The organism is Acinetobacter sp. V115_6 (assembly GCF_031799025.1).
Taxonomy (GTDB): domain Bacteria; phylum Pseudomonadota; class Gammaproteobacteria; order Pseudomonadales; family Moraxellaceae; genus Acinetobacter; species Acinetobacter pittii.
Genome location: NZ_JAVQNO010000018.1, coordinates 115,343 through 172,261 on the forward strand (window position 1 = coordinate 115,343; position 56,919 = coordinate 172,261).

The window sequence follows — 56,919 nt, forward strand, 5'->3', positions numbered from 1 at the left end:
GGAACATTATTGTTCCATCTCTTCTTGGCTATTCTGCATAATTTTATAAGTATGATTATGTCCATCTAATACATCCTTATTTAGATTTTCATAACCTTTCAACAGCGCTTTCTTATCAAAATTACACGTTTGATTTTCATTAATAAATTTTTGGTGAATGGCACTATAACAACTCGATACATCATCAACAAATTGATAGTAATCAGACAAAGGCAACCCTGCCAACTTTAATAGTTTTGGAGCAACGAAACTTGCAGCAATATAAGGCTGCTTCAAAGGCTTCTTATCTAATTTATAATTGCTCCATACCACAAACGGTGTCTGGTAATTTTTTAAATTAGTTCGCTCAGGATCATCTTTAAAAAATCCATAATTCTCATAAACTTCTTGTAGATTCGGTAAATGATCGCCAAAGGCCACTAAAATTGTTGGTCGATCTACTGTCTTTAAATATTCAGCGAGCTCTTTCAGTTTTTGGTTAGCACGCGCAGTTCCAGCAGTATAAGTACTTAATTTCTGCTTTTCGGTTTCAGATAATTCTTTGTTAAATTTATAATTCTGCTTACCGAATCGATCATCATTATACGTAGGATGATTTTCAACAGTAATCGCATAAATAAACTTTGGCTGTTGCTCATTCTCATCTAAAGTCGATTTAATCGAATCAAAAATAAAATCATCCGAAGCCCAGCCTCCCAAATTAAAGACTTTTTTCTGATCTCTTTGAGTGACCATATTTTCAAGTGATATAAATTTCTGAAAACCTAACTGTGGATATACTTTATTACGATTATAATAATAACTGTAGTTATTATGCATAACTACAGTTTGATAGCCGATTGAATTTAAGAAATAAGGCAAAGAATAAATTGGCTTTTTCAATTTAGAAACATATAACAGCTCGTTTGGGAAAAAAGTTGTATTGAGGCTCGTCAGTACTTCAAATTCGACATTCGCAGTACCTCCACCAAAAGAGGGCGACAATAAATTAGAGACTTGATTTTGATGAACAAAAGATAGTAAGTCTTTTGGTAAACCACTTTCTAAATGATGAGCATCCCAAAAAGATTCCTCCATCACTATAACAATATTTGGATATTCCTTCCCACTCTCTTCTAAAGGTTGAGTAGAATGATGTTGCTGCAAAATCTGGTGTATGTCTTGCTCAGATACTTTACGGTTCGGTAATAAAACACTTGTTACATTATCCAATACCTTAGATACGTAAAAAGTTACAAATCCATAATCTTGAATATTCCGATAATCGCCATTCCAGTCATTTCTAGTATTTGGAAACTCCTGTAAGCTTGCACAAATTTTCGGTTTATTTTCAGAAAAACAAGCTCCTGTAGGATTTTTAATAAAGTTTAAATAAATTAAACCACTACTGATTAATCCGAAGATAACAATATTGGGAACATATGTATGAAAAGTGGCTTTACTTTCTTTACGTAAAGCGATGAGTAGTATGATAAGAAAGAAAATAATCAAAGTAAAAAAGATAAGTTGCAAGTGCCAAGGAGTAGCCTTCATTGCCTCTGGTAGTAAAAAAATATCTTCAGGGCTTAAATTACTAAATAAATACTGTTGCTTCTTTTTATTAATAAAATTCAAAAATATAACGAATAATTGGCTTAAAAAAATAGCAGCATATTTACGACCAACCACAATAAAAAATAGTTGAATTACCGCATAGTTAAAAAGAATTGAAAAAATAGCCTTTTCTGAAATCAGATGGATATAAAACTTATGCCAAGTCAGGTTCATATCCCACGCAACATATACACCTATACAGGTGGATAAAAAAGCAATAAAGATAAATAACAATTGTTGACGTAGGAAGACCATGACTTTAAGTAAAGTGACAAAGAGCAATGGCGAATACTACCATAAAAGTAATCGCCAAATTAGTAGATCTATCAATTTGCTAGATCTGCCTCCCCGCTCTTTCTTTTCAAAAACCACTTAGCCACGCCTCTTCGCATAAAGAAGCTAATCATTGGCTTCTCAATGAAGCTATAAGATATCCATCCCCATATTAATGCTCCTATTGATAATAAAATAATCATTAATTGTACTGTATTATTATTTATTAAATTTATTTTATTTAAAACAATTACACCTACACCTAGAACAAATGAGTGTGAAAGATAGAGTGAATATGAAGAATCACCTATTCTCAAGAATAAATTAGATAATTTTGTTTCTTTTTTATCAAAAAAACCTTTATTATCTAAAGTTAGCAATAGGCCCATTAATATAAAAGAAGGGAGCCCATAAATAAACAGCCTTTCTGGTATACTATTATTTATTGATAAAGTTATTAGAGCTATACTAGCAAACCCTATTAGGAACCACATATCTCTAGCTTCTCTTCTATAAATTAGAAAATACAATATCATTCCAAATAAAAATTCTAAAATAATAGGATTTGAAAGATAACCCAAATAAAAGGTTTTATATTGGATTAAGCTAGATATTGAAAATGCAGACAAAACAAAACCAGTAAATATATATCTATACTTATTAATTAATAATAATGATATTGCAAACAATAAATAGAAATGGACTTCGTATACTAAAGTCCATGCTACTTGAACAAGATTAACAAATTCTGTATATGGAATTAACAAATATGAGGGTAAAATTTTTGTTGGTGCTGATGCACTTCTATTAATTGACTCTGGACTAATAAGAAATATTAATAAAGCTATAGTCGCATATACATAAAAAATTGGATAAATTCTTACCACTCGTTTATATAAGAAGTCCCCAACTTCTACTTTTTTCCCAAAAGTAATATACATCATGATAAAACCAGAGATAATAAAAAATAAATCTACTCCTCCCGCCCCCCAAGAATAATAATCTTTTTGTTCTACTGCATAATGAACCAATATAGCTCCACTAGCATGATGTAAAACAACAGCAAGAGCTGCCAATCCTCTCAAATATTGAATTGATTTAATCATTTTTTTCCAATTTTTTGAAAAAATAATAATATTAATGGGACCCATTATTTTTAATAAGCCCCATTAATATATTACGAATACTATCTCTGAAAATATCCTATTAATATTAATTAATTTTTAGTTCTATATCCCTCTGGATTATGCTTCTGCCAATTCCAACTATCTTTTAACATATCTTCCAAACCATATTGCGGTTGCCAGCTCAACTCAGCAACAGCACGGGTATTATCTGCAAAAGAAGTCGCCACATCACCTGCTCGGCGTGGTGCGAATTCGAAAGCAACAGATACGCCATTGACCTGTTCAAAGGTATTTTTAACCTGTAATACTGATGAGCCATTACCCGTTCCAATATTCCATGCACGGCACCCTGTTGCTTGTAATCGGTTAGTTAGAGCACATAAATGTGCATTGGCTAAGTCAACGACATGAATATAATCACGTACACCAGTACCATCTACTGTGTCATAGTCATTACCATAAATAGATAATTTTTCACGGCGGCCAACAGCAACTTGTGTAACGTAAGGCATTAAATTATTTGGAATACCTTGTGGATCTTCGCCAATACGCCCACTTTTATGTGCACCTACCGGGTTAAAATAACGAAGTAAAGCAATCGACCATTTAGAATTAGAAACAGACAATTTTTGTAATAATTGCTCAACAATCAATTTAGTATAACCATAATTATTACTTGGCATACCTGTTGGCATTTCTTCATTTAAAGGAGACGTATTCGCTTCATCATATACTGTTGCAGATGAGCTAAACACAAGTGTATAAACACCTGCTTTCTCCATTGACTTAACCAGTTGGATACTACCTGCAATATTATTATCAAAATAAATAAGGGGTTTTTCCTGGCTTTCACCAACCGCTTTTAGACCTGCAAAATGAATAACTGCATCGATTGTATGATTTTGAAATACCTGATCAAGCTCATCTGCATTACGGATATCGCCTTCTACAAAAGTTAAACTTTTTTGGGTGAGTTCTTGAACTCTATTTAAAGACTCTTCTGAACTATTTGAAAGGTTGTCATAAACAATAACTTCATGGCCAGCATTCAAAAGCTCTACACAGGTATGTGAACCAATATAGCCAGCACCGCCAGTCACCAGAATTTTAGCCATCTATTTTTCCTAATAAAATTTTAATTAATCCACGCGTTGAAGCATCGAGTGTTGAAAGATCGTTTTGAACACCATTTAAAATCGGGAGTAACTGATCAGCAATCTGCTTACCTTTTTCCACTCCCCACTGATCAAAGGGATTAATGTTCCAGATTACAGACTGAACAAATACTTTATGCTCATATAAAGCAATCAACATCCCTAAACTATAAGGATTAAGCTCTTTTAAAAGTAATGTTGAACTTGGCTGGTTTCCTTCATATTGCTTATAAATAGGTAAACTCTCCAGTTCTTTTGTATCTAGAGCTTCGTTACCAAAAGCCAATAAACGTGATTGTGCTAAACAGTTTGAAAGCGCAAGATGATGTTGCTCAACTAATGCCTCAGCATTTTCTACATAAGTAAAATGATCTGCATTGTAACGTTGTATAGGGGCAATAAAATCACAACTTACTGCCTGAGTTCCTTGATGGAGTAACTGATAAAAGGCATGTTGAGCATTTGGCCCAACTTCACCCCATACAATTGGGCAAGTATCTAATTCAACTTTTTGTCCACCACGTTGTACCGATTTACCATTAGACTCCATTTCGAGCTGTTGCAAATAAGCTGCAAAATATTTCAAACGGCCATCATAAGGTAATACAGCATGGGTCTGAATATTTAAAAAGTTATTATTCCAGACGCCTAATAATGCCATAAGCACAGGTATGTTCTGCTCAAAACTTGTATTTTGGAAATGCTCATCAACAGCATGGGCACCAGCTAAAAGCTGTTGGAAACCTTCAACTCCAACCGACAATGCGATAGGTAACCCAATACACGACCAAAGAGAATAACGTCCACCAACCCAATCCCAAAGTAATAATTGATTTTCAGGAGCAATCCCCCACTCTGACATTTTGTTAGCTTTTGTAGAAACACCAATAAAATGGCTTTTTACCACCCGTTCGTGTTTCCCTAACGCTTTCTCAAGCCACTGTCGAACAGTTTGTGCATTGGATAAAGTATCAATAGTGCCAAATGACTTCGAAGAAATAATAAATAACGTTGTTTCTGGACGCAGTTGATGAAGCAATTCCGACAACTGGCTACCATCCATTGTTGATACGAAATGAACATTGAGTGGTTTAGCTGTTTTTACTTTAAAATCCGATAATGCATGGGTCACCATTTGAGGCCCTAAATCAGATCCCCCTACCCCAATATTAACGACATCTTGAATGACTTCACCTGTGGCGCCACGGTATTGTCCAGCATGGATTTTTTCAACCAACGCATACATACGCTGCAATTGGCTATGGACCTTTTCAGTTAATTCCGGAAATTTAGAATATTCTAATGGTAAACGTAAAGCCCAATGCATTGCAGCACGCTGTTCGGTACAGTTGACTTTATCTTGAGAAAATAATCGTTCAATCCAGTGAGTCAATTGTTTAGTTTTTGCTAAAGCCACCAATTGCTCTAACACACTTTTAGTCACACGGTGCTTACTATAATCAAAAACCAGTTGATCGAACTTTACAGAATATTGCTGAAATCGATCGGGCTCTGATGCAAATAATTCTTTTATATGTAAATTTGAATTTTTCTCAACCAAAGAATGAAGCTGCGCGATAGGGGAAACTAGCTCTTTGGGAAACTTCTCGATAGATTTACTCATAATCGACCTACTCCTTCATAAGCAAAACCTTTAGATTTCACATATGCTGGATCATAAATATTACGCCCATCCAAAATAAGAGGATGCTGCATCAATTGTTGTAACTGTTTAAAGTCAGGACTCCAATACTGCTTCCATGCCGTGACTAAGCATAAAGCATGTGCTCCTTGTGCTGCTTCATATTGATCAGTGCATAAAATCAGGTCTTCTCGACTGCCATATAAAGCTGCAATTTCATCAAGAGCTTGCGGATCATGTAACCGTACTTTTACACCTTGGGCCCATAAAGCAGCCAATAAGATATGAATAGGTGAGTTATGTGTGCTTGGAGTGTTCTCTTTAAATGAAGCCCCCCAAATTGCAACAGTTTTTCCACTTAAGTCACAATGATAATAGTTCCATAATTTACGGAATAAAATTTCTTTTTGTTGTTCATTAATGGCCCATACTTGTTCTAGAAGACGGCTTTTCGCACCTGTTTCAGAAACCGTACTGGAGAGTGTTAAAATATCATGTGAAAAATTTTCACCGCCAAATCCAACACCTGCTGATAAATAAGCTGCGCCAATACGTGTATCTGCAGCAATGCCATGCTTTACATTGGCAATATCAATACCTAACTTTTCCGCAACTAGAGCCAGATCATTCATATAACTAATTCTAGTCGCCAACATGCCTGAAATGCTGAGCTTAGTAAATTCGGCATCTAAAATCGGCATAAATAAATATTGATAACTAAAACGGAAAAATGGACGTAATAACTCTTGCATTATGTCTTGAGCATAACTTGATTCAACACCAACAATGACATGTTTTACATTGAGTACACTATTAATCGCATTACCCTCTTGAATCACGTCAGGGAAATAGACCCACTCGTCTTTAGGTAAATGTTGCTTTAACTTTTCTGTACCATGTAAACCAAAAGTTGAGCCATTAACCATTAACCTTGGATGAACAATTGGACGTTCACTTAACTTCTCAACCGTTTTTAAGGCAAGTTCTATTTGTGTTGGGCTAAAACAAAATAAATAAACTTCAATATCTAAAGGAATTTGAGAAAAAGGACTTTCTGTTAAAAAACCTGCCTTTCTTTGTTTATTTAAATAATGATTAACTTCTTGATCTTGATATGAAAGTACAGATATATTTTCTTCACAGGTGACACTTGTACACCAATAGATCTGATTACCATATTCAGCTAGTAACGCTGCCATTACACCAGCGTGCAAGGTGGTTCCAAATACCGCGATTTTCATTGTACACCTGATTTTAATATTCTATAGAATTCTCTTCCCATTATGGGAAGAGAATATATTGAACAGCTCACATATTCATTATTTTTTACAAATACTTAAGTTGAGCTACAAAATTTATAATTTAAGTTCTTGAATCAACTGTTTAAAATCATTTCCTAATTTAGGATGTTCAACACCATAGTGTAGAACAGCTTTTAAATAACCAAGCTTACTACCACAGTCAAAGGTTTGTCCCTGCATACGATAGGCTTCAACTACATCAGTTTGTTGCAGCATCGCAATTGCATCTGTTAGTTGAATTTCATTACCCGCACCTTTCGGTGTATTTTCGAGTAGTTGCATAATTCTTGCGGGTAAAACGTAGCGACCAACAACAGATAAATTAGACGGTGCAGAACCTACAGCAGGTTTTTCAACAATACCCTGCATAGCAATGCTTTCGCCTTCATTTGGGCTCTGTGCAACATCAACAATACCATATTGATCTACCAAGTGATCAGGCACAGCTTCTACCATTATCTGTGCCGCGTTACTTTCATCATAACGAGAAATCATACGCGATAAATCATTCTGCCCCGAACTATCTTTCACCAATACATCTGGTAATAGCACAGCAAAATCATCTTGTCCTACTATACTTTTCGCACATAAAACAGCATGCCCTAAGCCTAGAGGTTGAGGTTGTCGTACACTCACAACACTCACATGAGAAGGAACAATTTGCTTAATCTCTGCAAGCAAATCCAATTTCTTCTTTTCATTTAATATTGTTTCTAATTCAAAGTTTCGATCAAAATAATTTTCAATCGAAGCTTTTGAAGAATGAGTCACTAAAATAATCTGTTCAATTCCTGCTTCCACCGCTTCACGCACTACATATTCAATAGCTGGGCGATCAACAACGGTAACCATTTCCTTTGGAATTGACTTACTTGCAGGTAAAAAACGCGTTCCTAAACCGGCTACTGGTAAAACTGCTTTTTTGATCATAAGAAATATTTCAAGATATAAAATTTACTTTACAGATGAGTCGACATTTTCTTGGACGTCATTACCTTTAAATAAAGATGGTCCTACATGTCCTGGTGCATTAATACCTTCGCGTCTTAACATCACTTTAACTGTTTTAAACATGATTTTAAAATCAACCCAAACACTATGATTGTCTACATACCAAACGTCACATTTAAACCGTTCTTCATAATCCAGTTCATTACGCCCACTGACCTGAGCTAAACCAGTCATTCCAGGACGGACTTCTAAGCGACGTGCTTGTTCTGGAGAATATAAAGAAACAAAGTCTTTTAACATTGGACGAGGACCCACCACACTCATATCACCTTTTAAGACATTAATAAGCTGTGGCATTTCATCTAAGCTAGTAGAACGCAACTTCTGCCCAAATGGAGTAATACGAGCCTCATCTGGCAGTGGATTCCCCTGCGCATCAAAAGCATCCTTCATCGAACGGAACTTAATCATTTTAAATAATTTTCCGTCCTTCCCAGGTCTTTCTTGATAAAAGAATATGGGTGAACCTAAATTTTTACGGACCTTATAAGCAACTATCAGAAATATTGGCGACAGTACGGTTAGAGCTATTAAAGAAATGACTATGTCTACTAAACGTTTCATATTTTCATTCACTCATTTTTTAATATCTTTACGAAGAAAGGTATTATAAATTTTACCTAGCATATTTGCTGGCAACAGTCTAAACGCAGACCGTATCAGAAACAGCATATTAGCATATACAGGATTTTGTAACTTTAGTTGTTTTTTTAAATCTAGTAACTGTTTTTCACTTTTAATATATTGGAAACCTTTACGTCGTGCGTGCATACCATTACCAACACGAGCATATAGAAGGACGTCAGGTAAGTTCGCAACTTTATAATTATTCCCAATTACACGTAACCATAAGTTGTAGTCTTCCATGAATAAATGATGCTGATAACCTCCGAGAGATAAAATAACATCACGCTTGTACACGACGGTCATATGGTTAAAGGGACAACGTTTTTGTGCAAATTTTTTAATCTCGTCATGTGTTAAAGGCACAGACTTGATTACATCGGCATCAGTAATATCTTGATTAAATTCCATTACTTGAGAACTAAACAAAACAACATCGGGGTTTTGTTTTATGAAAGCAAGTTGTTTTTCAAACCGATCAGATGTACAAATATCATCAGTATCCATACGAAAAACCCAATCAGCACTACACTGTTTTAGCCCTTCGTTTAATGCCTTACCAAGCCCTACGTTTTGCGGTAACGCAACTACTTTTAGTTTTTCACCGATTTTAACTTGCCACTCCTGTACAGAAGTTGTGAGTTGCTCACCAATAGGCCCATCTAAAACTAAAACTATTTCACTTGGCTTCAAGCTCTGATTATCCCAAATGCTTTCAAAACACTTTTCTAGATATTCAGGTTTTTCTTTATGATATAGAGATAATAGAACCGAAAACATACAATTTTAACCTTCCAAAACCTTTTCAATCCAAACTTTTAAGATCTGTTCAGGCTGATATTTTTTAGCATTAATCAATGAATTTTGTGAGAATTGCGCCAACATATCTGGAGAGGAAGCAAGTTTTAAAATCGCATCTGCCAATGCCTCAATATTTTGGTTCTCAACCAACAAGCCATTTTTATGATTTTGAATAACATCACTTGGTCCAAAAGGACAATCATAAGAAACAATAGGTAACCCGAAACTCTGCGCTTCTACTAAAACCATAGGTAAACCTTCATACTTAGACGACATTACAAAAAAGTCTGATTGTCTATATAGCTCTTGCACATTTGATGTACTTCCTTTCAAAAGAACGCGCTGTAGAGAGTTCTCTTCAATATAATCTTGTAGCATTTTTTTATGTTCACCTTCACCATAAATATTAAGGTGCCACTCTGGTATCATTTGATATATTTTTTTCCAAGCTTTCAATAAATGAAGATAATTTTTCTGATCGGTTAAACGACCTATGGTTACAATTTGTTTACTACTCAGCGGAGATTCTGAGACAATAGGGAAGGGTGAAAAATTGGGAATAACAATAACTTTAGAATGAAATTTATCAAATTGCTCTTTATCCTTTTGAGTTAAGGTAACAACCTGATCAACCCACTTGTAAAAGAATTTACTTAAGACTTGAACTTTTTTAGGACGACTAATAAAAGAGACATGCTCTAATGTAACCAATTTTTTGATTTTAGGTAAAAGAGCACATAATAAAGATAACTTACCCATATTATGTACAATCACCATATCATAAGAATGACGAGAAAGATGTATCTTTAATTTTTTATAAAATTCAAAGAAGTTACCCGAAATTGCCACTACATTTACATTATCAGAAACTGGATAAGCTGTATTACTTTTAATTGATTCTCTATTTAAGAGAGTAATATCATAATTAGCCATGAGTGATAATTTGTTTGCCAGTTCAATAGCAACACGTTCAGTTCCAGATTTGTTCTTTAAGGAATTAATTACAAAAAGAATTTTCATAACTTAGCCTATCGTAATTATTTTAAAAACCAATCGTTTTAAAAGATATTGCAATTGAAATCTGGATTTCATGACGCATAAGCCTATAAAAAATAACATTTTCAAAAACTTTTTATCAGCCTTTGCCATAAATGCAGATTTTAAAAAAATATTTGACTGATCAAAATCCGCTTTATATTTAGAATATTTTTCTAAATATTGTGAAACATTCAATTCACTAAAATCATCTTTTCCAGTTTTCAGCCTCATCTCATATAGATCAAGCACATAATTTGACATCAATCTCTGATTAAAACCTATTGTAGAGGTAGTATTCCCTTCACGAATACGAACTGAATATTCATGACTATTTAGATTAGTAAAGAGTAAACCTAGTGAATGCATTCTTAATAAAAAATCATAGTCTTCAGCACCAGGAATTTCTCTATATCCTTTAAGTTTAGTATAAACTTCTCGCTTAGCTAACCAAATATGTAGAACTGGCGAAGTATACTTTATTGTTTTATTAATAATATTATCATTGATTGGCATTTCTTGCTTACCAATTATTCTATTATTAGGGTCTATAGTATTAACATGACAACCAACTAAATAATATTGAGGATTTTTTAACAAAAATTCTAACTGTTTTTCTAGTCTTTCTGGCGTACTTATGTCATCGCCATCCATTCTTGCAATAAATTCTCCTTTCGCCTGTTCTAATGCGAAATTTAAAGTTTTTACTATTTTTGAGTTTTTATCATTTTTATAAAGTCTAATTCTTGGATCAATAATAGCTAATTCAGCAACTATATTATATGTGTTATCAGTAGAGCAGTCATCAACTACTATTATTTCAATATTTTTATATGTTTGATTACAAATTGAAAGGACTGCTTCTTTAACAAAAGCCTCAACATTGTAAACCGGAATAAGAATACTTATCAAAGGTTTTGATACTAACATTTAAATTATCCTATCTATGTTTGAGCTTCTAAACACAATTAATATTTAAACTCTTTGTTTAAGGTATCTTGTTTCAATGTACATACAAGCTATTAATACAAATAAAAACGGCACATAAGCTGAAAACAAAGAGAATCCGACCACCAACAAGGGAATATAAATATATGTAATATCCTTCCCTATTTTAAAATATGAATAAACTAAGAAAAATACAAACATTAATGTACCAAGAATTCCAAACTCATAAAATAATGTAATAAATATATTATGAGCAAAGATCCCTCCAGAATAATACAAGAAGTTACTCAATCCAATTCCAAATATTTTATTGATTAGTGGAACTGAATCATAATTATCAATAGCAACAGAAATTAAATAAAATTTACTATTAAAACTACCATCAACATCTACATAACTTGTACCAGACGTATATTTCCCAACCAAGTCAGTAGCAGCATAAAAATAACTAATTAAAAACAAAATAAATATAGGAGTTTTGTATTTACTACCCGACTTAACAAAGAAATATGTGACTATAAATGAAACTATACTAGCTCTAGAAAAAGTAAGAATCAGTAAAATTATTAAAAGAGAAAATCGAATTTTACCAATATTAAAAATATTTTTCTCTTTCAAAAAAACAGCAAACATTAAAAAAAATAAAATGATAAAAGAAACAAAGTTTGAATCAAAATATAACAAACTCCACTTATAATCATAAAATGAACCTGTATGACTTGAATTCACTATTCTCAACAAAAATTCAAGAATCATAAAAAATATTAAAATATTATAAATAAAATTATAAATATAAATTCGACGCGAGACTTCGACTGTAATTCCAGTTGCGACCGTTTGAGCACCGATAAGAATACAATATAAGTAAAGTATTGTAGATAAATAACTTATTTTAGGATCAATATTAGAAAAATAATAACTACCTATTGCGAATAGTATACATGAAATTAAAAAATAACAATAAAATCCAAATTGAAATTTATCTATCTTGGACTTGGAGAATAAAAAAGAGAATAATATTACTGGAAAACCAATAAAGTAAACAGGGTTAACAGGTAATGAGTTCACACTAAAAAATGAACAAAATAATATTAATAAGAAACATAATGAAGCACTAAAACCCCTTATTTTTCTTCTAGGAGATCTTTCATATATCATTACAATATACCTCATTATTTAGAATCTTGCACTTCACTCTATATTACTCACCAATTCTGACATATAACTTCAGTTAAGACGTAACTTTTGCGGTCGAGTATACTTTCGGAATCACTTGATATCGCAAACAGATTAAAGACTGAACTGTGTTAACTAATATTAAAGGAAAATTCACTATCTTTTTAAAAAAAGATAATGAAGTATTTTCAACCTTAATATTAAATTTAAAGTTACCTATTACATTAATAATCAGAGTCAACATTAAATTACCAAATTTTTTAAAAAGTAAAGTATTAACTCCTACTATACTTTTTAAAAAATAATATATATTTAAAAATAAATTATTTCCCATTTTTCTCTATAACTTTTTTTACAAATAATTTTAAAAACCGGATTGGAGACTGGAAAAATAAACTCATAATAACTAAAAATTTATTTTTAGAGCTAAATCTTAAATTCTCCATACTATTTATCCAATGCACTTTAAATAAGGCGTCTTGATACAACTTTTCCTCTTTAAAATAAGATAAAACCTCCAATCTACCTTTATGCATTTTTTCTAATTGCTTTACTGTATTGCTATCATGTTGTCGATATTTTACAAATAAGTTTGGTACAACCAATATATTTCCAATTTTTGACAACTTTAACCACATATACCAATCTTCTATTAGCATTCCCGGTTTATAACCACCAACCTCTTTTATCACTTTAGTCTTAATCAATTGAGTGGGTGCATATAATAAGTGTTGATGCATAAAAATTTGATCAAAATTATAAATTGTATTTTTTTTAATTTCCGAGCTTGCTAATATTTCATTTTTTTCATCAATAAAATATACATTTCCTAAAACAGCTATAATATTTTCTTTATTATTATCTCCAAATAATTGAATTTGATTTTCTATTTTATCTTCTAATAAAATATCATCTGAAGCAATCGCTGAATAATACTCACCTTGACACCACTCTAAGGCTTCATTTAGCGTTGCACTCAAACCTTTATTTGCCCTATGCCTAAATTCAAAACGAACAAATCGTTTTTCACATTTTTCAATCATTTCTTCTATTTTTGAAATAGAATTATCTTTTGAACCATCATCAATAATAATTAATTCAATATTCTGATAAGTTTGACTTATTACACTCTGAATACAGTCCTGAACAAAATTCCCATGGCTATAACAAGGTATAACAACAGAAACTAAAGGTTGATTTTCACCATTCATACTGTATCCTTTTCTTTTAGACTTTTAAAAACACAAATACTCATAACTATCCAATATACGCCATAATTAATTAAGTGAGCTATAGAAACTCCTTTAAATCCGAACATATGAGTACATAGATAAGTTAGCAATATTGAAGTTACTGCAAATAAAATTTCAGTTGTCACAAATAATTTGGTCATAGCCTTACTTAACATTAAATATGCAAGTATCCAGCTACCAATTTTTAAGGAGTCACCTATCATCTGCCAAAAAAACAGATCACGCATAGGTAAAAATGTTTTAGTAAATAGAATAGCTATAATCCAGTCTCTAAGAAAATATACAGCTAGACTACCTATAGCAGCCAAAGGAAATATATATTTATATCCCAAGTAAACTTCTGACTTGATTTCCTCAAGTCTTGATAATTCTGAAAGTCTAGGTAAATAATATACGCCCAATGTTGTGGTCACTAACATTAAATATGCTGCACTGAGACGTATCATCGCTTCCCAGTAACCAGCGTATGTTACCCCATACTCGTGTGTTAGGTAGCTTCGAATAACTATCTGAGAAAGTGGAACACAGATAGCACTAACCAAAGCCATAAAAGCAAAAGCTATAAATTTTTTAGCAATAGTTTTATCTATTTTCCCAAATAGATAAGACAATTTAAACCAATCAGCTTTGTAACATAAAAATAAAGTTATTAAGAACGCTAAAGACTGATAAATTGAAAGAGCAACTAAAGCACCATATAAACCATATTTTATCGCTAGAAGACTGGTAACAGCTAAAGAAAAAATACTGCCTACAATATTTGCAATAACTAATCTTAAAACTTCTTTTTTTCCATTTAAAATGGCTAAAAAAAGTGCATTAAAGGTAAATAATGTTAGGAATACGGCAAACCAAACAAAAACCGTTTGATAAAGATCAGTATGAAAAATATAAATTGAAAGTTGTTTTTGAAAAATTAGAATAATTAATGAAAAAATTAAGCTAAAAAGTAAGACAATACTTCCCGCTGTTTTCCATATATTTCGTTGTTTGGTTTCATCTTCATAATACTCAGCCGTATATTTAATAACTGCAGTATTAATTGCACTACCGGCGAAGGTTGTCACCATTTGTATAAAATTTTGGAACTGCCCAATAGCCGCATAACCAGCTGGACCGACATAAATAGCTAAAATCTTATTTAAAATAAACATCGTGGCCGTTTTAATTAAAACAGCCACGCCATTTAGTACACTTGTTTTTAGTAAATTCATTTTAGACTTTAAAATTATTACAAATCTGAATTACTTTCTCAGCCTCTTCCACGCTTAGTGTAGGACCAATAGGTAAACTCATCACTTCAGCATGAATTTGTTCAGATACAGGATAACTTAAGTCATTCCATTCTTTATAAGCCTGTTGCTTATGAGGTGGGATAGGATAATGAATTAAAGTTTGTACACCTTGTTCAGCCAAGTACTTTTGTAAAGCCTCGCGATGCTCAGTACGAATCACAAATAAATGCCAAACGTGTTGCTGATACTCTTCAGCATTTTTCTGAGCTAAGGGTAATTGGATTAAAGGATTAACTATATGCTGCAAATATAATTGCGCAATTTTACGGCGATGGGCTATTTCTTGATCTAAATATTTTAATTTAATATCTAGCATGGCAGCTTGAATTTCATCAAGACGACTATTTACGCCAGGTACTAAATTTTTATATTTTTCATGAGAACCATAATTACGAAGAGCACGTAACATTTGTGCAAGTTCTTCATTATTAGTGGTTACAGCACCAGCATCCCCTAATGCACCTAAATTTTTACCAGGATAAAAACTAAAACCAGAAGCATCTCCCCAGTTTCCAGCTTTTATTCCATTAATTTCAGCACTATGTGATTGAGCTGAATCTTCTAAAACAAGTAGATTATATTTATTAGCAATTGCCATGATTGCAGGCATTTCTGCTAATTGCCCATATAAATGAACAGGTAAGATTACTTTCGTTTTTGGAGTAATTGCAGCCTCAATCTTGCTTGGATCGATATTATAAGTATTAATATCCGGTTCAACTAAAACTGGAGTTAGGTTATTTGCAGTGATTGCTAAAATACTTGCAATGTATGTATTTGATGGGACGATTACTTCATCACCATCATTTAGTTTCCCCAACTCTTTCCATGCTCGAAGCGTAAGAATCAAGGCATCTAAACCATTTGCAACTCCAATTGCAAATTTTACTCCACAATATTCCGCAAAGTTTTGTTCAAATTGAGCTAGCTCATTTCCGCCTATGTACCAGCCAGAGTCTATGACACGAGTACAAGCCTCAATGAGTTCTGCACGATATTGACTATTTATACTTTTTAAATCTAAGAAAGGAATCATTATTTCACATAGCCTTTAATAATTGCAGGATTTCCTACTACAATTGCATTTTCCGGAACATCTTTAGTTACTACTGCGCCTGCACCAACCAATGCATTTCGACCAATTCTTATGCCTGGTAAAATGGTAGCATTACCGCCAATACTTGCACCTTGTTCAACTATAGTTTTTAGAAACTTATCGGGATATTGCTTTGAACGGGGAGTCTTATCATTTGTAAAAGTAACGCTAGGACCAACAAAAACGTTATCTTCTAATGTAATCCCATCCCATACATATACACCTGATTTAATTGTGACGTTATTACCAATTTGCACATCATTTTCAATCATAGTGTGCGCACAAATATTACAATTTTCTCCAATAACCGCTTGTGGGAAAATCACACTATATTGCCAAACTTTTGTTTTTTGACCAATATTTTTAGATTTAACATCGGATAATGGATGAATATAAGGCTGATTTACTATACGCAGAAACTCATCGTAATTTCGAATATAATCTTGCTCTGTAAAGTGTTCACTTGCTAAAACTAGTAATACACAATCTTCTGAAAAATCATGCATTTCACGCCAGATCAATCCTTCAATAACCAAACCTTGGGTCGGGTTATCTAAAACAACTTCTTCTTTAGTAGAACCATTATCCAGAATAAATCTACAGCTACCTTTCAAACATATTGCAACTTGTTTTAAATCAATATGAGCATGAAAGCCACGCGGTTTTTGTGACGTATTAAAGATGTAATACAAACGTTTCACATCAAAAGGAATTGACTGATTAGATTCAATCGCAACTAAACCACCTCGTTCATCACCAAAACTCGGCAAGTCAATTAATTTTACAAGGCTCATGTTATTCGGTTACCAAAGAAATCAAATATTGACCATAATCATTCTTACTCATGCTTTGGCCGATTTCTAACACTTGAGCTTTCGTCAACCAACCATTATGAAGTGCAATTTCTTCAAGACAAGCCACTTTATAACCTTGACGTTTTTCAATAGTTTCAACAAACTGTGCTGCTTCAAGTAAGCTTGCATGTGTTCCTGTATCTAACCAGGCAAAACCACGTCCAAGCAACTCAACATTGAGATCACCACGGTCTAGATACATCTGGTTCACTGTCGTAATTTCAAGTTCACCACGATCTGATGGTTTTACTTGTTTTGCAATTTTCACTACATCATTATCATAAAAATAAAGACCCGTAACCGCAAAATTCGATTTTGGATGTTTTGGTTTTTCTTCTAATGAAACTGCTCGTTTTTCCTCATCAAACTCAACAACACCAAAACGTTCAGGATCTTTGACTTGATAACCAAATACGGTTGCACCCTTTTGACGGGCCACAGCTTGGCGTAGCATTGGCGTAAAACCTTGACCATAGAAAATGTTGTCACCAAGTACTAAACAGACATTACTTTCGCCAATAAACTCTTCGCCAATAATAAATGCTTGAGCTAAACCATCCGGACTTGGTTGAACGGCATAACTTAATTCAACACCGAATTGTGAGCCATCACCCAATAATCGCTTAAAGCCATCTATATCGTCTGGCGTACTGATAATAAGAACTTCACGAATACCAGCCAACATCAAAACAGACAATGGATAATAAACCATTGGCTTATCGTAAATTGGTAACAGTTGTTTTGAAACGCCTTTTGTGATCGGATACAAACGTGTCCCAGAACCACCTGCTAAAATTATACCTTTTGTACTCATTATGCACTTACACCTAATCTTTCTCTTTGGTAACTGCCATCTTGTACTCGGCGGCACCACTCTAAATTATTTAAATACCACTCAACAGTCTTTCTAATACCTGTTTCAAATGTTTCCTCAGGCTTCCAGCCTAAATCTTTTGCAATTTTAGAGGCATCAATTGCATAACGTAAATCATGTCCTGGACGATCTTTTACGAAAGAGATTAATGTCTCATAAGGTTGATGATTATTTTGTGGTTTTAATTCATCTAAAATTTTACAAATTGTTTTCACAACTTCTATATTTTGTTTTTCATTATGACCACCGATATTATAGGTTTCTCCAACTTTACCTTCAGTCACAACTTTATATAAAGCTTTGGCATGATCTTCGACATACAACCAATCACGGATCTGATCACCTTTACCATAAATCGGTAAAGCCTTACCATCCAGCGCATTTAAGATCACCAATGGAATGAGCTTTTCTGGAAAGTGGTATGGACCGTAATTGTTTGAACAATTCGTTACTACCGTTGGTAAACCATATGTTCTATGCCAAGCACGAACTAAATGATCAGAACTTGCTTTACTTGCTGAATACGGCGAACTTGGCTCATAAGATGTCGTTTCAGTGAATAGATCTGTTGTACCTTCTAAATCACCATAAACCTCATCTGTTGAAATATGATGAAATTTAAAATAAGCTTTCTTTTCTTCATTTAATTGTAGCCAGTACTTACGTGCAACCTCTAATAATGTATAAGTGCCCACAATATTTGTTGTAATAAACTCAGCGGGACCATCAATAGAGCGATCAACATGTGACTCGGCTGCTAGATGCATCACAGCATCTGGTTGGAAAATTTTAAAAATTTCTGTTAAACGCTCACTATCACAAATATCAACTTGTGCAAATTGATATCGTGGATCCATATCAATTTCAGACAATGATTCTAAATTGCCTGCATATGTTAATTTATCTATATTTAATACTTCATCTTGAGTATTTTTTATAATATTTCTAATGACAGCAGAACCAATAAAACCTGCACCACCAGTGACTAAAATTTTCATAAAATTCCTATGCTAATAACTAGTAATTTTTACAGTCGAATATCACTTTGTTCTTTATCTAAAACATATTTTAAGTCATATAAAACATGTTTCTCTTTGCCTAGTGCAATGAGTTCCTGACTCGACATTGCTTTAAACTGATCATGAGCGACAGCAATAACTATTGCATCATAATGATCTTGCTTTAATTCCGTAACCGGAGCTAAGCCATACTCGCCTTCAACTTCGGCACTATCCACCCAAGGATCGTAAATATCAAGATCTAAATCGTATTCCTTTAGTGCTTTCACCATATCTACAATTTTGGTGTTCCGAATATCAGGGCAGTTTTCTTTAAAGCTCAAACCTAAAATTAGTATACGAGCACCTACCACTTGTATGCGCTGCTTTACCATTTCTTTGATCAATTGGGTTGCAACATATTCACCCATACGATCATTTAAACGACGAGCTGCCAAAATAATTTCTGGATGTAAACCAATTGACTCTGCTTTATGCGTTAAATAATACGGGTCAACACCAATACAATGACCACCAACTAAACCAGGTCTAAAGTTTAAAAAATTCCATTTTGTACCTGCTGCCTTGAGTACATCTTCTGTATCGATACCCATTTTATTAAAAATCAGAGCCAACTCATTGATTAAAGCGATATTCACATCTCTTTGTGTATTTTCAATGACTTTAGCAGCCTCAGCGACTTTGATACTCGGGGCCTTATGTGTACCCGCCTCAATAATTAAATTATATACTTGATCAACATAGTCAGTGACCTCTGGAGTCGAACCTGAGGTAATTTTTAAAATATTAGTGACACGTCGTTGTTTATCACCAGGATTAATACGTTCTGGACTATAACCAACAAAGAAATCTTTATTAAAATTTAAACCCGAATGTTTTTCTAATTCAGGTATACAAACCTCTTCTGTCGCACCAGGATAAACCGTTGACTCATAAACAACGATATCGCCTTTTTTTAGAACTTTAGCAATGCTTTGGGATGCTTTTATTAGCGGGGTCAGATCTGGCTGTTTAAAATCATCGATTGGTGTAGGTACAGTAACTATAAAAAAATTTGAATTTTTTAAATCATTGATATCTGCAGTGTATGAGAGATGTTCTACTTGTTTTAGCTCATCTGATGTGACTTCTAATGTATGGTCATAGCCACTTTGTAACTCTCGTATCCGTTGCGGGTTTATATCAAAGCCTATCGTAGGTTTATGTTTACCAAATTCAGCCGCTAAAGGCAGCCCAACATACCCTAAGCCGATAATTGATATTTTTAATTGTTCGAGTTGAAACATATATAAAACCTAGCCATTTAGATCTAAATGGACAAACATCATGGATACGACCTACTACGATAATATAGCAGACTTTAAACAAAAATTTCTTGAAATATACAATCTGCGCTTAGCAAATAAAGTATGATTTGGGTTAATTATAGACTACAATCCAATATCTTCATGCAAAGTATCATTGGATTACAAACAATAAAGGGTTTGAATGTGAAGCATCAGAGCACATTATTATTTTTAGCCATTTCACTTTCGTTTACAGGATGTGCAGTCACCTCAGGCTTACAAACTTACGACTTACCCGAACAAGGGAGCTTTAAAACAGCTCAAGGAGCAGAAGTTTCTGTTGTCCAACTTACCCAAAACAATATTCCAAAGATTAGTTCTGAGTCTTTGAGTCCACAGGGAAATGTAAGTGCTCTATTTAATACTCCCTTTTACCAATATCGCTTAAGTCCTGGAGATGTCTTATCTATTCAACTTTGGGCATATCCTGAAATTACTCCCCCTATTCAAGGGGCTTCAAGTGATATTAAAGCATTTGGTTATCCAATTGACTCTGCTGGAAATGTTCAATTGCCACTCGTAGGCCAAGTTCATATTGCCGGGAAAACACTTGCTGAGACCAATAAATATTTACGTAATCAATTTGCTAAATATTTAAAAACACCTGATGTTGTAGTTCGAGTTTTATCTTATCAAGCCAAACGTTATTTTGTTAACGGTCAGGTTATGAAAAGTGGTCAATATACCTTAGATGATCAACCTATCAGTATTTATACAGCCCTCAGTATGGCAGGTGGTGTAAATCAAGAATCTGGTGACAATACTGATATTCAGCTTATTCGTAATGGTGAAGTTTATAACTTAAATGTTGTTGCACTTGAGAAACAAGGCTATTCACTTCACAAATTATTGGTTCAACCCAATGATACGATCTATGTAAATACCAAACAAAATCAAAAACTCTATGTTATGGGTGAGTCCAATAGAAGCTCAGCTATTCCATTAAGAGATCAGGGTATGACACTAAGTGATGTATTAGGTGAAAGTGAAGGTGTTAACCCATACTCTGCAAGTGCTGCGCGTATTTATGTGATGCGTACCGATTTACACACAAGAAAATCAACAATTTATCAGCTCAATTTGAGTAGTATTGGTAACCTTGCATTATCTAATCAATTTCAAATGCAAAAAAATGATATTGTTTATATCGATGCAACTGGTTTAACACGCTGGCAGCGTATCATGAACCAGATTGTACCGTTCTCAAGTGCACTTTATACCTTTGATCAATTGGGTAAAAACTAGCATGCAGTTACAAAACATCTTAGTGGTCTGTGTTGGTAATATTTGCCGTAGCCCAATGGCAGAGTACTTTTTAAAGACCCAGCATCCTACATTAAATATCTCATCTGCTGGTATTTCAGCCTTAGTAGGTCATACTGCAGATGATAAAGCGATTCATTGTATGGATCAGTTGAATATTGATATGAGACCACACGTGGCCCGTCAGCTCAGCGCTGAATTGATCAAACAAAATGATTTGATTCTGGTCATGAGCAATAATCAGCAAAAGCATATTGAACAAACTTGGCCATTTGCTAAGGGTAAAATTTTTAGGCTTGGCCATTGGCAAGGGCAAAATATACCTGACCCCTATCAACATGACCAAGCTTTTTTTGATCAGACTTGCCGCAACATTCAAAGCTATGTGCAAGATTGGCGCACTCAATTATAATTGTATATTAGTTGTAAATTTATGAACCAAAACTCTAAAACTAGCGAAGATAGCATCGATTTAAAAGAGTTATTCTTTTCATTGATTGCACAGTGGAAAATCATAGCATGCTGCGTGGTCTTAAGTTTAATTTGTGCCTTGCTATACTTACGGATAACGCCAGATACTTATTCTGTAGATGCAATGGTACAAGTTGAGGACAGTAAAGGCGCTGCCTCTGCTGCTTTGCTTGGCGACCTTTCTAAAGTCAGTGGAGGTCTATCTCAAAAATCACCAGCTGATCCAGAAATAGAGATTCTTCGTTCTAGAATGGTTTTAGGACAAGTCATCCAGAACCTTAATCTTGATATTAACGTCAAAGATAACCAATCAGGATTGATCGATAAGTTAATTTCACAAGATAAGAGTAGACTTGAGTATCGTCATGAATCTGTACTGTACAGTAATCAAAATAATAATTTGATTATACGAGAACTTAAAGTACCTGAATATTATTTAGATAAACCCTTAAAGTTAGAGTTCAAAGGTGCAAATCAATTTACTTTAACGTACAAAGATCAAGTTATATTTGATGGTCAATTAAACAAGAAAAATATACTAAATACAGATAGAGGGCTTTGGCAGGTACAACTTAATGCTCAAGGTAATCTGAAAGAACAAAGCTACACTTTAACTAAGCTCGCTCTACCAACAGCCGTTAAAAATTTTAATGATATCTATAGTGTTGCTGAAAAAGGTAAAGTGACCGGTGTTATTGGTTTAAATTATCTAGGCCAAGATCCTGAGCACATTACACAAGTACTTAATAATGTTTTAAATGTTTATCATGAACAAAATATTGAGAGAAAGTCGTTAGAAACAAAACAGACTTTAGCTTTCCTTGAAAAACAGTTACCAGATCTTAGAAAACAGTTAGAAGATTCTGAGATCAAATTTAACCAGTTCCGTGAAAAGTATAAAACGGTAGATGTTAATGCTGAATCTGAATTATTACTTAAACAAAATATTGATTTAGAAAAGCTTAAAATTGAGTTACAACAGAAACAAGCTGAGCTTTCTGCTAAATATACTAATGATCATCCATTAATCTTGCAAATTGATGCACAAATTACAGAGATTAATAAAAAGATTGCTGATCTTAATAATCGTTTAACTCAACTTCCTGAGACGCAACGTTTATATTTACAACTATATCGTGATGTAAAGGTCAATACTGAGCTATATACATCATTACTCAACTCATATCAGCAACTCAAAATTGCTAATGCGGGTGAAATTGGTAATGTTCGCATTATTGATACTGCTGTAGAACCAGTTAAACCTATTAAACCTAAAAAATTGATTGTTCTAATACTTTCTATTTTTGTTGGTGGTTTTATCGGTGTATTAATTGCATTATTACGCAAAATGATGCGTAGCGGAGTTAATGATTCAACTCAAATTGAAAATGAATTAGATCTGTCAGTTTATGCGACCGTACCTCGTTCTCCTATTCAAGAGACTCGTATGAGTATTTTGAAAAAGAAAAAGAGTATTCCTATTTTAGCAGTTAAAAGTAGTGATGATATTGCAATTGAAAGTTTGCGTAGTATTCGTACTGCCATTCACTTTGCTTTAACCTCAGCAAAAAATAATATTATTATGATTGCTGGCCCGTCTCCGGAAGTTGGTAAATCTTTTATTTCAACTAACTTGGCTACTATTTTTGCACAAGGAAATAAACGCGTATTATTGATTGATGCTGATATGCGTCGTGGTTATATGCATAAATACTTCAATGTTGACGTAAAACCTGGTCTTTCTGAATTATTAAGTGGCCAAGCTGACTTGACACAAGTTTTACATAAAACGCAAGTTGCGAATCTCGACGTGATTACCCGTGGTAAGAGTCCAACCAACCCTTCAGAAATGTTGAGCTCTACCCAGTTCAAAGACTTACTAGAGAAGTTCCAAACTCAATATGACCATATCATTATTGATACACCACCAGTGCTTGCAGTAACTGATGGTATTATTATTTCACAGTACACAGGTGTGAACTTAATTGTTGCTCGTTATGCTAAGTCTCATATGAAAGAGCTTGAGTTAACAGTTAACCGCTTTGAACAAGCTGGTGTTAAAGTGAATGGCTTTATCCTTAACGATATTCAACGCTCTAGTGGCGGTGGTTATGGCTATAACTATGCCTATGCATATAAAGCACAAAAAGAAGATTAATTAAGAGTTTTCTTAAAAAACCGGATCATTTGATCCGGTTTTTTTATTTGATTTTTTAAGTTTCACCAAATTAAAACTAACTAAAATATATAAAAAACCACTCGTTTTTTTTCTTAAACATTCTATGCTTAAGCATGCTAAGATCAAAAGCAGCCTTTTTAGACTCAAATGATTATTTTTGGAACCTTTTATGAGTAAAGCCTTACCCATTGCTGTCGCTGTAGTTTTAGGCGGTGCTGCACTTGTACCAGTTTATTATGCAAGCCAACATCCGACCACAGAAGTCGGAAGCAAAGCAAATAAAAATGCCTCTCCAATTGAAAAAATCAGTTATATTCTTGGGTACGAAGTTGCTCAGCAAACTCCACCTGAACTAGACACAAAATCATTTGTGAAGGGGATTCATGATGCTCGTAATAAGCAACCAAGTGCTTATACTCAAGAAGAGTTAAAAGCTGCTGTTGCTGCTTATGAAAAAGAATTGCAGCAAAAAATGCAACAACAAGATAAATCAGAGCAAGCTGCTGGAGCAGCGTCTGAATCTGCAGATGTTCAATTCCTAGCAGAAAATAAAACAAAAGCTGGTGTAAAAACTACAGCATCTGGCTTGCAATACATCATTACTAAAGAAGGCACAGGTAAACAACCAACTGCGCAATCTATGGTTAAAGTACATTACGAAGGCCGATTAATTAATGGTCAAGTATTTGATAGTTCTTATAAGCGCGGTGAACCAGTTGAGTTTCCTCTCAATCAGGTTATTCCAGGTTGGACTGAAGGGCTTCAGCTCATGAAAGAAGGCGGCAAAGCGACGTTCTTTATTCCATCTAATCTTGCTTATGGTCCTCAGGAACTTCCTGGCATTCCAGCAAACAGTACGCTGATTTTTGATGTAGAACTCATTTCAGTGAAATAAATACATTCAGGAGAGTAAAACAGTACTCTCCTTTTTTTTTGGAAAACGGCATGAAAAAAATCGGTTTAATTATTGCAGCATCAACCATGAGTTTATCTGTTTTTGCTGCAACTCCTATAACGAATAAAAGTCCAGCAAAAGAACAATTTAGTTATAGTTATGGCTATTTAATGGGTCGTAATAATACGGATGCGCTAACAGATCTGAATCTTGATATTTTTTACCAAGGTCTCCAAGAAGGTGCTCAGAGTAAAACAGCACGCTTAACTGATGAAGAAATGGCGAAAGCGATTAATGACTATAAGAAAACATTAGAAGCCAAACAACTCGTCGAATTTCAAAAAACAGGTCAACTAAACGCTCAAGCAGGTGCGGCATTTCTTGCTGACAATGCAAAAAAATCTGGTGTGATAACGACTAAATCTGGTCTCCAATACCAAGTGTTAAAAGAAGGCAATGGACAAAAACCGAAAGCTACCTCTCGCGTTAAAGTGAATTATGAAGGTCGTTTACTAGATGGAACCGTATTTGATAGTTCTATTGCTCGTAATCATCCAGTTGAGTTTCAGCTCAGCCAAGTCATTGCAGGTTGGACAGAAGGTCTACAAACCATGAAAGAAGGCGGAAAAACACGTTTCTTTATTCCTGCCAATCTTGCTTATGGTGAAGTCGGTGCTGGTGACACGATTGGTCCAAATAGTACTTTAATTTTTGATATTGAATTACTACAAGTTTTACCAAAATAAATTCATTAGATATAAAAAAGCGATCATTTAAGATCGCTTTTTTTATTTTAGTGTTTTAAGTCTCTAGGACGAAAACCGGTAATGATTAAAACGACCAGATAAGCAACTACGCCAACAACACACAATCCCACTACTTCGGCAATACGCAACCACTGTGAAAGCTCACCGTTATACCAATTTAATGCAAACCAAAGTGCTGCAATCATGGCAAGGTTCGCCAAACCATATTGAAGCCCTAATTTTTTCCAATGCGAATCAAATCGGAAAATATTACGTTTGTGTAAATAGAAGTAGAGTAAACCGGCATTTACTAACGCTGAACCTGAAGATGCTAGTGCAAGTGCCATATGTTCTGCATGCCAATCAATAAGCTTAAAGAAACCAATAAATACAACGTTTAAAATTGCATTAGCTGCGACCGACATTAAGCCTACGCGCACTGGTGTTTTTGTGTCTTGTTGTGCATAGAAACCAGGTGCAAATACTTTAATCAGCATGAAAGAAATTACACCTGCACTCATACATTGCAATGCTAGAGCTGTCATTTGTGTATCACGTAGATCAAACTCACCACGCTGGAATAATGCTTGAATAATCGGTGTTGAAAGCATAAATAAAGCAATACTTGCCGGTAATCCTACCAATACAATGACTTTTGCAGCCCAGTCGATCATGCCGCGGAACTTTGCTTGATCCTGCTCTGCATGACGGGCAGAAAGCGAAGGCAAAATTACTGTACCAATCGCAACCCCAATTAAACCTAAAGGTAGCTCAGTCATGCGTTCAGCACTGTAGAGCCAAGACACTGAACCATCTTGCATGAAAGATGCCCAAATCGTATTTAGCAATAGGTTAATCTGAGTCACCGATACACCAAATAATGCTGGAAGCATTAATTTTAAAATACGCTCTACACCCTCATGTTTAAAATCAACTTTAGGTGGAATCAGTAGGTTTTTACGCCACAATTCAGGAATTTGTATCGCTAACTGTAATACCCCAGCCGCAACAACTGACCAGCCTAATGCTTTGATTGGCTCAGCCATATACGGCGTAAGCCACCACGCTCCTGCGATCATCGCTACATTTAACAAAACTGGTGAAAAAGCTGGTGAGGCAAACGAACCATAACTATTTAAGATGCTGCTAGCAAAAGCCGTGAGCGACATAAACATTAGATATGGAATAGTCAAACGGAACATGCTGACGGCTAAATCGAACTTTTCTGGATCACTGTGGAAGCCCGGTGCGTACATATAGATGATTGCAGGTGCTAAAACCATAGCCACAAAAGTGAGTAAGGTCATAACTGTTAGCAAACAGCCAAATACCCGACTAATTAAGATCTGTACTTCAGCGTGTGCTCGACCTGTTTTATATTCAGTTAAGACTGGGATAAAGGCCTGAGAAAAGGCGCCTTCGGCAAATAGTCGTCGAAAGAAGTTAGGAATACGAAAAGCGACGACGAAGGTATCAAAATCTTTACCTGCACCAAACACGTTGAGCAATACGACATCACGTACTAATCCTAACACTCGTGACAACATCGTCATTGCACTGACAATAAAAGTCGATCGCCACAATGCCATCGCACTCACCTACAGCTATATTCGAAAGACGCTATTGTAATGAAACTAGAAAATCTTTTCGTTGTGAAATGATGAACAAACTCAAGTTTTTTTCTGAGCTAACAATTGTCTAAAGTGCTGCCATTTAAAATAAGGGCCTGGATCGGTTTTTCGGCCAGGAGCAACATCTGAATGCCCTGCAATATGGTTTTTAATTTCTGGATAAGCTTGGCGAATAGCAGTAACAACGTCAGTTAATACTTCATATTGTACATCTTCAAAAGGTAAATCATCACTTCCTTCAAGTTCTATACCAATTGAATAATCGTTGCATTCTACTTTGGCTAAATAACTTGAACGCCCTGCATGCCATGCTCTCTCGTTAAAGTTAACAAACTGTAGAACTTCACCTGTTCGTAAAATTAACAGATGTGTAGAAACTTGCATGCCTTCAATAGTCTGAAAATAAGGATGAACTGACCAATCTAACTTGTTTTGAAAAAACTGCTCAATATAGCCACCTCCAAATTGAGACGGCGGCAAACTAATATTATGAACCACAATCATTTGAATTTCGGTGCCAGTCGGACGCTGGTTAAAATTTGGAGAAGGGATTTGTCTCGCCCCTTTTAATTGTCCATCTATAACTTCATACGGTGTGATTTGCTTCATTGAGACGCCAATAAATTGCTTGCCAATTGTTTTAGTTTAAAACAGTTATGCGCTTTTCAAAGCAGTAAATGCTATTGTTTATCGCGATTAATCTCATAAAATAGCTTATTTTTCAGGTCGACGATGCTAATATATCGCAAGTTTTAGGGTCATCGACAAAATGGAAACCGTATGAGCATACCTCAGTCTTTGCTTGAACAATCAATTCAAATCAATATTCAACAAGCATTACAAGAAGATATTGGGGACGGTGACATTACCGCTATGCTCACACCTGAAGATGAGCAAGCCACGGCAACCATTATTAGCCGCGAAGATATGGTCTTAGCTGGACAACCGTGGGTTAATGCGCTCATCTCAGCTTATGACAATACTGTTCAGGTGACTTGGCTAAAACAAGAAGGTGAACGTGTTGCTGCAAACGAAGCCTTTTTAAAGCTTGCTGGTTCTGCACGTAGCTTACTGACTGTAGAGCGCCCTGCTTTAAACTTTATTCAAACTTTGTCTGCTGTTGCAACAAAAACTGCTGAATATGTTCAACATCTTGAAGGTTTAAATACAAAACTTCTCGATACACGTAAAACTCTACCAGGCTTACGTATTGCACAAAAATATGCGGTTGCTATCGGGGGCGGACAAAACCATCGTCTTGGCTTATTTGATGCGTTCTTAATTAAAGAAAACCATATTATGGCAGCAGGTGGTATTGCTCAAGCAATTGCCAAAGCACATCAAATCGCACCGGGCAAACCTGTTGAAGTCGAAGTTGAAACTTGGGATGAACTAAATCAAGCGCTTGAAGCTGGTGCTGACATTGTCATGCTCGATAACTTCAGTCAACAGCAAATGATTGATGCCGTAAAACATGTGGCGGGCCGCTGTAAACTCGAAGCCTCTGGCAATATCACTATTGAAAACTTGCGTGAAGTTGCCACCACTGGCGTTGACTATATTTCTATGGGTGTCCTAACTAAAGACGTTAGAGCTGTTGATTTATCTATGCGTTTTAATGCTTAGATAAAATCTGCGTCATTATTGGTATTTTTTTGCGACTTGGTCATGTCTGCCGCTTGTGTTTTTTGCCACGCTGACTGAGTCGCTTGTGCCCCACTATCACGTGGATCGGCAGCCATTAGAACAAATGTCACTACTGCTAATAATACAATAAAACCTTGTAGCATAAATTTTCCCCATTACTTTAAAAAATTCAGGGTTTCAAGGTAAAAGATAAATATGACCAGGCTTAGGAGATTCTGTTACAAAAGGTAAGTCTTTATTTTTATTATTCATCTATACGACAGCATATTCCCACATAATATTTTATATCAACAGCATAACTCCCTTTATTTACTATCGTGACATGGATATCTCTTTTCCTACGCGACAGAGTCTTATCGCTTAGAATTTTTTGCCAACAGCTCATTCTGTTACTTTGGTTTTGCCCAAAGTAACCAAAGGCATTGTCATCTGCAAAACCTGCCCACTTTCATCCTCTATCCTATTTTGTTGCAAAAATAAGATCCTTATAGATTATAGACAGGTTGCAGATGACTTTTAGCACCAATTAATGAGGAATAAATTTCAATACCTTCATTAACAGAAATAACTTACCAACCTAAGACTCTAGATAACCCATATATGGATCAGAAATTGAATCTTCTTGAGTTTCTATACGGCCTGCGAAACGACGACTGAAAGTAGTATCATCAGCTAAAGTCACAGTGAAGTCATACCAGCCACCAAATTCAGACATATCCCAAACTAATTCTTTTTCAGAACTATTGGTTTCAATCGTCCATGTCTTGTTTGGAAGATAAGCATTTGCTTTGACTGTGAGCTTGACTGACTTATTACCATCATGACGCACTTTTAAATACAAATTCGCATCACACTCTTCCACACACACTCTAATTTCCGGTAATACTTGAGTCTGGTTAGCTTGACTCAAATCGCCTTTAAACGCGCGATGGAAACCATTTGGTCCAAGCACCCACAAATCGTACTGCCCATTTGTAGCATTCCATACATCATCGAGCTGTTTACCCGCCTCAACCATATAACGACGTGGAATTGCCGTAAGATCTAATCGGTTATAGACATGAAAAACGGCTGCCTGTTTACCCGTATTAGAGAACATCAGCTTAACCGTTTTTTGAGTGACATCGACTTTGGCACTGGTGTGCAAAATATATGGCAAAGCACGTGATGGCCTAATTCCCATTTCCTGCTGAGGAAATTGCTGCTGGCTCGGAACAGGAACTTGTGGCAATAAAGCTTGAGCAACACGAATCGCATCGGCTTCGGCTTTAGTTTTCTTCCCATCTAGTTCAGCAACAGGCAGAACATTCGGTGTTTTAAAGTTAAATGCCGTCGTTAAATCACCACATACAGCACGGCGGTATGGGCTAATGTTAGGTTCTTGCACACCAAAGCGTTTTTCTAAGAACTGTAAAATAGAGGTATGGTCAAAGACTTGAGAATTTACCCATCCTCCACGGCTCCACGGCGAAATCACATACATTGGAACGCGTACACCTGGTCCATACACTCGACCATCTGGCTTAGGTTGAGATTTTGAAGTCGCTACTGCTGGATGGTTAAAGTACTCATAAGATACTTGCTGATCGTTTAAAGTCGTTTTTCCATATACAACACCGTTTACATCTTTAGAAGGTGCACTTGGTGAAGGAATATGGTCAAAGAAACCGTCATTTTCATCGAAGTTCACCAATAAAACAGTTTGGCTCCACAGCTCAGGGTTTTCAGTTAATGCATTTAATACTTCTTGAATATACCAGGCACCTTGTACAGGACTAGATGGCCCCGGATGTTCACTGTAAGTTGCAGGAGCGACCAACCAACTCACCTGCGGTAATTTACCTTGTACGATATCAGCTTTAAAAGTTCCTAAAAAACCACCGTCCGGCATGGTATTGGCAATACCTTTGTAAAGTGGTTGAGTCGCATCAATCTTTTCATCGTATGCTGGACACGTTAGTGTGTCGTTACTAACAGGTTGACCAGATTGCTCATTTGCACGGCGATACTGTTTGAAACCAGCTAACGGGTTATCGGTAAAGTTATCTGGCATATTTTGATAAACTTTCCATGTTACGCCAGCCTGCTGTAAGCGCTCAGGATACGTCGTCCATTCATAACCTTCTGTTGATGCCCCAATCCCATCAAATTCATTTACAACACTCGCAACACCTGCACCTGTAGGACCATTAGTTCCAGTCCAAATAAACTTACGGTTTGGGTTGGTTCCAGCATGCATAGCACAGTGGTAAGCATCACAAATGGTAAAAGCATTCGCTAAAGCAAACTGATATTCGACTTCTTGTTTTTTATAATAGCCCATCGACTGTGGTTTTTTATAAGCGACCCAATCACTCATACGGCCATTGTCCCAAGCTGCTTGGCCATCAGACCATGAGTGAGGTGTACCTGAAACACGCTGAGCATTTCCTAAACGACTATCTAAATGGTAAGGCAATACCTTCTTTTTATTCGCATCATATTGTTCCCAAACCTTTCGGCTTTCCGTCATTGGAATCGTAAAACGATCACCAAAACCACGTACACCTTTTAATGTTCCGAAATAATTATCGAAAGAACGGTTTTCCTGAGTCAAAATCACGATGTGTTTAACATCTTGAATAGTTCCACTTTCAACTTTGGCATCAATAGCTAAGGCTTTTTGAATACTCAGCGGGAAACTCGCTAAAGCAGCTGTCCCAAACATGGTTTTTGTAGAGTTTAAAAGAAATTCGCGACGATTCATTAGTTCTATCCTGAGTTCTTATTATGGTGCACAGTGCATTTTGCAATTACTGGTGGGCGGTGTTGTTGGCGATGAATTATCTGAGTCATTATCATCGTTACAAGCACTGAGCATGAGTGCTAAAGAAGTAATTAATAAAAGTGAAAGTTTTCGCATTGGTTTTTTCCAAACGGTTTAAATGCGAACTACTAATAAAGCGTTAAAGTGACAGGCAAGTGATGTTTTTATGTCGGTTTGATGAAGGCATAAAAAAACGCATCCGAAGATGCGTTTTTTAGAAAGCGTAAAATTACCAGCCTAAAGCTTCTTGTTGCTTTTTAATGAGCTCGGCAATTCCTTTTTCAGCCATTTCTAACATGGCATTGCTTTGAGCGCGGGTAAACGGTTTATCTTCGGCAGTACCTTGAATTTCAATAAACTCGCCAGCTTGTGTCATTACTACATTTAAGTCAGTTTGACAGTTCGAGTCTTCTTCATAGCAAAGATCAAGCAACACTTCGTCTTGATACATACCGACAGAAATTGCAGCAACCAACCCTTTAAGCGGATCATGCTTAATTTTCTTTTGAGACAATAAAACATTCATCGCATCAACTAATGCTACAGCAGCACCAGTGATTGAAGCAGTACGCGTACCACCATCAGCCTGAATCACGTCACAGTCGATGGTAATCGTGTTTTCACCAAGCTTTTTCAAATCAACCATCGCACGTAAGCTACGACCAATCAAACGTTGGATTTCTTGAGTACGACCAGTTTGTTTGCCACGAGCCGCTTCACGGTCACAACGTGAATGGGTTGAACGCGGTAACATGCCATATTCTGCCGTTACCCAGCCTTGGCCTTGGCCTTTTAAAAAGCGTGGCACTGAGTTATCAATGCTTGCAGTACAGAGGACTTTAGTGTGACCAAATTCGACCAGCACAGAACCTTCAGCATAACGGGTGTAGTTTCGTGTAATTTTCACTTCACGTAATTGGTCTAATGCACGTTGGTCAATACGCATAATCCTTCCTAACTTCTCTTAAATACAAACTTGGGCATAGTATAGCAAAGGATTTTGACAGGTTGAGTTTATTCCCTACTTTCAAATGTAAGTCTGTAAGTTTCATAACTCAAAAATAAAAATAGCCCCTAAAAAGGAGCTATTTTGAATTAACTGAGATTATGCAAATTTAAATTTTGCTTTTAACTTTTCTAATGTCTGCATTACTTTTCCAGTGGTATGGTTTGGCAGTGAACATTTCGCTAAACGTACCCATACACTCCAGAACTGGCGCATAAAGTTCGCTTCATTGTAATTAATGCCATATTCTGCGCAAAGTGCCTTAATTTTCGGTGCTACTTCTTTATAGCGGTTAGCTGGCATATCTGGAAATAAATGATGCTCAATCTGATGGCTTAAGTTACCACTCATAAAATGTAGCCATTCTGTACCACTAAAATTACTTGAACCACGAATCTGGCGTAAGTACCACTCGGCCTTAGTTTCGGTATCAGTATTATCAGGCTCAAACGTTTCTGCATCTTCAGTAAAGTGACCATTAAAAATCACAGCAGATGACCACAAGTTACGAATAATATTCGCAACTACATTTCCTGCAAAAACCGGTAAAAACATAGGACCAGAGATCACAGGGAAAAACACATAGTCTTTTAAGACTTGGCGTGTGGCTTTTTTACGGACTTTAGCCGAATCTTTCCAAACCTGTTTCCAGCTCTTGGTTTTATAAACTAATGCATCTTCAAGATGTAAGTTTTGCACGCCTACATACCACTCAAAGAAAAACATTAATTGTAGACCGAGGGGAATATTAAACAGATGGCGGGGTTCCCACTTCTGTTGATCACTTACTCGCAAAATACCATAACCAACATCATGGTCTTTACCGACAATATTGGTATAGGTGTGGTGCACATAGTTATGTGTTTCACGCCAGTCATCACCAGAGGCAATGGTATCCCAATCGTAAGTATTACCGTTCAGGCTTGGTTCATTTAACCAGTCAAACTGACCGTGCATGACGTTATGACCAAGTTCCATATTTTCTACAATTTTAGAAATACCTAATAAGCCTGTGCCTAGTAGCCAGACTGGCGGAATCCAACCACCAAACATCAACATGCCACGTGAAGCGATTTCGGTGTAGCGAACAAAATTACGCACTTTGTAGATATATTTCGCGTCTTGTTCACCAAGGCTTTGCATCACGTCTTGGCGAATCTGCTCAACACGGCGACCAAACTCTTCAGTCTGTTCAGGTGTTAAATGAGCAGATTTAGAAACAGTAGAAAATTCTAATGCCATATTCATAGGGTTAATCCTCTTTAATTCTTTTTATAGATCAATTGTGACTGGGCTTAATGCCTGGCTCACGCATAGTTTAATTGGGCGGTTCGGTTGATCTTCAATTTCACCAGTTAATAGGTTTTGAGTAACTCCGCTTACCTTGGTACAGCTGCATTTATTGCAGACACCCATACGGCAACCATGTTGTGGGCGTAAACCAGCTTGCTCTGCACTGCTCAGTAAATTTGTTTCAGCTAAAAACTCGTGTTGAGAACGGCGGAAAATAACAGTCTGTGCTACATGTGTACCAGTCACTTGAAGTGGCTGAAAATACTCTTGATGAAGCTGCGACTGAGCACCTTTTTGTGCATAAATTTCATTGGCTTGCTGCATCATGCCATGATGACCACAAACATAAGTTGCTGTCTGCTCAAAGTCAGGAACAAGCTTTTGTAGTAGGCTTTCAGTTAAATGCTGCTTTTGCTCGGTAGTATTAAAAAAATGATATTGAAGCTGTGGGTACTGCTCTGCCAAAGCTTTTAATTCAGCATGAAAAATTTCCGCACGATTAAAATAAATGACATGAATTTGTTCAAGCTGCTGTTTCAAAGCTTGCTGCAAGAGTGAATAAATTGCAGTAATGCCACTTCCTGACGCAATCAAAATCGTAGGATGCTGACCTTGGTGCAAAATAAAATCACCTTGTGGCTGTGAAATCTCCACACACTCGCCCACATGTAATAGTTGAGCTGCACGAGACACCAAACCTTGTACTTTAATGCCTAAAGCAATTTCACCTTGCGTTGTCACTTCAATAATCGAGTAACTACGCTGTTGGTAAACGCCATCGATGAGCAAAGTCAGCAGAATACTTTGACCCGCTCGAACCTGATCGAAATTAAAATTACGATTTGGTTTAAGTCTAATGAGCACCATATCGGTATGCAGTGGCTGAACTGCAGTAACTTCTGCAAGTACCCTTTTCCACGCCCAAGTCACGTTAATTTTCTGCAAGACAAAATCAACGAAATCTTCTCGAACCCAATGTGGCTGATAACTAAGTGTTGCGTTCATACGTTCCTCTTTTGTATCTGGCTATTTATTTGAGTGAACACATGTTCGTATAGTGAACATATGTACACTATATTTATAACTGTTCACTCAGTCAACACTTGTTCACTATTTTTTTTATGAAAGTTTGCTCTTTTTTGTTAGACTTTGGCTCACGGTTTAAATAGGTTCTTTTAATGTCGATACGGGATGAACGAAAACAGCAAAGTCGTCAGGCACTTCTCGATGCAGCCTTGCATCTAAGCACGTCTGGGCGTTCGTTCAGTAGTATCAGTTTGCGTGAAGTTGCACGTGAAGTAGGTTTAGTACCGACAGCGTTCTACCGCCATTTTCAGGACATGGATGAGCTCGGCAAAGAACTGGTTGACCAAGTTGCCCTACATTTAAAAAGTGTTTTACATCAACTTGGTCAAAGTTATTTACAACATAAATCTGCTAAAACCCAAACCAGTATTGAGCTATTTGTGCAGGCGGTAAATCATAGCCCTAAGCAATGGCAATTTATGATTGCTGAACGTTGGGGTGGCTCAGAAACAGTCCGTGCAGCAATTGCCAGAGAAATTGAATTTCTGATTGAAGATCTAACAACTGATCTTACTAAACTCGAAAATTTTAAACATATTCAAAATCCTCAAGACCTAAATGTCTTATCTACCATTTTGACTAATATGTCATTTACATGGGCAATGACGTGGCTCAACCTATCGAAACAATATCAAGGTGAACAGCTCAAGCTGCAACAAACTGCTTTTATTGAAAATGCTTCTACACAAGTTCGCCTACTCTTTAGAGGGATTGCAAACTGGGAACGGTAGAAGCGGCAAATGACAAAAAACAGGTTATGTGGTAATACGTAAAGAGAGAAAGAAAAAGGCTAAAAATTTCGAGAAAAGTCTTTTTCTTTTTTACAGGAAGTAAACTATTAGTTAGGCCAAACTGGTGTGGGAATACCTATGAATCTTGATCGTCATACACAGTTTTTGATGCGTAAAGAAAAAATTCTGAGCGTGGCAGAAAAGTTGTTATTAGAAAACAATCAGGAAATTACTCTAGATGAGTTAGTGGCCGAGCTAGATATTGCTAAAGGCACACTTTATAAGCATTTTAGAAGTAAAAATGAGCTTCTACTTGAGCTCATTATTCAAAATGAAAAGCAAATTTTAGAAATTTCTAAAAAATATAATACAGATTTTAAAGAATATGCTCCTCATTACATGCTTCATCATTTACTTGCACCAGGGAAAACGATTCTATTGCATCAACTTGAAGAAAATCTGACGATGACAGAGTCTAAGTTGAAGCATCTTTTCGAAGAGCTTTATGAAATTCGTCAACAGCGTATTTTAGCAATTAAAGATATTACCGAAAATTATTTAAAATCATTGAATTATGATATGTCGATTCGTGACTATTTGTCTTATATCTGGTCACTGACTTATGGTGCATCACTGCTTTTAAATTCTACGTATTACCAGCGTTCGATTGGTTCTCGCCAAAAATTAATTAATTTATATATTAATCAGGCATTATCACTGCCGACTCAAACAGCTAATTTTGATGTTTTAAATTTTCAGATTGAAGATGAAAATCAGCAAAATTAATTGAATTATTTCGTGATAATTAACGATAAATTAAATATAAAAATGGGCTTCACATGAAGCCCATTTTTTTTGAAGTAAAGCCTAAACAACTTATTTTGCTTTACGTTCTTTCTCAATTAAATAATTAAGAACTTGAGTGACTTTACCATCTTCACCCTGCACAACATATTTACCATTCACGACAACTGCAGGTACGCCTGTTAATTGGTACTGTTGAGCAAGTTTATTTGACTCGGCAACTTTCGCAGTTACTGCAAACGAGTTGTAAGTACTATTAAATTTCTGCTCAGGTACGCCATAACGAGTAAAGAATTTCGCTGCAGAAGCCTGATCAAAAATTTGTTGACCGTTCACTTGAATCGCATGGAATAGTGGTAAATGCGTGCGTTTACGTACACCTAATGCCTCAGATGTATAATATGTACGCGCCCCTTGTTCCCACATTTTATTCATTGCAGCAGGTGTACGTACAAAACGTACATCTTTAGGAATCTGTTTTAACCACGTTTGCATATGCGGTTCAAGTTTAAAACAGTGTGGGCATCCATACCAAAAGAACTCTCGAACTTCGATTTTCCCCGGAACTTCCACTTTGCCTGGATTGGCAATCACGGTGTAGTCTTTACCAGCAACAAAATCTGCTGCCATTGCACCACCCGATACGGCCATAATTGCTGCACTCAAACCACCCAAAACCAATTTTTTCATTGCTACAGCTTTTCCTCTAAGTTGTTATGCATTAGCTTATGCCCTAAATATAAAACAAATATGCTAAATTCGTTTTGCTTCTGTGAAGTTTTTTATTGGGTTTATCGCTTTTTTCCCAATAATCGCTACACTAACGGCGAACTACATCCAAAAAGATAACTCAAGTTTAGAGGTAGCACCATGTCGCAATTGAATGTTGATTTACAAGAAATCGCAAAGTTTGAAGCACTTGCTGCCAAATGGTGGGATCAACATTCTGAATTTCGCCCACTTCATCAAATCAATCCTCTACGTCTTAACTGGATTGATGAACGCGCAGGCGGTCTTGCTGGTAAAAAAGTACTTGATGTCGGCTGTGGTGGCGGTATCTTGGCCGAAAGCATGGCACGTCGTGGCGCAGATGTATTAGGCATTGATATGGGTGAAGCACCTCTAGCTGTCGGCCGTTTACATGCTCAGCAAGAAAATATTCAAAATATTGAATATCGTCAAATTCCTGTAGAAGAATTAGCACAAGAACAAGCAGGTCAATATGATGTGGTGACTTGTATGGAAATGATGGAACACGTTCCAGATCCGGCATCTATTGTAAAAGCTTGTCAGGCTCTGGTTAAACCGGGCGGCCATGTGTTCTTCTCGACCATTAACCGTAACCCAAAATCTTATTTATTTGCCATTATTGGTGCAGAGTACGTACTACGCATGTTGCCAAAAGGTACGCATGATTATCATAAATTTATTCGACCATCTGAAATGGCACATGATATTCGTAATGCAGGCCTTACGTTAAAAGAAATGACTGGACTACATTACAACCCACTGACCAAGCATTACTGGTTAGCGCCAAATGTTGACGTTAACTATATGGTTCATACGATTAATACAGGTGCATGATGAAAGCTGTTTTATTTGATTTAGACGGTACGCTTATCGATACAGCTGCGGATTTCATTCGTATTATTCAGCAAATGTGCCGTGATGCAAGACGCCCTGTTGTAGAAGCCGATCTTATTCGCACTCAGGTGTCTGAAGGTGCACGTGCGATGGTGAAATTGGTTTATCCAGAGCTGGATATGGCCAATCCAATTTTCTTGGCACATCGTCAAAACTTTTTAGATATTTACGGCAATAATATTGTGGTTGATACAGATCTGTTTGAAGGTATGTATCCACTCTTAGAAGAGTTAGAAGCTGCGCAAATTCCGTGGGGTATTGTGACCAACAAACCACGCGGTTTAAGTGAATCTCTTTTAGAAAAGTTAAATCTGACAGAACGCTGTGCGGTTTTGGTATGTCCTGAAGATGTCAGTAAAACCAAACCAGACCCTGAACCAATGTATTTGGCTGCTAAACAGTTAAATATATCAGCAGATGAAATTATTTATGTAGGTGATCATCCACGTGATATTGATGCTGGCCGCAATGCCGATATGTACACTATTTTAGCTGCGTACGGTTATTTGCCTATTGAACACCGTGATGATTTAGCCGCTTGGCAGGCCGATTCGATTGTAAATACAGTGACAGAATTACACGATATGTTACGTCAAAAGCTTCCTGCTCTACAGGAAAATCAGCGTATGATAAGTTAACTTAAGAGTTTTATAGACTTTTTTAACGGCTATTTGTTTTATCAATATAAAAAGAAGGAGGTTTACCAATGAAATATTCAGAATACCAACCTCGTCCGGATCTACTCAAAGATCGAATTATTTTAATTACCGGTGCTGGTGATGGAATTGGGCGAGCTGCAGCTCTAAGTTATGCCCTACATGGTGCGACTGTTGTCCTGCATGGTAGAACCTTAAATAAACTTGAAGTGATTTATGATGAAATTGAAAGTCTAGGCGCACCTCAGCCCGCGATTTTACCATTACAACTTTCAAGTGCCTCTGACCGTGATTATGACTTTTTAGTCGATACACTTGAAAAGCAATTTGGACGTCTAGACGGTATTTTGCATAATGCCGGTATTTTAGGTGAGCGTGTAGAGCTAGCACATTATCCTACCGAAGTATGGGATGACGTGATGGCAGTTAACTTACGAGCTCCTTTTGCCCTGACTCAAGCTTTATTGCCACTTTTGCAAAAATCAGAAAATGCCTCTGTCGTATTTACCAGTTCAGGTGTAGGTCGTGAAGCACGTGCTTTATGGGGCGCATACTCTGTCTCAAAAGTTGCCATTGAAGCAGTGAGCAAAATTTTTGCAGCGGAGAATACTTATCCAAATATTCGCTTTAACTGCATTAATCCAGGCGCAACACGTACTGCAATGCGTGCGAAAGCTTACCCACAAGAAGATCCGAAAACCTTACCTACACCAGAGTCGATCTTGCCAGCCTATCTCTATTTAATGGGTGAAGATAGCTTGGCACTCAATGGTCAAAGTATTGATGCGCAGGATTAAAAAGTTAAAGATGAAAAGCTAGATTAAATTACGGCCAATCATCAAATCTGGCTTGCCTATACCTGAAAAGATATATACAAGCCTTTTTTATTATTGATAAAAACTCTTGATCTATCCGTAATTTTAATTGAACCATTAAATGATCTTCACAGTTTCTCTGCATTTTGCGCGTAGAGTATTCAACATGAGAGACATCAGATGTAAACGAGGATGCATCATGAAAAAGTTGTTCACCATCTTAGCCCTTTGCATAACCGTACTGACCACCAGTATGGCGAGCTTTGCTGATCCTCCTTTTGACCGAGGCCATGGCCCCAAAGGTCCTAAAGGTGGAGGTCCACGTGGTGAGTGGAATGATCGTGGGCCAGGATTTGGACGTGATCATGATGATGATCGTATCCGTGACGAACGCCGTATGCGCGAAGAGCGTGGCTTTGAACGCTTAAAACAACATCGCTGGCAGCCTGGCTATGTTATGCCACAGCACTATCGTGGTAATGGCTATAAAGTCGACTATAAAGATAGTAACTTGCCTAAACCAGGTCGTAATCAGCAATGGTACAAAATCAACAATGACTATATTTTAGTCGACACAGATTCTAATAGCATTGTGAGTATTCGTGGTTTTTAAGGCGATAGACCCTCGCTATCGCTGAATAAAAAGGATAAAGCCTCTGGGTTTTATCCTTTTTTATTTTTTATATTCTTAAATGATGTATTTTCTTAATTTCTTCTTATTTCATAGAGAGTTTTCACATTTATTCTTCTTGGCCTCCACGATTTATCTGCAATTGTTCACTAATCTTTAATTATTGAAATTTAACTCATCATTCGAGGTTTACAATGAAAAAATTAACAACAGCGATTGTTCTTTCTCTTAGTGGTTTAGTTGCAACAACAGCCATGGCAGCACCAAACGATCATAATCATCATGGCAATTACCAAAACCATGAAGTAAAAACAGTTAAAGTGATTAAAAAAGATGATCATCACAATGCATGGCGAGTAGGTCAGGTTGTACCGCATGAGTATCGACATTCACGTTACGTGATCGACTATCGTCAACATCAAAAATTGACTAAACCAGGTCGTTACCAAAAATGGTATAAAGTGAATGGAAATTATGTACTGGTGAATGAACAAAGTCATAAAATCATTAGAGTGGTTTACTAATTTAAAACTTTTTAAGCACCCAAATTTCAATTTGGGTGTTTTTTTATCGAAAACATGCGGCTTTAATCTTTTTTGTTTAGAATCATCTTTATATCTTTTTGCTGTTGATTCGAGATCGGTATGTCAAGTAAGCCTGTAAGTAAGTCGCATAATAACACCCAGCATTATGTACACTGGTTTCGACACTCAGCGCCCTACATTAATGCTCACCGCGATAAAACTTTTGTATTGATGTTTGGTGGTGAAGCAGTCCGTCATCCTAATTTCGAACATATCATTCACGACATTGCTTTATTGCACTCTCTTGGTATTCGCTTAATTCTCGTGTACGGTGCGCGTCCGCAAATTAATCAAAATCTTAAAGAAAAAGGAATCGAAACTCCTTTTTATGACAACAGCCGTATTACCACACGTGAATCTTTAAGCTGTGTCATGAGTGCTGTAGGTTCTATCCGCCTAGAAATCGAAGCATTGCTTTCTATGGGCTTAGCAAACTCGCCAATGTACGGCGCTCGCATAGATGTGGTATCAGGTAATTTTGTGACTGCTAAACCTTATGGCATTCGTGATGGCATGGATTTCCAGCTTACAGGTGAAGTTCGTTCTATTGATACAGATGCGATTGATCGACACCTCGACAACCATAATATTGTACTGCTAGGGCCAACGGGTTACTCCACTACAGGCGAGGTTTTCAACTTAAGAGCTGAAGAAGTTGCAACTAAAACAGCAACTTATTTAAAAGCAGATAAACTCATTTTTCTAGGTGAGCAACAAGGATTGCTGAATGAAGATGAGCAAATATTACGTGAATTAAGCCCACATCAACTGGACTACTATATTCAACAATATCAAACTATTAGCCCAACACTCACTTTGCATTTGCAACAGGCAAAAAAAGCATCTTTATCAGGTGTACACCGCGTTCATCTTATTTCTTATGCCTATGATGGCGCCCTTCTCGAAGAGTTATTTACTCGAGATGGTATAGGCACCATGATTACCGATGCGCATTATGAAGAAGTTCGCATGGCCAATATTCAAGACGTAGGCGGTTTAATGAATTTATTACGTCCATTAGAAGAAGAAGGTATCTTAGTTTATCGTTCGCGTGAACGTTTAGAGCAAGAGATTAGCCAGTTCGCTGTTATTGAGCGCGATGGTACGATTCTAGCGTGTGCTGCACTTTATCCAATTCCAACAGAATTTAATGAAACACGTTCAGCAGAAATTGCCTGCGTCGCAGTACACCCAAGTTATCGTAAATCGAACCGTGGCAGCCAGATTTTGCAATTCCTTGAAGAAAAGGCAAAAGAACAAGGTATTCGTCAATTATTTGTTTTAACGACTCGAACCGCTCACTGGTTCTTAGAGCACGGTTTCCATCAGGTGAGTGTTGATGATTTACCAAATGCTCGTCAGGCGCTTTATAACTATCAAAGGAATTCTTTAGTCTTTAAGAAACTGCTTCCTTAGCCTTTGCTCTTTTTAAGATATTCTTATTTCAGATAAGCTTAGTTCAAAAAGTACAACCATAAACACGATTAATTTATGGTTGTACTTTTTTTAAATCTAAATTTTTTAAGGTTTTAATATTTTTTATTTTATTTACATTAACTTAATAACAATTCATTAAATATATTTCTATTAGATAAATCATTTTTTCGCATAAGTTTATAGCCTATTGTGTTTAGCTTTTTTTTGCATAAATAAAGACCGAATACTTATTTTTTCTGAAATAAAAATCCATTTAGGGTATCTGCTCATCCAATTATTTTTTTCTTTTTCTCTTTCGGGGAGCACGAAATCTCATGGCACTTTTCAACACCACTTCATGGGCAAAATATTCAGTCATCGCGGCCAGCCTTGCAGGAGTGATGATGTTAAGTGGTTGTGCCAAAAAAGAGGAACAAGCCACCACAACCTTAAATATCGGCTATCAGAAATATGGGATTCTTCCTATTTTAAAGGCTCGTGGTGACTTAGAAAAAGCATTAAAAGAACAAGGTGTACAAGTGAAATGGGTTGAGTTCCCTGCTGGCCCTCAATTGCTTGAAGGTTTAAACGTAGGAAGTGTTTCACTCGGTGAAGCAGGTGAAGCGCCACCGATCTTTGCTCAGGCTGCCAATCCAAATTTAGTCTATGTCGCAAACCAACCTGCTGCGCCAAGAGCTGAAGCACTATTGGTACAAAAAGACTCTCCAATCCAATCTATTAAAGATTTAAAAGGCAAACGTGTTGCTCTTAATAAAGGCTCGAATGTTCATTACCTATTGTTAAAAGTTTTAGAAGCCAACAACTTAAGCTTAAGTGATATTCAACCAGTTTATTTACCGCCATCAGACGCTCGTGCTGCCTTTGAAAAAGGTGCTGTCGATGCATGGGTGATTTGGGATCCTTTCTTTGCAGCGGCTGAACATCAAATTCAGGCGCGAGTTTTAGCAACAGGCGAAAACTTGGTGAGTAATCATCAGTTCTATTTAGCTGACCGTAAATTTGCAGAAAATAATCCGAAAGTACTCAACACTGTTGTACAGACACTTAACCAGACCACTGAGTGGGTAAGTTCACATCAGGATGAAGCTGCCAAGTTACTCGAAAAACCTACCGCACTTGAGTTTGATGTACTCAAAACTTCAATTTCACGTATGGGTTTTGGAGTTCAGCCAATATCTGACAAGGTGGCACAAGAACAACAACAAGTAGCTGATGCTTTTTATGCACAAAAGCTCATTCCAAACAAACTCACCATTCAAGATGCCATTTTAAAACTGAAATAAACCCAGCTTGGGCACGGCTTAAATAATCATATAAATGCTGTGCCTGACCTCAAGGGGAACAAGGATATCAATATGCAACATCAATCATTATTTAGTAAGAGTCAGTGGATACAATTGGTTAAGCGCATCAGTGCAATTACTGTATTAGGCTTAACAATCGCAGCGCCAGCTTGGGCATTTGACCCAACTGTGAAAGAGCTTCGTATTGGTTTTCAAAAAAGCTCGATTAACTTTGCAATTGCCAAACAGCAAAAGCTATTTGAGCAAGAATTCCCAAATGCAAAAATTACTTGGAATGAGTTCCCTGCTGGTCCACAAATTTTAGAAGCTTTAGCTGTCGGTTCACTTGATGTCGGTGTTACTGGGGACACTCCTCCTGTCTATGCACAAGCCGCTGGCAAGCCTTTATATTACATTGCTTATGAAGCAGCTAAGCCATTGGCATCGGCAATTTTAGTTCCAAAAAACTCGCAACTCAAACAGCTTAAAGACCTTAAAGGCAAACGTATTGCGCTGCAAAAAGGTTCGAGTTCACATTACTTACTTGTACAAGCCGTACGTAAAGCAGGCCTAAACTGGAGCGATATTACCCCCATCTGGCTTACCCCTGCCGATGCTCGCGCAGCATTTCAAAAAGGTGCCGTTGATGCATGGGCAATTTGGGATCCTTACTTCGCTTCAGCACAACTAGAAGACCAAGCTCGTGTTCTTGCATCGGGTAAAGGCTTAAGCCCGAACTATACATTTTATTTAGCGGCCCCAAATTTTATTAAACAACATCCGAAAGTTGTTTCAGGGCTCATCAAACAAATCAATCAAGCCGATAAGTGGGTTCAAAGCCATCAAGCAGAAACGGCAGGTGCGATTGGTCAAAGTACAGGTCTTAAACCTGCAACCAGTGATTTATTTATTAAACGCCGTCCGCGCCCTTCATCAGCAGCTCCACTCAGCAGCAAAGTGATTGCTGAGCAGCAGCAACTCGCAGACATTTTTACTCAACAAGGCATCATTCCAAAACCAATCAGCATTAAACAAGCTGTTTGGATTGCCAAGTAATTTCAACAGACATATAGGTAATGCACATGAAAATTTTCTGGTTTATTCCTACCCACGGTGATAGTCGCTATTTAGGTACAAGTAAAGGCGCTCGTCAGGTTGACCATGCCTATATGAAGCAAATTGCTGTGGCAGTAGATAATTTAGGTTACGAAGGTGTACTTATTCCAACAGGTCGTTCATGTGAAGATCCTTGGATTACGGCGGCTAGCCTAATTGATGCAACTCAACACCTTAAATTTTTAGTTGCATTACGACCAGGGGTAACCACACCAGCTTTGGCAGCACGTATGGCTGCAACGTTTGACCGCTTGTCGAATGGTCGTGTATTACTCAACTTAGTGACTGGTGGTGATGAAGCAGAATTACGCGGAGATGGCTTATATGAAGATCACTCAACACGTTATCAAACTGCCAATGAATACGTAAAAATCTGGCGTGAGATTTTGACACGCTCACATACGGGTGAAGCTTTTACATTCCACGGTGAACGTTTACAAGTGGATGATGCAAAACTACTTTACCCACCTGTTCAAAAGCCTTATCCACCACTTTGGTTTGGTGGTTCTTCAGACGTCGCTGTCGATCTGGCTGCTGAGCAAGTCGATACTTACCTTACGTGGGGGGAACCACCAGAAGCTGTCAAGCAAAAGATCGAACATGTTCGTGCTAAAGCTGAGGCTAAAGGTCGTAAATTAACTTACGGCATTCGCTTGCATGTGATTGTTCGTGAAACCAACGAACAAGCTTGGGCAGCAGCGAACGAGCTTATCCAATATCTTGATGATGCGACTATTGCTGCGGCACAGAAAAAATTTGCACAAATGGACTCTGTAGGCCAACAACGTATGGCGGCTCTCCACGGCGGTAATCGAAACAAACTAGAAGTATCTCCAAACCTTTGGGCTGGTATTGGTTTAGTTCGTGGTGGCGCTGGTACAGCACTTGTAGGCGATCCTGGAACCGTTGCTGCCCGTATTCAGGAATATTCTGATTTAGGTATTGATACTTTCATTTTCTCAGGCTATCCACACCTTGAAGAATCAATTCGTTTTGCAGAGTTAGTATTCCCGTTATTACCAATTGAAACTCGCGCTAAACTTGCTCAGCCAAATTTAACCGGTCCATTCGGTGAAATTATTGCCAACAATTATGTTCCAGACGAGAAGAAGCAAAATAGTTCCGTCAAGGAGCCTGCATGAGCAAAGCTGAAAGTGTTGTTTCACGTGGAACAAAACAAATTGGGCAGCGTTTGCTGCCTTGGATTTTCCCTATTCTTCTATTGGTTGTTTGGCAAATTGCCTCAAGTTCGGGTCTTTTAGAAAGCCGTATTTTACCCGCACCTACTGCTGTAGTTTCCGCTTTTTGGCATCTACTGGTGAGTGGCGAACTCTGGCAGCACGTTAAAGTCAGTGCTGGTCGTGCACTGCTTGGCCTTCTGATAGGCGGCGGTTTAGGTTTGTTATTAGGCCTACTCAACGGGTCTTCGCGTTTCGCCTCTACACTGCTCGATACGACCTTACAAATGATTCGTAACATCCCAGCCTTAGCACTTATCCCACTTGTCATCTTGTGGTTCGGGATTGATGAAACAGCGAAATTATTTTTAGTCGCCGTAGGTGTTTTCTTCCCTATCTATATCAACACCTATCACGGTATTCGGTCAGTTGACCCTCAATTGATTGAGATGGGTAAAAGCTACGGACTTTCACGTTGGCAGCTTTACAAAGAAATTATTTTGCCGGGTGCGATGCCTTCTATTTTAGTGGGTTTACGCTTTGCTTTAGGTTTGGTTTGGGTATTGCTTATTGTTGCTGAAACCATTTCAGCTCAAGCAGGTATTGGTTATATGACCATGAATGCACGTGAGTTTTTACAAACGGATGTAGTTCTGGTCGGTATTCTTCTGTACGCCTTACTAGGCAAACTGGCAGATGTTTTAGCACAGCTTTTGGAACGCTATTTACTACGTTGGCACTCTGGATATCAGAAATAAGGGAGCTTAGAACATGACAAATCTGAATTTAAATATTAATCAGAATGAAGTGCAGCTCATTCCGGAAGAACCAACAGAATCTCAAGAACCTGTATTAGGAGCAGAGATTCTGATTGAGCAACTTTATAAATTTTATGGTGAGGTAAAGGTCCTCGAAGATCTTGACCTACACATCCAGCCGGGTGAGTTTTTAGCAATTGTTGGCCGAAGTGGTTGTGGCAAAAGTACGTTACTCCGTTTAATTGCTCAACTTGAAAAAGCCAGCTTTGGGGAAATCAAATTTAAATCTGCCCGACATTTACGTGAAGGCATTACGAACGATGATATTCGAGTAATGTTCCAAGATCCTCGTTTACTTCCTTGGAGAAATATTCTTCAAAATGTTCAACTTGGGCTACCAAAATCACAACATGCTTTGGCAGAAGAATTATTAGAAAAAGTAGGTTTAAAAGAAAAAGCGGGACAATGGCCTTCCCAGCTCTCAGGTGGTCAACGTCAGCGTACAGCCCTAGCCCGTGCACTATCACATACTCCACGCATATTGTTGCTAGACGAACCTTTGGGTGCATTAGATGCTTTAACTCGGCTTGAGATGCAAAGCTTGATTGAGCGCTTGTGGAAGGAGCAAGGCTTTACTGCAATTTTGGTCACACACGATGTGAGTGAAGCAGTGCAATTAGCTGACCGTATTATCTTATTAGATAAGGGCAAGATTGCTCAAAGTTTCCAAGTTAATTTGCCACGCCCGCGTAAAAAAAGTATTACTTTTGCTCAACTTGAGCAACAAGTACTCGATGCGGTTTTGGCAACTTAAGGTTGTGATGAGTAATGAGAACTGTTCAACCGAAAAATGCCCAATTTACGAGCAATAAAACTGCTGTTTTATTGCTCTTTTTTAGGGCGAAATTTAAAAAATATTTTTAAGAATAACAATAAACTAGTGAATCTCTCTATTTTTTGCACAATAGTATATCTATTACACAAATAACTAGCCGTTTTTTGATTAAAAAAGCAAGACACCTGTGCACAAATCAAACAATTTCCCTTACAATGGGAATATTATTTTTTTAATTATGCAGCAGATGGAACAAAAAAAGAGTACCCAAAAGCGCAATCAGCTTCTTGCTGCGGCCCTTGACGTATTTTCAGTCTATGGGTTCAGTGGAGCAAGTCTGGATGAAATTGCCCAACTCGCCGACATGCATAAGTCGAATATTTTCTATTACTATGAAAATAAAGAGTCTTTATATGTAGAAGTGCTCACAACCGTTTTACAAAAATGGTTGGCCCCCTTACAAACTTTAGAAGCTGAATTAGAACCAGCCGAAGCCTTATCTCACTATTTAATTCAAAAAATCGAACTGTCTCGTAGCCAACCGAAAGCATCTAGATTGTTTGCACTAGAAATTATTCAAGGCGCTCCACATATTTTGCCTATACTGAAAGGGCCTTTGAAAAAGCTATTTAAACGCAAAGCTAAAGTCATTCAGACTTGGCAAGAAGAAGGAAAGATTTCCCCAGATATCGACCCTGAGTTATTAATACTCAATATTTGGGGCCTTACGCAAAACTATGCAGATTTTGCAACTCAAATGGAAATGGTGACCGGTAAAACGCTTCGTAACCGCAGTATGTTCCAGCGTTCGATTGAGCATACGGTACATATGATGCTATACGGCGTATTACCTCGCTAAAATAAAAAAGATCGGCAAATTTGCCGATCTTTTTTTAGAAATGGTTTTGATAAAGGGCTAGGAGTTTCTGAGCGCCTAACAATAAATTTTCTTCCCAATCCAAATGTGCAGTGTCATCTGCCCCATCAGTAATATACTTCACAGAAATTAATCGTACACCTAACTTATGGCACACTTTAGCTAAAGCATAGCCTTCCATATCAACCACATCACAAGCTACTTTTGGCTGACCTGTTTCAAATGAATCACCTGTTCCACATACTGCTTTTGGCAAATCAATAAAATGTGGTTGAAGATGAATCTCTGCCGCCAAATGATCATCTAACGGCGTTACACCTACTTCAAAACCTAGGGGTGAAACATCCATATCCCGTTGTACAAAAGTTTTTACTTCGACTAAATCATGTCGATTAAATGCAGAGCTTCCCGCTGTACCTAAGTTAATTAGAGTTTTACAGCCTGTTTTTTGAATAACTTCAAATGTTTTAAAGGCAGCATTAATCTTACCAATACCACTGTAATGGACTTCAACACCTGCTTGTTCAAATAAACCCTTAGATTCATTAGGAAGCGCCATAATTAAAGCAATATCAGTGTTCATTCAAAAAGCTCAAATCAAAATTAAATAAGTTAGAAAATAAGTATAAATCAGGTGCAAAAGCTTTTTGCACCTTTTCATCATTACTGCACTTTTTGTTGTAAAGCGATTAAGCATGGAGAAAAAAACAGTTGACCACTATATGCGCCTGCTAGCGTTTTCTTCATTACAACGCCCCACATCGTCAATAACAGAATACTCAATGCGACAGCAACGTATTGTAAGAATACAATTTCAACCTGATGTTCTAAATTAAATAGTGCGAGAATAAATACACCTAATGGAAAGGTTAAGCCCCACCAGCCCAAGTTAAATGGAATACCTGTCTTTGCGTGACGGAGCGTTGTTAAAATCGCAAGACCAAGCCACCATAACCCAAAGCCTAAAAGTACAAGACTGCCTACAACTCCTAAAGCTTGAAAGACATTCGCAAATTGGTGAAATCCTACGCTTGGCGCCACTCTTTGTGCCTGCTGCCCTAATAACAATAAACCTAATGCACCTGTACCAATAGGGCCTAAAGAGAGCCAGCTAGAAATGGCGACTTCTTTTTCAGGTAACTGATGCAAAGCCATACGCAACATTAAAATTGTCAGAATAGCAAATGCTGGTAAAACAGAGATTCCCCAGAGTACATAGCCAGCCATTAATAAATGAAAGCTATGCAAATCTGCTGGTAAATGCGCGACTAACATGCCGGCAGAACTTGCTGCTACTTCACAGGCAACCACAGGTAAAAGCCAGATTGCAGTCATGGTATGTAGCTGATGGTTCTGACGACTAAACATACAAAATGGCACGATCCACGCAATGGCCAGTGCTAAAAAGACATCGATGTACCATAAAGCTTGAGCAATATGGATTGCAACTTCACCGTAAAGCCCGACACCGAAACTTAGAAACCCGTTTAATATCGTTGCAAGCCCCATCGGGATAGCCCCTAAAAACAAGCTCATATTTGGATGATTAAATATTTGCTTCGCTTCATGAGGGAAAAGAAACCACCGCAATAAATAAAGAACTGAAAAAACACTGAACAAAATAATATTAAATTGCCATAACAAAGTTGCTAGCGTGAATAAAAATGATTGAGCAAATGGTAGCTGGATTAAAATCATACTCACCACGCCAGTACCCATAGTCGCTGTAAACCAATTTGGAGTAAAATGTCGTATAACATCTTTGCTATGATTTAATTGGTAAAAGGGTTTTTTCATTTTAGTTCTCTAATCAAAGAGTGGATAAAGATATAGTAGAGCAAACCATTAATAAGAAAAATTGATTTATTTTTATTTAATTCATCAATATTTTAGATATGCAAATATTCATGTTGAAAAATAACTGAGTAAAAACACAACAACAAGACGAATCTGTGAGATTATGGCAATATATAGCCCTTGCAAAAATAGCCATATTTTAAGTTCATGAAACTGCTTCGTCTTAACGCGTTATCGCCCAATTTTCAGTTACCTCAAACAGCGGTAACTATTGGTAATTTTGATGGTGTCCATTTAGGTCATCAAGCGATGATTGCTCAACTCAAAAAAATTGCTGCAGCACAAGGCTTAAAAACATTGGTTATGATTTTTGAGCCACAACCTCTTGAATTCTTTAAAGGCTACGATGCCCCTCCTCGTATTAATTCACTACGAGAAAAAGTTGAATACCTAACTGAGCTGGGGGTTGATTACATTGCAGTTGCTAAATTTGATCAGCATTTCCGTAGTATGAGCGCGTCAGCCTTTGCAGACTTATTAAAAGATAAATTAAACGCGCAGTCTTTGGTTTTAGGAGATGACTTTCATTTCGGTAAGGACCGTCAAGGAAACAGCGAATTTTTAAAAGAATACGGATTTGGGGTCACAAATTTACATACGATTGAGCTTGAAGGTGAACGCGTAAGTTCAACTCGTATTCGCCAAGTGCTTCAGGTAGGAAATCTTGCCTTAGCTGCTAAATTATTAGGTCGTCCTTACAGTATTACTGGACGAGTTCAATATGGCGACCAAATTGGCCGAACTCTGGATTTTCCAACGATTAATGTTCGCCTCAACCGCCATAAGCCATGTTTAAATGGGATTTATGGTGTTGAAGTCATTTGTGAAACAACCTCACTTACTCAAAAAGTGCGTCAAGATACACCCGAAAAACCGGGAATTGCCGGATATCATGATAACAGCCTCTATGGCGCAGGACATGTCGGTACACGTCCAGCCATTCAGCAAGAACATCCAGAGTGGAGATTAGAAGTACATTTCCCTGATGTTTCTGCTAATCTGTATGGCTTATTTATGCGGGTGACTTTCCTTCACTATCTTCATGGTGAATTGAACTACCCTTCGCTTGAGGCACTTAAGGCAGGAATTGATAATGACGTGCAGCAGTTACGACAATACCGTAACGACACGACACAATTTCCTTTTTAATTCTAATTTTGATTGTAAAACATGTCGGCTCCCAAGCTGATTAAACTGGATGAAAACTTGCATGAGCGATAAGCAAACTCCTGAGAATGCAGTGGACTACAAAGCCACGCTAAACCTGCCGGATACTCAATTTGCAATGAAAGCAAATTTGGCAGTACGTGAAGTGAAATGGTTAGAAGAGTGGTATACCGACAACATTTATCAGCAGATTCGTGCATCGCGTATTGGCAAGAAAAAATATATTTTGCATGATGGCCCTCCATATGCGAACGGTACAATTCACTTGGGCCATGCGGTTAACAAAGTACTTAAGGACATCATCGTAAAAAGCCGTACTTTGGCAGGTTTCGATGCGCCATATGTACCAGGTTGGGACTGTCACGGTTTGCCAATCGAACTAAAAGTTGAAGAAAAAGTAGGTAAAGTGGGTGAAAAAGTTGATGCAGCCACTTTCCGTAAACACTGCCGTGAATATGCGCTAAAGCAAATTGATTTACAGCGTACTGACTTTAAACGTCTTGGTATTTTAGGGGACTGGGATAATCCTTATCTCACCATGAACTATAAACAAGAAGCCGATATTGTTCGTGCTCTAGGTCTCATCCAGAAAAATGGTCATATCCAGCCAGGTTTAAAGCCAGTGAACTGGTGTATGGACTGCGGTTCAGCTCTTGCTGAAGCAGAAGTCGAATACGAAGATAAAAAATCTGACGCAATTGACGTTGGTTTTGGTGTTGTTGATCTCAAAGATTTAAGTGTCCGTTTAAACGTAGAAGTTCAAGATCTGACAGATATCGTGATCTGGACCACTACACCATGGACATTACCAGCTAACCAAGCCGTTGCGTTGCATGCCGAAATTGAATATCAATTGGTGCAAGTGACAACTGAGCGCGGTAAGCAAAACTTCATTCTTGCTAAAGACTTAGTTGCTTCAGCGATTGAGCGTTACAAGCTTGAAAACCCAGTTGTTTTAGCTGATTTTACTGGTTCTGCTCTTGAAAACCTTACCCTACAACATCCTCTACTTACTGATCGTCAAGTTCCGGTTATTTTAGGTGAGCACGTTATTGCAACAAGCGGTACAGGTGCCGTACATACAGCGCCTGGCCACGGTGCAGACGACTATAAAGTAGGTCTTCAATACAACCTTAAAGTAGATAACCCAGTGGGTGGTAACGGTGTTTATCTCCCAACTGCTCCAATCTATGCTGGTGAACACATCTATAAAGCCAATCCAAAGATTATTGAAGCTTTGGGCGCTGTAGGCCGTTTATGGGCTCATCAACCAATTAAACACAGCTACCCACACTGCTGGCGCCATAAAACTCCTATTATTTTCCGTGCTACACCACAATGGTTCATTAGCATGGATCAAAAAGGGTTACGTGAAGGTGCGCTTAATGCCATTGAAAATGATATCGAGTTTGTACCGAACTGGGGTAAAAACCGTATTGAATCAATGATCGAAGGCCGTCCGGACTGGTGTATTTCACGTCAACGTACTTGGGGTGTTCCAATTCCATTCTTCGTTCATAAAGATACGAACGAATTACACCCGCGTACACCTGAACTCATCGAAGAAGTTGCTCAACTGATCGAAGAAGAAGGCATCGAAGCATGGTTCAAACGTGAAGCAAAAGACTTCATTGGTGAAGATGCTGAACAATACAATGCTGTTCGCGATACGCTTGATGTATGGTTCGACTCTGGCACAACACATTACGCTGTACTTGAGCAACGTGAAGAATTAGAAAGCCCTGCTGACTTATATTTAGAGGGTTCAGACCAACACCGTGGTTGGTTCCAATCTTCTTTATTAACGTCTATGGCAATTCACAATCGTGCGCCATATAAAGCCTTGTTAACTCATGGTTTTACAGTTGATGAAAATGGCCGTAAATTGTCGAAGTCTTTAGGCAACTATATCCCGCTTGAAGAAATCATCAAACAGCTTGGTGCCGATGGTTTACGTCTATATGTAGCTTCTAGTGACTACCGTTATGAAATCGCAGCATCGAAAGAAATCTTTAGCCGTGTAAGTGATAGCTACCGTCGTATTCGTAATACGCTACGCTTCTTGCTTGCAAACTTAAATGGTTTCAAACCAAGTACAGATGCTTTAGCAGTAGATGATCTTATCGCTCTAGATCAATACATCTTACAACGTGCGAATGAAGTACAACAAACCATTATCACTGCCTATGAAGAAATGAACTTCCATGTGGTGTGTAGTGCGTTAACAAGCTTCTGTATTAATGACTTAGGTGGTTTCTACCTAGATATTATCAAAGACCGTCAATACACCACTAAAGCAGATTCTCAGGCACGTCGTTCTGCTCAAACAGCGCTTTATCATATTGTCCAAGCATTTATCCGTTGGATGAGCCCAATCTTAAGCTTTACGGCTCAAGAAGCTTGGCCATTGATTCCAGAACAAACTGAAAAGTATGTATTTACTTCAGAATGGTATGACTTACCTGTTTCATCAAAAGCAAACTTGCTTTCTGAAGAAGATTGGCAAACATTGATTAGCGTAAAATCTGCAGTAAATAAACAGATTGAAGCAGCGCGTAACGCTAAACTTGTCGGCAGTAATCTTTCAGCCAAAGTTGAACTTTGGGCAAGTGAATCATTACAAACAGTTTTAAACCAACTGGCTGATGAACTCCGTTTTGTTCTTATTACTTCGCAAGTAGTATTACATCCATTTGCTGAGCAAGGTGAAGCAACTGAAATGGAAGGCTTACGTGTACAAATATCTGCAGCTGAAGGTGAAAAATGTGCACGTTGCTGGCACGTTCTTCCAGATGTAAATACACATGCCGATCATCCTGGTTTATGTGGTCGTTGTATTGTGAACGTCACTGGTCGTGGCGAAGTGAGAAAATATGCCTAATTCACAAGCTAAAAAAGGCTTATTCCAGTTTTATCCACATAATCTGATTTGGCTTGGACTTTCAGTCCTTGCCATTGTATTGGATCAATGGACAAAATGGATTGCGAGTACACATCTAAACTATGCAGATCCTGTACCTGTACTTCCATTTTTAAACTGGACACTATTACATAACTATGGTGCAGCTTTTAGCTTTTTATCTGATGCAGGAGGATGGCAGCGCTATTTCTTCACATCTTTGGCGGGCTTAGTTTCAGTACTTTTTGTATTTTGGTTAATGCGTATGCCTAAAAAAATGGTGGTGCTACCTGTAGCCATCGCTTTAATTTTAGGTGGAGCTTTAGGCAATTTAATTGACCGTATTACCCTAGGTTATGTGGTCGATTTCATTCATGTTTATTACCAAAATCATCACTTTCCAGCTTTTAATATTGCGGACAGTGCCATCACTCTAGGTACGATTTTGCTACTCATTGATACATTCTTCCTTGAGAAGCAACGTAACCAAAATTCGGATGCATAATATGACCGAAATTATTCAACCTAACGAAGAAATTCGTATCCAAGAAGGCTCTAAAGTCGACCTACACTTTTCTGTAGCTATCGAAAATGGTGTAGAAATTGACAATACACGTAGCCGTGAAGAGCCTGTTAGTCTGACTATTGGTGACGGAAACCTTTTACCAGGTTTCGAAAAAGCATTATTCGGTTTACGTGCAGGTGACCGCCGTACAGTACACCTTCCACCAGAAGAGGCTTTTGGTCCGTGGAATCCAGAAAATATTCAAACTTTCGATACAGTTAAGTTTGAACAACGCCCTATTCCTGGTCACATGATCGAATTTGAAGATAAGGCAAAAACCACCTTATTCGGTGTAGTAAAATCAGTTAATGATGACATTACAGAAATAGATTTTAATCACCCATTAGCTGGGAAAAATATTACCTTTGAAGTAGAAATATTTAAGGTTACTCCTGAAGGCCAACAAGGCATTAAGCTAATGTAAATAAAAAAGCCCTCTAAATGAGGGCTTTTTTATGATTTAATTTTTATTAGTGACATAAGAATCCTTACAAATTCTATATTCTCTCCCACCTATAGAATGAATTAAGTTATAAAGATAAAAATTCTTAGGAAAAATACATGCTGGTCTATATTATCGTAGGAAGTGTTCGTGAAGGACGTACAGCAATTAAAGTTGCCAATTGGCTAGAATCCACAATTCAATCATTTAATCTAGAAGATTTTCAGACAGAAGTAATTGATTTAAAAGAGTGGAATTTACCGTTATTTTCAGGCTCTCACCCACCTGCTACCGGGATTTATGATCAACCTAAACAACAAGAATGGGCAGACAAAATTGCTCAAGCAGACGCATTTATCTTTATTAGCCCAGAATACAACCATGGTTACAGCCCAGCTTTAAAAAATGCACTTGATTATATCGGTAAGGAATGGGGTGGTAAACCTGCTGCATTTATTGGTTATGGTTCAACAAATGGCTCTCGCTCTATTAGCCAAATACGTCAAGTCACCTCAAGTTTAAGTATCATTGACCCCAACGCTGTAATAGAGATAAGAGATATATTTAAACGTAATAAAGATGAAAAATTCGAAGCTAATGAGTTTGAAGTAAAAGGTCTTCAATCCATTGTTGAGAAACTACAGAAATATCATTTGTCTTAATTGAACAAAAGGCCTCTTTTCTAAACAAAAGAGGCCTTTAATTTTATAAACTCTTTAAATACTCCACTACATCAGTATTACCTGCCATTTCTGCAAGCTCTAATGCTGTGTATTCACTTTTGTAAGCGACATGTGCACCTTTTTCAACTAAGAGCTTTACTACCTCTAAATGATCATTTTCAGCAGCTGCTTGTAGAGCACTATATCCCTCATCATCTGTCTGATTAGGATCTTCTCCCTCTATTAGTAATTCTTTTATTTGATCGATATCACCTAGAGATGCCCAATAAATCAATACAGGCAAAGATAGCTCTTCATCATCTTCAGGTATTGGAGAGAAAGAATTGATCTTCATGGACGTACCCAAAAATAATAAAGTTCATCATTATATTCATAGAATACAGCCAGAATACAAATCTAATTTTGGATCTATCTTTTATTAAAAATTAAATTCCGCCCAATAAAAAAACACCCCCATTTATTAGAACGGGGGTGTTTAGAATAATGAGCTGGCGATGACTTACTCTCACATG

General features: G+C 37.1%; 55 protein-coding genes. 26 read left to right on the forward strand and 29 right to left on the reverse strand.

The features are described 5' to 3' along the window. Positions 1-6: 6 nt before the first annotated feature. From RMA94_RS06465 to tviB, 18 genes are all read right to left on the reverse strand, one after another. Positions 7-1,668, reverse strand: coding sequence for an LTA synthase family protein (locus RMA94_RS06465; RefSeq protein WP_311082320.1), 1,662 nt, complete (start codon positions 1,666-1,668; stop codon positions 7-9). A gap of 251 nt (positions 1,669-1,919) precedes the next feature. Then, positions 1,920-2,972, reverse strand: coding sequence for an acyltransferase (locus tag RMA94_RS06470; RefSeq protein ID WP_311082289.1), 1,053 nt, complete (start codon positions 2,970-2,972; stop codon positions 1,920-1,922). Positions 2,973-3,082: 110 nt separating this feature from the next. Continuing rightward, positions 3,083-4,108 carry a UDP-glucose 4-epimerase GalE gene (galE, locus tag RMA94_RS06475; protein ID WP_130174175.1) on the reverse strand — a complete coding sequence of 342 codons (1,026 nt, stop codon included), beginning with the start codon at positions 4,106-4,108 and terminating at the stop codon, positions 3,083-3,085. Further along, a complete protein-coding gene (pgi, locus tag RMA94_RS06480; RefSeq protein WP_130174174.1) occupies positions 4,101-5,771 on the reverse strand; it encodes a glucose-6-phosphate isomerase in 1,671 nt (556 codons plus the stop codon). The genes galE and pgi overlap by 8 nt, the downstream gene beginning before the upstream one ends. Continuing rightward, the gene (locus RMA94_RS06485) at positions 5,768-7,030 is read right to left on the reverse strand and encodes a nucleotide sugar dehydrogenase (protein WP_130174173.1); all 1,263 of its coding nucleotides are present in this window, start codon (positions 7,028-7,030) and stop codon (positions 5,768-5,770) included. The genes pgi and RMA94_RS06485 overlap by 4 nt, the downstream gene beginning before the upstream one ends. A 114-nt stretch (positions 7,031-7,144) precedes the next feature. Next, positions 7,145-8,020: a UTP--glucose-1-phosphate uridylyltransferase GalU gene (gene galU / locus RMA94_RS06490; RefSeq protein ID WP_130174172.1), complete on the reverse strand. Its 876-nt coding sequence runs from the start codon at positions 8,018-8,020 to the stop codon at positions 7,145-7,147. Between the two features lie 24 nt (positions 8,021-8,044). Further along, positions 8,045-8,665, reverse strand: coding sequence for a sugar transferase (locus tag RMA94_RS06495; protein WP_031952051.1), 621 nt, complete (start codon positions 8,663-8,665; stop codon positions 8,045-8,047). Between the two features lie 12 nt (positions 8,666-8,677). Then, positions 8,678-9,505 carry a glycosyltransferase gene (locus tag RMA94_RS06500; protein ID WP_130174171.1) on the reverse strand — a complete coding sequence of 276 codons (828 nt, stop codon included), beginning with the start codon at positions 9,503-9,505 and terminating at the stop codon, positions 8,678-8,680. 6 nt (positions 9,506-9,511) lie between these two features. Beyond that, positions 9,512-10,546, reverse strand: a complete 1,035-nt coding sequence (locus RMA94_RS06505) for a glycosyltransferase family 4 protein (protein WP_311082294.1) — start codon at positions 10,544-10,546, stop codon at positions 9,512-9,514. 3 nt (positions 10,547-10,549) lie between these two features. Next, entirely contained in the window at positions 10,550-11,491 is a 942-nt protein-coding gene (locus RMA94_RS06510) for a glycosyltransferase family 2 protein (RefSeq protein WP_130174169.1), read from the reverse strand. Between the two features lie 45 nt (positions 11,492-11,536). Then, a complete protein-coding gene (locus tag RMA94_RS06515; RefSeq protein WP_130174168.1) occupies positions 11,537-12,667 on the reverse strand; it encodes an oligosaccharide repeat unit polymerase in 1,131 nt (376 codons plus the stop codon). Between the two features lie 341 nt (positions 12,668-13,008). Further along, a complete protein-coding gene (locus tag RMA94_RS06520) occupies positions 13,009-13,896 on the reverse strand; it encodes a glycosyltransferase (RefSeq protein ID WP_130174167.1) in 888 nt (295 codons plus the stop codon). Continuing rightward, entirely contained in the window at positions 13,893-15,152 is a 1,260-nt protein-coding gene (locus tag RMA94_RS06525; protein ID WP_100192175.1) for an O-antigen translocase, read from the reverse strand. Before RMA94_RS06525 ends, RMA94_RS06520 begins: the two co-directional genes overlap by 4 nt. A 1-nt stretch (position 15,153) precedes the next feature. Beyond that, on the reverse strand, positions 15,154-16,269 hold the full coding sequence (locus RMA94_RS06530) for a DegT/DnrJ/EryC1/StrS aminotransferase family protein (RefSeq protein ID WP_130174166.1): 1,116 nt from the start codon (positions 16,267-16,269) through the stop codon (positions 15,154-15,156). Next, entirely contained in the window at positions 16,269-17,123 is an 855-nt protein-coding gene (locus RMA94_RS06535) for a WxcM-like domain-containing protein (RefSeq protein ID WP_130174165.1), read from the reverse strand. The genes RMA94_RS06530 and RMA94_RS06535 overlap by 1 nt, the downstream gene beginning before the upstream one ends. Before the next feature lies 1 nt (position 17,124). Continuing rightward, on the reverse strand, positions 17,125-17,997 hold the full coding sequence (gene rfbA / locus RMA94_RS06540) for a glucose-1-phosphate thymidylyltransferase RfbA (RefSeq protein ID WP_130174164.1): 873 nt from the start codon (positions 17,995-17,997) through the stop codon (positions 17,125-17,127). Next, positions 17,997-19,055, reverse strand: coding sequence for a dTDP-glucose 4,6-dehydratase (gene rfbB, locus RMA94_RS06545; RefSeq protein ID WP_311082295.1), 1,059 nt, complete (start codon positions 19,053-19,055; stop codon positions 17,997-17,999). Before rfbB ends, rfbA begins: the two co-directional genes overlap by 1 nt. A 29-nt stretch (positions 19,056-19,084) precedes the next feature. Further along, complete coding sequence (gene tviB, locus RMA94_RS06550) at positions 19,085-20,362, reverse strand: Vi polysaccharide biosynthesis UDP-N-acetylglucosamine C-6 dehydrogenase TviB (RefSeq protein ID WP_130174162.1); 1,278 nt, start codon at positions 20,360-20,362, stop codon at positions 19,085-19,087. Positions 20,363-20,524: 162 nt separating this feature from the next. On the opposite strand from tviB, the gene RMA94_RS06555 reads away from it, so the two are divergent. The 5 genes from RMA94_RS06555 (at position 20,525) to RMA94_RS06575 (ending at position 25,976) form a co-directional block, all read left to right on the forward strand. Further along, positions 20,525-21,667 carry a polysaccharide biosynthesis/export family protein gene (locus RMA94_RS06555; protein ID WP_171457664.1) on the forward strand — a complete coding sequence of 381 codons (1,143 nt, stop codon included), beginning with the start codon at positions 20,525-20,527 and terminating at the stop codon, positions 21,665-21,667. 1 nt (position 21,668) lies between these two features. After that, positions 21,669-22,097 (forward strand): low molecular weight protein-tyrosine-phosphatase, encoded by a 429-nt coding sequence (locus RMA94_RS06560; protein WP_001176904.1) that lies wholly within the window; start codon positions 21,669-21,671, stop codon positions 22,095-22,097. 21 nt (positions 22,098-22,118) lie between these two features. Next, positions 22,119-24,314 (forward strand): polysaccharide biosynthesis tyrosine autokinase, encoded by a 2,196-nt coding sequence (locus tag RMA94_RS06565; protein ID WP_130174160.1) that lies wholly within the window; start codon positions 22,119-22,121, stop codon positions 24,312-24,314. A 190-nt stretch (positions 24,315-24,504) separates the two neighbouring features. After that, positions 24,505-25,230 carry an FKBP-type peptidyl-prolyl cis-trans isomerase gene (locus RMA94_RS06570; RefSeq protein WP_311082296.1) on the forward strand — a complete coding sequence of 242 codons (726 nt, stop codon included), beginning with the start codon at positions 24,505-24,507 and terminating at the stop codon, positions 25,228-25,230. Positions 25,231-25,280: 50 nt separating this feature from the next. Next, entirely contained in the window at positions 25,281-25,976 is a 696-nt protein-coding gene (locus RMA94_RS06575) for an FKBP-type peptidyl-prolyl cis-trans isomerase (RefSeq protein WP_016139674.1), read from the forward strand. Positions 25,977-26,023: 47 nt separating this feature from the next. Here the strand turns inward: RMA94_RS06575 and murJ are convergent, their stop codons facing one another. Both murJ and ampD read right to left on the reverse strand, forming a co-directional pair. Beyond that, positions 26,024-27,574: a murein biosynthesis integral membrane protein MurJ gene (murJ, locus tag RMA94_RS06580; protein WP_311082297.1), complete on the reverse strand. Its 1,551-nt coding sequence runs from the start codon at positions 27,572-27,574 to the stop codon at positions 26,024-26,026. A 72-nt stretch (positions 27,575-27,646) separates the two neighbouring features. Continuing rightward, complete coding sequence (gene ampD / locus RMA94_RS06585) at positions 27,647-28,216, reverse strand: 1,6-anhydro-N-acetylmuramyl-L-alanine amidase AmpD (RefSeq protein ID WP_032005756.1); 570 nt, start codon at positions 28,214-28,216, stop codon at positions 27,647-27,649. A 171-nt stretch (positions 28,217-28,387) separates the two neighbouring features. On the opposite strand from ampD, the gene nadC reads away from it, so the two are divergent. Continuing rightward, the gene (nadC, locus tag RMA94_RS06590; RefSeq protein WP_005804819.1) at positions 28,388-29,233 is read left to right on the forward strand and encodes a carboxylating nicotinate-nucleotide diphosphorylase; all 846 of its coding nucleotides are present in this window, start codon (positions 28,388-28,390) and stop codon (positions 29,231-29,233) included. Here nadC and RMA94_RS06595 read toward each other — a convergent pair. Beyond that, on the reverse strand, positions 29,230-29,397 hold the full coding sequence (locus tag RMA94_RS06595) for a hypothetical protein (RefSeq protein ID WP_000938939.1): 168 nt from the start codon (positions 29,395-29,397) through the stop codon (positions 29,230-29,232). The genes nadC and RMA94_RS06595 overlap by 4 nt on opposite strands. 434 nt (positions 29,398-29,831) lie before the next feature. Then, entirely contained in the window at positions 29,832-32,000 is a 2,169-nt protein-coding gene (locus tag RMA94_RS06600) for a phosphocholine-specific phospholipase C (RefSeq protein WP_311082298.1), read from the reverse strand. A 40-nt stretch (positions 32,001-32,040) separates the two neighbouring features. Here RMA94_RS06600 and RMA94_RS06605 point away from each other — a divergent pair, with 40 nt between their 5' ends. Beyond that, complete coding sequence (locus RMA94_RS06605; RefSeq protein WP_017387462.1) at positions 32,041-32,178, forward strand: hypothetical protein; 138 nt, start codon at positions 32,041-32,043, stop codon at positions 32,176-32,178. 111 nt (positions 32,179-32,289) lie between these two features. Here the strand turns inward: RMA94_RS06605 and rph are convergent, their stop codons facing one another. The 3 genes from rph to RMA94_RS06620 all read right to left on the reverse strand — a co-directional run bounded on the left by rph (position 32,290) and on the right by RMA94_RS06620 (position 35,364). Next, positions 32,290-33,006: a ribonuclease PH gene (gene rph, locus RMA94_RS06610; protein ID WP_002120794.1), complete on the reverse strand. Its 717-nt coding sequence runs from the start codon at positions 33,004-33,006 to the stop codon at positions 32,290-32,292. A gap of 159 nt (positions 33,007-33,165) precedes the next feature. Continuing rightward, positions 33,166-34,308: an acyl-CoA desaturase gene (locus RMA94_RS06615; RefSeq protein WP_078221350.1), complete on the reverse strand. Its 1,143-nt coding sequence runs from the start codon at positions 34,306-34,308 to the stop codon at positions 33,166-33,168. A gap of 30 nt (positions 34,309-34,338) precedes the next feature. Continuing rightward, complete coding sequence (locus RMA94_RS06620; RefSeq protein ID WP_213385365.1) at positions 34,339-35,364, reverse strand: ferredoxin reductase; 1,026 nt, start codon at positions 35,362-35,364, stop codon at positions 34,339-34,341. Between the two features lie 173 nt (positions 35,365-35,537). On the opposite strand from RMA94_RS06620, the gene RMA94_RS06625 reads away from it, so the two are divergent. Further along, complete coding sequence (locus tag RMA94_RS06625; RefSeq protein WP_002120796.1) at positions 35,538-36,176, forward strand: TetR family transcriptional regulator; 639 nt, start codon at positions 35,538-35,540, stop codon at positions 36,174-36,176. A 138-nt stretch (positions 36,177-36,314) separates the two neighbouring features. Continuing rightward, a complete protein-coding gene (locus RMA94_RS06630) occupies positions 36,315-36,962 on the forward strand; it encodes a TetR/AcrR family transcriptional regulator (RefSeq protein ID WP_002120773.1) in 648 nt (215 codons plus the stop codon). A gap of 90 nt (positions 36,963-37,052) precedes the next feature. Here the strand turns inward: RMA94_RS06630 and RMA94_RS06635 are convergent, their stop codons facing one another. Beyond that, complete coding sequence (locus RMA94_RS06635; protein ID WP_005804825.1) at positions 37,053-37,670, reverse strand: thiol:disulfide interchange protein DsbA/DsbL; 618 nt, start codon at positions 37,668-37,670, stop codon at positions 37,053-37,055. A gap of 180 nt (positions 37,671-37,850) precedes the next feature. Here RMA94_RS06635 and ubiG point away from each other — a divergent pair, with 180 nt between their 5' ends. From ubiG to RMA94_RS06695, 12 genes are all read left to right on the forward strand, one after another. Continuing rightward, positions 37,851-38,564, forward strand: coding sequence for a bifunctional 2-polyprenyl-6-hydroxyphenol methylase/3-demethylubiquinol 3-O-methyltransferase UbiG (ubiG, locus tag RMA94_RS06640; protein ID WP_068562827.1), 714 nt, complete (start codon positions 37,851-37,853; stop codon positions 38,562-38,564). Continuing rightward, entirely contained in the window at positions 38,561-39,262 is a 702-nt protein-coding gene (locus RMA94_RS06645; RefSeq protein WP_086266100.1) for an HAD family hydrolase, read from the forward strand. The genes ubiG and RMA94_RS06645 overlap by 4 nt, the downstream gene beginning before the upstream one ends. Before the next feature lie 68 nt (positions 39,263-39,330). Continuing rightward, positions 39,331-40,077: a YciK family oxidoreductase gene (locus RMA94_RS06650; RefSeq protein ID WP_057085045.1), complete on the forward strand. Its 747-nt coding sequence runs from the start codon at positions 39,331-39,333 to the stop codon at positions 40,075-40,077. Positions 40,078-40,294: 217 nt separating this feature from the next. Then, positions 40,295-40,708, forward strand: coding sequence for an RcnB family protein (locus tag RMA94_RS06655; protein WP_005071792.1), 414 nt, complete (start codon positions 40,295-40,297; stop codon positions 40,706-40,708). A 212-nt stretch (positions 40,709-40,920) separates the two neighbouring features. Further along, positions 40,921-41,250, forward strand: a complete 330-nt coding sequence (locus RMA94_RS06660; protein ID WP_005804830.1) for an RcnB family protein — start codon at positions 40,921-40,923, stop codon at positions 41,248-41,250. A 120-nt stretch (positions 41,251-41,370) separates the two neighbouring features. Beyond that, positions 41,371-42,726: an amino-acid N-acetyltransferase gene (argA, locus tag RMA94_RS06665; RefSeq protein ID WP_016802669.1), complete on the forward strand. Its 1,356-nt coding sequence runs from the start codon at positions 41,371-41,373 to the stop codon at positions 42,724-42,726. Positions 42,727-43,061: 335 nt separating this feature from the next. Then, on the forward strand, positions 43,062-44,030 hold the full coding sequence (locus RMA94_RS06670) for a sulfonate ABC transporter substrate-binding protein (RefSeq protein WP_270907633.1): 969 nt from the start codon (positions 43,062-43,064) through the stop codon (positions 44,028-44,030). A 72-nt stretch (positions 44,031-44,102) separates the two neighbouring features. Continuing rightward, on the forward strand, positions 44,103-45,086 hold the full coding sequence (locus RMA94_RS06675) for a sulfonate ABC transporter substrate-binding protein (RefSeq protein WP_270907634.1): 984 nt from the start codon (positions 44,103-44,105) through the stop codon (positions 45,084-45,086). A 26-nt stretch (positions 45,087-45,112) separates the two neighbouring features. Beyond that, positions 45,113-46,288: an FMNH2-dependent alkanesulfonate monooxygenase gene (ssuD, locus tag RMA94_RS06680; protein ID WP_270907635.1), complete on the forward strand. Its 1,176-nt coding sequence runs from the start codon at positions 45,113-45,115 to the stop codon at positions 46,286-46,288. Next, a complete protein-coding gene (gene ssuC, locus RMA94_RS06685; RefSeq protein WP_002120785.1) occupies positions 46,285-47,082 on the forward strand; it encodes an aliphatic sulfonate ABC transporter permease SsuC in 798 nt (265 codons plus the stop codon). Before ssuD ends, ssuC begins: the two co-directional genes overlap by 4 nt. Before the next feature lie 13 nt (positions 47,083-47,095). Next, positions 47,096-47,896 carry an ABC transporter ATP-binding protein gene (locus tag RMA94_RS06690; protein ID WP_032037058.1) on the forward strand — a complete coding sequence of 267 codons (801 nt, stop codon included), beginning with the start codon at positions 47,096-47,098 and terminating at the stop codon, positions 47,894-47,896. 259 nt (positions 47,897-48,155) lie between these two features. After that, positions 48,156-48,776: a TetR/AcrR family transcriptional regulator gene (locus RMA94_RS06695; protein WP_005071782.1), complete on the forward strand. Its 621-nt coding sequence runs from the start codon at positions 48,156-48,158 to the stop codon at positions 48,774-48,776. A gap of 34 nt (positions 48,777-48,810) precedes the next feature. On the opposite strand, the gene RMA94_RS06700 is transcribed toward RMA94_RS06695, so the two are convergent. Then, on the reverse strand, positions 48,811-49,377 hold the full coding sequence (locus RMA94_RS06700) for a 5'-nucleosidase (RefSeq protein WP_311082310.1): 567 nt from the start codon (positions 49,375-49,377) through the stop codon (positions 48,811-48,813). Positions 49,378-49,457: 80 nt separating this feature from the next. Next, positions 49,458-50,591: a TDT family transporter gene (locus RMA94_RS06705; protein ID WP_311082311.1), complete on the reverse strand. Its 1,134-nt coding sequence runs from the start codon at positions 50,589-50,591 to the stop codon at positions 49,458-49,460. A gap of 207 nt (positions 50,592-50,798) precedes the next feature. On the opposite strand from RMA94_RS06705, the gene ribF reads away from it, so the two are divergent. From ribF to RMA94_RS06730, 5 genes are all read left to right on the forward strand, one after another. Continuing rightward, positions 50,799-51,800 (forward strand): bifunctional riboflavin kinase/FAD synthetase, encoded by a 1,002-nt coding sequence (gene ribF / locus RMA94_RS06710; protein ID WP_311082313.1) that lies wholly within the window; start codon positions 50,799-50,801, stop codon positions 51,798-51,800. A 61-nt stretch (positions 51,801-51,861) separates the two neighbouring features. Then, a complete protein-coding gene (gene ileS, locus RMA94_RS06715) occupies positions 51,862-54,699 on the forward strand; it encodes an isoleucine--tRNA ligase (protein ID WP_311082315.1) in 2,838 nt (945 codons plus the stop codon). Beyond that, complete coding sequence (gene lspA / locus RMA94_RS06720; protein WP_005804840.1) at positions 54,692-55,222, forward strand: signal peptidase II; 531 nt, start codon at positions 54,692-54,694, stop codon at positions 55,220-55,222. Before ileS ends, lspA begins: the two co-directional genes overlap by 8 nt. Before the next feature lies 1 nt (position 55,223). Then, positions 55,224-55,706: a peptidylprolyl isomerase gene (locus RMA94_RS06725; RefSeq protein WP_161283030.1), complete on the forward strand. Its 483-nt coding sequence runs from the start codon at positions 55,224-55,226 to the stop codon at positions 55,704-55,706. A 137-nt stretch (positions 55,707-55,843) separates the two neighbouring features. Next, a complete protein-coding gene (locus RMA94_RS06730) occupies positions 55,844-56,386 on the forward strand; it encodes an NADPH-dependent FMN reductase (protein ID WP_161283029.1) in 543 nt (180 codons plus the stop codon). 43 nt (positions 56,387-56,429) lie between these two features. On the opposite strand, the gene RMA94_RS06735 is transcribed toward RMA94_RS06730, so the two are convergent. Next, positions 56,430-56,741, reverse strand: a complete 312-nt coding sequence (locus RMA94_RS06735; protein WP_075384129.1) for an ankyrin repeat domain-containing protein — start codon at positions 56,739-56,741, stop codon at positions 56,430-56,432. Positions 56,742-56,919: the final 178 nt, after the last annotated feature.

Bases quoted from the DNA above. Each gene is read 5' to 3' on its own strand.
- RMA94_RS06510 (WP_130174169.1), bottom strand. From the start codon at position 11,491: ATGTTAGTATCAAAACCTTTGATAAGTATTCTTATTCCGGTTTACAAT.
- RMA94_RS06675 (WP_270907634.1), top strand. From the start codon at position 44,103: ATGCAACATCAATCATTATTTAGTAAGAGTCAGTGGATACAATTGGTT.
- tviB (WP_130174162.1), bottom strand. From the start codon at position 20,362: ATGTTTCAACTCGAACAATTAAAAATATCAATTATCGGCTTAGGGTAT.
- RMA94_RS06555 (WP_171457664.1), top strand. From the start codon at position 20,525: ATGCAAAGTATCATTGGATTACAAACAATAAAGGGTTTGAATGTGAAG.
- RMA94_RS06645 (WP_086266100.1), top strand. From the start codon at position 38,561: ATGATGAAAGCTGTTTTATTTGATTTAGACGGTACGCTTATCGATACA.
- argA (WP_016802669.1), top strand. From the start codon at position 41,371: ATGTCAAGTAAGCCTGTAAGTAAGTCGCATAATAACACCCAGCATTAT.
- RMA94_RS06615 (WP_078221350.1), bottom strand. From the start codon at position 34,308: ATGGCATTAGAATTTTCTACTGTTTCTAAATCTGCTCATTTAACACCT.
- RMA94_RS06530 (WP_130174166.1), bottom strand. From the start codon at position 16,269: ATGATTCCTTTCTTAGATTTAAAAAGTATAAATAGTCAATATCGTGCA.
- rph (WP_002120794.1), bottom strand. From the start codon at position 33,006: ATGCGTATTGACCAACGTGCATTAGACCAATTACGTGAAGTGAAAATT.
- RMA94_RS06560 (WP_001176904.1), top strand. From the start codon at position 21,669: ATGCAGTTACAAAACATCTTAGTGGTCTGTGTTGGTAATATTTGCCGT.
- nadC (WP_005804819.1), top strand. From the start codon at position 28,388: ATGAGCATACCTCAGTCTTTGCTTGAACAATCAATTCAAATCAATATT.
- RMA94_RS06570 (WP_311082296.1), top strand. From the start codon at position 24,505: ATGAGTAAAGCCTTACCCATTGCTGTCGCTGTAGTTTTAGGCGGTGCT.
- RMA94_RS06500 (WP_130174171.1), bottom strand. From the start codon at position 9,505: ATGTTTTCGGTTCTATTATCTCTATATCATAAAGAAAAACCTGAATAT.
- RMA94_RS06600 (WP_311082298.1), bottom strand. From the start codon at position 32,000: ATGAATCGTCGCGAATTTCTTTTAAACTCTACAAAAACCATGTTTGGG.
- RMA94_RS06670 (WP_270907633.1), top strand. From the start codon at position 43,062: ATGGCACTTTTCAACACCACTTCATGGGCAAAATATTCAGTCATCGCG.
- RMA94_RS06565 (WP_130174160.1), top strand. From the start codon at position 22,119: ATGAACCAAAACTCTAAAACTAGCGAAGATAGCATCGATTTAAAAGAG.
- RMA94_RS06525 (WP_100192175.1), bottom strand. From the start codon at position 15,152: ATGAATTTACTAAAAACAAGTGTACTAAATGGCGTGGCTGTTTTAATT.
- rfbA (WP_130174164.1), bottom strand. From the start codon at position 17,997: ATGAGTACAAAAGGTATAATTTTAGCAGGTGGTTCTGGGACACGTTTG.
- RMA94_RS06505 (WP_311082294.1), bottom strand. From the start codon at position 10,546: ATGAAAATTCTTTTTGTAATTAATTCCTTAAAGAACAAATCTGGAACT.
- RMA94_RS06575 (WP_016139674.1), top strand. From the start codon at position 25,281: ATGAAAAAAATCGGTTTAATTATTGCAGCATCAACCATGAGTTTATCT.
- RMA94_RS06690 (WP_032037058.1), top strand. From the start codon at position 47,096: ATGACAAATCTGAATTTAAATATTAATCAGAATGAAGTGCAGCTCATT.
- RMA94_RS06735 (WP_075384129.1), bottom strand. From the start codon at position 56,741: ATGAAGATCAATTCTTTCTCTCCAATACCTGAAGATGATGAAGAGCTA.
- RMA94_RS06520 (WP_130174167.1), bottom strand. From the start codon at position 13,896: ATGAATGGTGAAAATCAACCTTTAGTTTCTGTTGTTATACCTTGTTAT.
- ampD (WP_032005756.1), bottom strand. From the start codon at position 28,216: ATGAAGCAAATCACACCGTATGAAGTTATAGATGGACAATTAAAAGGG.
- RMA94_RS06595 (WP_000938939.1), bottom strand. From the start codon at position 29,397: ATGCTACAAGGTTTTATTGTATTATTAGCAGTAGTGACATTTGTTCTA.
- ssuD (WP_270907635.1), top strand. From the start codon at position 45,113: ATGAAAATTTTCTGGTTTATTCCTACCCACGGTGATAGTCGCTATTTA.
- ileS (WP_311082315.1), top strand. From the start codon at position 51,862: ATGAGCGATAAGCAAACTCCTGAGAATGCAGTGGACTACAAAGCCACG.
- RMA94_RS06635 (WP_005804825.1), bottom strand. From the start codon at position 37,670: ATGAAAAAATTGGTTTTGGGTGGTTTGAGTGCAGCAATTATGGCCGTA.
- RMA94_RS06705 (WP_311082311.1), bottom strand. From the start codon at position 50,591: ATGAAAAAACCCTTTTACCAATTAAATCATAGCAAAGATGTTATACGA.
- lspA (WP_005804840.1), top strand. From the start codon at position 54,692: ATGCCTAATTCACAAGCTAAAAAAGGCTTATTCCAGTTTTATCCACAT.
- galE (WP_130174175.1), bottom strand. From the start codon at position 4,108: ATGGCTAAAATTCTGGTGACTGGCGGTGCTGGCTATATTGGTTCACAT.
- RMA94_RS06630 (WP_002120773.1), top strand. From the start codon at position 36,315: ATGAATCTTGATCGTCATACACAGTTTTTGATGCGTAAAGAAAAAATT.
- RMA94_RS06730 (WP_161283029.1), top strand. From the start codon at position 55,844: ATGCTGGTCTATATTATCGTAGGAAGTGTTCGTGAAGGACGTACAGCA.
- RMA94_RS06695 (WP_005071782.1), top strand. From the start codon at position 48,156: ATGCAGCAGATGGAACAAAAAAAGAGTACCCAAAAGCGCAATCAGCTT.
- RMA94_RS06620 (WP_213385365.1), bottom strand. From the start codon at position 35,364: ATGAACGCAACACTTAGTTATCAGCCACATTGGGTTCGAGAAGATTTC.
- galU (WP_130174172.1), bottom strand. From the start codon at position 8,020: ATGATCAAAAAAGCAGTTTTACCAGTAGCCGGTTTAGGAACGCGTTTT.
- RMA94_RS06470 (WP_311082289.1), bottom strand. From the start codon at position 2,972: ATGATTAAATCAATTCAATATTTGAGAGGATTGGCAGCTCTTGCTGTT.
- RMA94_RS06650 (WP_057085045.1), top strand. From the start codon at position 39,331: ATGAAATATTCAGAATACCAACCTCGTCCGGATCTACTCAAAGATCGA.
- RMA94_RS06485 (WP_130174173.1), bottom strand. From the start codon at position 7,030: ATGAAAATCGCGGTATTTGGAACCACCTTGCACGCTGGTGTAATGGCA.
- pgi (WP_130174174.1), bottom strand. From the start codon at position 5,771: ATGAGTAAATCTATCGAGAAGTTTCCCAAAGAGCTAGTTTCCCCTATC.
- RMA94_RS06535 (WP_130174165.1), bottom strand. From the start codon at position 17,123: ATGAGCCTTGTAAAATTAATTGACTTGCCGAGTTTTGGTGATGAACGA.
- RMA94_RS06495 (WP_031952051.1), bottom strand. From the start codon at position 8,665: ATGAAACGTTTAGTAGACATAGTCATTTCTTTAATAGCTCTAACCGTA.
- RMA94_RS06700 (WP_311082310.1), bottom strand. From the start codon at position 49,377: ATGAACACTGATATTGCTTTAATTATGGCGCTTCCTAATGAATCTAAG.
- ssuC (WP_002120785.1), top strand. From the start codon at position 46,285: ATGAGCAAAGCTGAAAGTGTTGTTTCACGTGGAACAAAACAAATTGGG.
- ribF (WP_311082313.1), top strand. From the start codon at position 50,799: ATGAAACTGCTTCGTCTTAACGCGTTATCGCCCAATTTTCAGTTACCT.
- rfbB (WP_311082295.1), bottom strand. From the start codon at position 19,055: ATGAAAATTTTAGTCACTGGTGGTGCAGGTTTTATTGGTTCTGCTGTC.
- RMA94_RS06655 (WP_005071792.1), top strand. From the start codon at position 40,295: ATGAAAAAGTTGTTCACCATCTTAGCCCTTTGCATAACCGTACTGACC.
- RMA94_RS06660 (WP_005804830.1), top strand. From the start codon at position 40,921: ATGAAAAAATTAACAACAGCGATTGTTCTTTCTCTTAGTGGTTTAGTT.
- RMA94_RS06625 (WP_002120796.1), top strand. From the start codon at position 35,538: ATGTCGATACGGGATGAACGAAAACAGCAAAGTCGTCAGGCACTTCTC.
- ubiG (WP_068562827.1), top strand. From the start codon at position 37,851: ATGTCGCAATTGAATGTTGATTTACAAGAAATCGCAAAGTTTGAAGCA.
- RMA94_RS06725 (WP_161283030.1), top strand. From the start codon at position 55,224: ATGACCGAAATTATTCAACCTAACGAAGAAATTCGTATCCAAGAAGGC.
- RMA94_RS06515 (WP_130174168.1), bottom strand. From the start codon at position 12,667: ATGATATATGAAAGATCTCCTAGAAGAAAAATAAGGGGTTTTAGTGCT.